Raw genomic sequence first — 55890 nt, 5'->3', positions numbered from 1 at the left:
AACAAGGAATTGGGCTACAAACGCTGAAGATAAAACCTGGGCATGTTTGTGCTTGAGCTTACGGCATGGCCTTCAAGAGCACGCTCGCTCTTATCGAATAACCCGTCACACACTGAAGAAAAGCTATTTTTCTGTGGGAGGCTCCATCCCGTCTTCGACATAGCACTGTCGCGCATCAAACACTGGACCGTGGGAGGCGGCTTGCCGGCGATGCAGTCGACGCGGTATATCAGGAGAACCACCTAATCGTTCATCGCGGGCAAGCCCCCTCCCACAACCGCGTGTCTCGCACTGGCTTTGTATCTACCAGGCAAGACTTGTGTACGGCGATCGGTGCTAACCGGGAGGCGCGATTGATCCTGAATCAGCGCGCCATCAACAGCGCCAGCCCCGTGTTCAAAGGCGTAGGTTCGTCGATGTTGAAGTGCTCGAGGAGCCGCTGATTGCTGGCCCGTGAATGCTTGATATCACCCGAACGGGGAGCCTGGTAGCTGACGTTCGGCTGCTTGCCAGTCACCTGCGCCAGCGCTGCCAGCAGTTCATTGAGCGAGGTGGTCTGGTTCAGGCCGACGTTGATAGCGCCCTCGATAGCGTTATCCAGCTCCAGCCCTTGCAGCAGCAGCTTGACCAGATCGCCGATATAGAAAAAATCCCGAGTCTGTTCACCGTCGCCAAACACCACGATCGGCAGACCGTTTTCGATGCGCTGGGCAAAGATGCTGATGACCCCCGAATACGGCGAAGACGGGTCCTGGCGTGGGCCGAAAATGTTGAAAAAGCGAAAGATCACCGGCTCAAGGCCGTGCTGACGACGGTAGAAGTCCAGGTAAAACTCGCTGGCCAGTTTGTCCGACGCATAGGGTGTCAAGGGCGCTTTGGGGGTGTCTTCGGTAATGGCTTCGCCTTCGCCATTGTTGCCGTAAACGGCTGCGCTGGAAGCGAATATCACACGCCTGACGCCTGCCTCGCGCATGGCCTCGCAAACGTTCAGAGTGCCGACAAAGTTGCTTTGATGGGTACGCACCGGATCGTCCACCGAAGCCTGCACCGAGGCGACTGCGGCCAGATGCACGACTGCCTGACATCCTTGCGCCGCACGCTTGACCAATGCGGCATCGGCGACATCGCCGACGATCAGTTCGACGTTCGGGTTATCCAGCGGCAGGTTGCTGCGCTTGCCCGCCGACAGATCATCAAGGATGCGAACGGCATGCCCTTGAGCCAGCAATGCGTCAGTCAGGTGCGAGCCAATGAAGCCCGCGCCGCCAGTGATCAGAACAGGAGCATCAGACATGTCGGTAATACCGGTCCAGCAGGCTCGGCAGACCTGCGCGCCAGGCGCGGGGCTTGATGCCGAAAGTATGAAGAATTTTCTTGCAGGCCAGCACCGCATGCTGCGGCTCTTCGCCGGCATCAGGACGTGCAGCGTGGGCCTGAGCGGTCGGCGACTCGACGGCCAGCGGGTGCAACAGACGTGCTTCGGTCAGCACCGCCTGCCCCAGCGCCAGCGGCGTCGTGGCCTCGTGACCGGCGTAGTGGTAGGTTCCCCACAGCGGCGCTTCACAGTCGAGCTGCTTGAGCACGGAAATGAGCACCCGCGCCGCGTCATCGACCGGCGTCGGGTTGCCGCGCCGATCATCGGCCAGCAGCAGTTCCTGGGGTTTTTCGGCACTCGACAGAAAACGGCCCAGCACGCCATCGGCGCTGTCATCGAGCAGCCAGCCGAAACGCACCAGCACGTGTTGCGGACAGGTCGCGCGCACGCTCTGCTCGATGCGCCACAACGCCTGGCCACGCAGGCCGAGCGGCACGGGCTCGTCCTTTTCGCTGTAGGCAGTGGCACGCGAGCCATCGAACACTCGATAGCTGGAAGGCTGGACCAGCGTGATGTTGTGGTGCTGACACAGTTCGGCCAGACGCTCGACAGAGCGTTCCTGGCGGGTCAGACGCGCTTCACTTACGGTCTCCGCCTGAAACCAGTCGAAGTAGTAAGCAAGGTTGATCAAGGCATCGGGACGGGTGTCATCGAGCAGTTGCGTCAGGCTCGCAGCGTCCCAACCGTCTTGCGGTGGACGCGGCGCGAGGAAGCCAATGTCTTCTTCGGCACCCAGACGAATCAACGCCTGCCCGAGGGCATTCCCGCCGCCCAACAGCATAAGGCGCATTCGCATAGAGTCAGCAGGCTCGGTATCGGAATCATCAAATGAACAAGTGAAAAACGCCTGCAAACATAACACGTTGGCTGCCAACCCCCAACAGTTGCGCAGCCTGGCGGGTTAATGACGCTTTAGGTAGCAGCCGGACCGGGCGCACCGTTGCCCTTGGGCAGGCCAAGCGGTGCTGCAGGCGCCGATGGCGCTGGCGGCCCTTCAGCCGTCCCGTCGGCCTGCGGCGCACTGATGCCGGGGCCCATGACCACCTGTGGATAAGTCTGGGCGAAGCGCACATTCGGGTGCTTGTCCACAAGACGCTTGAGCCGCTCATTGAAGGCGCGCCCTACCGCGTATTGCCCGCCGGACGAGGTACGGAACTGCGCGGTGAGGACCACACCATTGAGGTCCATACGGTCCACGCCAAACACTTCCAGCGGCCCTTGCAGGTTGTTCTTGAGCAGAACGTCTTCGGTGATCGACTGGCCGACTTCGCGAATCAGCGACAGTGCATCATCAATGTCCGAGTCGTACGTGAACTGCACCGAGAAGAACGCATAAGCGAACTGGCGGGACTGGTTGGTGACCGCCTTGATCTGCCCGAACGGCACCGAATGCACGAACCCCTTGCCGTCGCGCAGGCGCACGGTACGAATCGTCAGGCTCTCGACCGTGCCGGAATGCCCGGTGCTGAGCACCACCCAGTCGCCGATGGAAAAGGTGTCTTCCACGATGATGAACAGACCGGTGATCACGTCCTGCACCAACTGCTGCGAACCAAAACCGATGGCCAGTCCGACCACCCCGGCACCCGCCAGCAAGGGTGCGACATTGATGCCCAGGTTGGCCATGGTGGTGATCGCACAGATCACCACCAGCACGATCTTCACGGCGTTACGCACCAGCGGAAGGATAGTCTTGACCCGCGTGCTTGGATGACGCCCGCTGCGATGATTGATCGGTGGCTTGAGCGCCTCTTGAATCGCGGTGTCCAGTACAACCCATAACAACCAGGTCACCAGGAAAATCAGGCCGATGCTGCTCAGCGATTCGCTGATGACCCGACCCAGCGTGTTGCGCTGGGCGAATTCGAACATCGAGAAACCCCAGATCCGGCCCAGCACCTCGATGAACGTGATCGCCAACGCGATGCGCAGCACGGCATACATCAGGCTCAACAACCGCGCCTTGTAGATGTGCCCGCCACGCCCAAGGGCTTCGGCAGGTTTGAACAGGTGCTGGAACACGGTGCTCAGAAAAACCGTGGCAATCAGCAGAATGGTGGTGAACAACGCGCAACGCAGCGCTTCCTGGCTGTCCTCTCCCGCGCCGATCAGGTTGATCGCCGACACCAGAATCATCAGCAGGATAGGCAGATGCCACAGGTTGGAAAAAATCTTCAGCGACTGTTGCAAGGCGGGACGCTGCAACCGGCTGCTCAATGACCGATTGCGGATCAGGTGCGCCACCGGACGGCGTACCTTGACGATCAGCATGCAGAACACCACGGAGGCGAACAGTCCGGTAAACACAGCGACGCTGGTGGTCACGTTGCTGCCCAACTGGCGGGCAATCTGCGGGCTGGTCAGGGCGTCACTCAGTGCGGCCAGGAAGCCGACCACGAACAGCGGCCGCGGCGCATAGCGGCGAATCATGCGCACGGCGGCGCGCTTGTGCCCGGAATTGAACATCACGATCACGCACAGCAATACCGAGGTCGAGACAATGCCGCTGCTGGTGGCGTAGGCAAAACACAACGCCAGCGCTCGCCCCACCGAGGACGGCATGAAATGGCTGACGTACAGCGTCAGGGGTAGGCATATGATCGCGGGCAGCGTGAAGGGCAGAACATATTTGAGCAACGCCTGGCTACGCTGGCGAACGCTCATGAAGGGCGTTCGGCACAGTCGAACCGCGATAAAACGGCCCAGCGTGGTCAGGACCGCGAAGGCGCCCATCCACACGAAAGACAGAACCAGAAAGTCGCCGACCACGCTCCATGGCGAACGGGTCGTGCGTTTGTTGACCAGCTTTTCCAGCTCGTCTGCAGCGCGGTCGGCGCGCAGCCGCCAGGCGTCGAGCAGGTTCTCATCGAGATTGAGCTTTTCCTGCACGTCATCAATGCTGGTGCTGATCGCCCCGAGCAGACCGCCCTGGACGAGGAGTTCGGCGGTGGGATCAGTGGCTGCCGGATCTGCCTCGTCTGCCGGTTTGGCATCTGGCTTGGCGTCGGCCTTTTCAGCCGTCTTGGCATCAGGTTTGTCGGCCGCTTTGCTGTCAGGCTTTTCGGCAGCCTTGTCATCGGCAGGCACTGCGGCGCTCATGGGCAACGCAGGCACATCCGCGGCGTGAACATGAAAACTGCCTGCGAATAACAGCAGACCCGCAAGGACCATGGATTTCAACTGAGACGCCACGCAGTTTCTCCCTTCAATGAACAGGCAGAGGCTTCAGCCCCAAGGAACTGATTCCCGTTTGCGTGGCAAGTTCGGTTTTGACCGGGTAAATAGATGAGTCAATGTTTCAGATGGCTTTATGCCTCTTAGTGGTGCCGCAAGGCCCGGCCCAGTACGAGCGGGCCAGGACCGGTAAGCGCCAGCCCGGCAAACAGGATGATCAACAGCCAGGCGAACTGACCCTGCTCCATTGACCATTCCGGATGCACAACGAGTACCGCGACTGCCAGCACGACGAGGATCGGCAGGCACGCCAGTCGCGCCCAGACGCCGAGTATCAGCAGCACAGGGCAGATCACTTCGGCAAACACCGCCAGCCCCAGCGTCAGCGTGCCGCCCAGATTGAAAGGGTCCTCGATGCGCTGCACTTCCACGCTCCAGTGCAGCAATTTCGGCAGCCCGTGAACATGCAGTAACAGCACTGACACACTGACGCGCATGAACAGCAGTCCCCAGGCCAGCAAGGCCTGGGCGTGTTTCGGCGAGACGTCGGACTGAAGGTGCGATGCGTTCGGCAGCATGGTCTAGGATCTCTCGGGCAGGCTGGGCTTTGGCACGATTATGCGGCGAGTCGGTGGCCGGAAATTGTCTCGGTGTGCCGAGTTCAACAGGCCGTCAGTTGGGCACATCCGCGCAATTACTGCGCACGGCTTGGGTCAATAATGCTGCGGTGCGCCAGCAAGGCTGCGCCTGTCCGATCAACTCGACTCGAGAGGAAACTGCATGAGCACTTTTACGACGAACGATGGTACCGAGATTTATTTCAAGGACTGGGGATCAGGCAAGCCGGTTCTTTTCAGCCATGGCTGGCCGCTGGACGCCGACATGTGGGAATACCAGATGGAGTACCTGAGCAGCCGCGGCTACCGCACCATCGCCTTCGACCGTCGCGGTTTCGGCCGTTCCGACCAACCGTGGACTGGCTACGATTACGACACCTTCGCCGATGACATCGACGCGTTGATCAAACACCTGGACCTGCGCGACGTCACGCTGGTGGGCTTTTCCATGGGCGGCGGCGACGTGACCCGCTACATCGGCCGCCACGGCACAGAGCGTGTTGCAAAACTGGCGCTGCTGGGCGCAGTAACACCGTTTTTCATGAAGACCGATGACCACCCGCAGGGCGTGGACAAGTCCGTGTTCGATGGCATCAAGGCGGGGCTTCTGAAAGACCGCGCGCAATTCATCGCCGACTTCGCGACCCCCTTCTATGGCATCAACCAGGGGCAGACGGTTTCCGAGGGCGTACTGACCCAGACGCTGAACATCGCACTGCTGGCTTCGCTCAAGGGCACCGTGGACTGCGTGACGGCGTTTTCCGAAACCGACTTCCGTCCGGACATGGCCAAGATCAACGTACCGACGCTGGTCATCCACGGCGATGGGGATCAGATCGTCCCCTTCGAAGCGACCGGCAAGCTGGCTGCCGAGATGATCGAAGGCGCCGAACTGAAGGTGTACACCGGCGCACCCCATGGCTTTGCCGTGACACACGGGCAGCAACTCAATGAGGACCTGCTGGCGTTTCTGGCTGATTGACAGTCATCAACCTCTGACACCGCGCTGCCTACCATCAGGCAGAATGTAACTCACTGAAAAAATGCGGTTTTGTGGGAGGCGGCTTGCCGGCGATTCGCTTTCCCAGGCGACATTCCCGTCAACCGAACGGACGCCATCGCCGGCAAGCCACCTCGCACGATCAGGTATTTACTGTGCAATACCGCTGTGTCGGAGACATAGCGGTATCTGCAACGTCATCACCACAAAACTGGATCAGTCGGCCTGTACGGTCAGCTGATTCTGCTCACCCAGCCCGGCAATCCCCAGACGCATGCGCTGGCCTGCCCTGAGGAACACCGGTTCGGGCTTCACCCCCAGCCCTACGCCCGGCGGTGTGCCGGTCGAAATGACGTCGCCCGGTTGCAGGCTCATGCAACGGCTCAGATAGGCGATCAATTGCGGCACGGTGAACACCAGCGTACGGGTGTTTCCATTCTGATAACGATGGCCATCGACCTCCAGCCACAGGTCCAGCGCGTGCGGGTCGGCAATCTCGTCGCGGGTCACGAGCCAGGGGCCGAGCGGGCCAAATGTATCGAAGCCCTTACCCTTGTCCCAGGTGCCGCCACGCTCCAGTTGCCATTCACGTTCCGACACGTCGTTGATCACGCAGTACCCCGCCACATGCTCCATGGCATTGGCTTCGTCGATGTAGCGTCCACCCTTCCCGATCACTACGCCCAGTTCTACTTCCCAGTCGGTCTTGACCGATCCTCGCGGAATTTCGACGTTATCGTTCGGGCCGCAGATGGCGCTGGTCCACTTATTGAAAATGACCGGTTCCTTGGGCACTTCCATATTGGATTCGGCGGCATGGTCGGCGTAGTTCAGGCCGATGCATACGAACTTGCCCACCTGCCCGACGCACGCGCCAATGCGCGGCTGTCCTGGCACAAGCGGCAGGCTTCTGGGGTCAAGTGCGGCCAGAGAGGCAAGACCGGCCGGGGTCAGCACCTCGCCGGCAATATCCTTTACGTGGGCAGACAGGTCTCGAATCTGATTATCAGCGTCCAGCAGGCCGGGCTTCTCCGAACCTTTGTCTCCGTAACGTAGCAGTTTCATCGGGTTCTCCTGTTGTCTGTCGAACATGCAAACCGGGGTCAGACGCTCATGCCGCCATCGATGACGTGCACTGCGCCCGACGTGTACGAAGACGCGTCAGAGCCCAGGTAAAGGACCAACTGCGCGATTTCCTCGACGCTGCCGATGCGCCCCATGGGCTGGCGGTCGACGAATTGTTGATAAACCTGGGCCTCGGACACACCCTGTTGCTCGGCCTGCGCCGCGATGCGCTGGCGCAGCGAGGGCGAGTCAACCGTCCCCGGACAAATAGCATTGCAGCGAATGCCTTGCCCAATGAAATCTGTGGCTATCGACTTGGTCAGCCCGATCACGGCTGCTTTGGTGGCGCTGTAGGCAAAGCGGTTGGGCACCCCTTTGACGCTTGACGCCACCGACGCCATGTTGATGATCGAGCCCCCACCCCGAGCAAGCATGCCGGGCAGAAACGCTTGAATCATCCGGTACATGGCCGTGACGTTGAGTTCGATGGAACGCTGCCAGGCGGCCTCGTCGCACGAAAGAATCGTGCCGGAGTGCACGTAGCCCGCGCAGTTGAACAACACGTCTACTGCGCCGATGCGCTCACAGGCCAGCTCGATGTCCTGCGCGCAGGTCACGTCCAGGCCGATGGCTTCCACGCCCTCGATACCGTGCAACGTGCGCAGATCAATGTCAGTTGCAATGACCCGCGCACCTGCGGCTGCGAACGCCCTGGCACTGGCCAGACCAATGCCCTGACCTGCCGCCGTGATCAGAACACGCTTGTCGTTCATCATCATGCTTTCTCCATGCCGAGAATGGTCGGAGCAACCGGTGCAGCGGCGTCCGCCCGGCCGAGCATGCTGCGCGGGATCATCAGGATCAGCCCGCCACTGACCAGCAAACAGAGCGCCAGCACGTAGGTGCCGTTGTTGATGTCACCGGTCAGCGTCTCCGCGACCGCCGTGATCATCGAACCGGTAAAACCGGAGAGGTTGCCAATGGCGTTGATCATGCCGATACCTGCCGCCGCTGCGACGCCGGACAGCAGCGTGCCCGGCAGCGTCCAGAAGATCGGCATCAGGCTGAGAATCCCCGACGCCGCCACGCTCAGGAACAGCACCGATAACACCAGGTTGTGGGCAAAGTAGGCGCTGAGAATCAGACCGACACCGCCGATGAACGCTGGCACGGCCGCATGCAGTCGCCGCTCGCCGGTGCGGTTGGAATGACGCGCATTGAGCAACATGGCCACGGTCGCGATGCTGTAGGGAATCGCGGTCAGCAGGCCAATATGAAAGGTGTTGGCGATACCGGCACTCTTGATGATTGAGGGCATCCAGAAAGCCAGGCCATAAAAACCCGTATTGAACGTCAGCAGGATCAGCACCAGCAGCCACACACGCGGGTTGAAAAAGACCTCATTGAGCCGCGATGCCTTGCCCTTGTTGTCGTTTGCCAGGTTGGCCTTGAGCATGGCTTTCTCGGCCGCCGACAGCCACCTGGCGGAGTCGATGCTGTCGCACAGATAGACGATGACCACCACCGCCATGATGATCGACGGAATGCCTTCGATGATCAGCATCCATTGCCAGCCTGCCATGCCGTGAAAGCCATTCATGCTGGTCATCAGCCAGCCTGACAACATACCGCCCAGCGTCAGGCTGACGGGCAAAGCCATCAGAAAGCCCGACATGACGCGGCTCTGCCGGTGGGTGGGAAACCAGTAGTTGAGGTACAGGATGACACCGGGAAAGAAGCCCGCTTCGCAGACACCAAGCAGAAAACGCAGCACATAGAACATCGTGCTCGACTCGATGTGGAAGAACCGCGCCAGCGGCACCGTGAACGCAACGGCGATGGAGACCAGCGCCCAGGTGAACATGATCCGGGCGATCCAGAAGCGCGCGCCGAGCCGATGCAACAGCAGGTTGCTGGGCACCTCGAACAGGAAATAACCCCAGAAGAACACGCTGGCACCCAGTGCGTAGACGGTGTTGCTGAATTGCAGGTCGCTGAGCATGTCCAGCTTGGCGAAGCCGATATTGACGCGGTCCAGGTACGCCGCCATGTAACACAGCAGCAGGATCGGCAGGATTCTCAGGATGACCTTGCGGTAGGTGCGGTCCTCGAAGCCAGCGTCGGTGGCCTGATGGTCGGAGCTTGCGTGCATGTGAATACCCTTGGCATGCGGGCATGCCTCATTGTTTTTATTGAGTGGGTCTTGTCGGGTGGACACAGCGGCAGACGGCCGACCGCCCGATGCAGGGACTGGTCAGTAATCTAGGACAGGGATCGATTCAATCCCAATGGCATTTTTGGATTAAACGATAACGAATGGTTATTGCCTGACTTGGCGGGTCAGACCTGCTTTTCCTGAGCCAGACGGGCGTTCTCCAGCAGAATACTGGCGAACTCCTGCGCAGGTGCCGCCAGTTGCTCGCCCTTGCGGGTCAGGATGCCGTAGAACTGCGGAACCAGATGCATCTGCGTCTCCAGGGTCTTGAGCAGGCCGCTTTCCAGATGCGGAGCGACCATGGCGTCGGGCAGCATGCCGATCATCGGACCGCTTTGCAGGACCTTCAAAAAGGTCTGCATGGAAATGGTGTCGATGGTGTTGCGTGGCACATCGACACCTGCGCTGGCGAAGGCCTCTTCCATGCGGCCACGGATCGGCGTGCCCTTGGGATAAAGCATCCACGGCCAGTCCACCAGTTGCCGCAAGGTCATCGGGCCTGCGTCGCACAGCGGATGGCGGCTGTTGACCACAATGCTGAATGGCTCGGGCGCCAGCGCCTGAAAATCGTAACGCTGCTGCTGGCCCTGCTCGGTGAAACGCCCGATGGCCAGGTCCAGCGTGCGCTCTTCCAGCATTTCCATCAGATGATCGCTGGTCTGTTCCACCACTTCGATGGCCAGCAGCGGCCAGCGTTGCTTGATCTGCACGATGGCCTCGGGCAGCACCACGGCGGTGGCGGCAAAGATGCCGCCGACCTTGAGATGCCCATGACCACCGGCGCTCAGGTTATTGATCTGTTCGACAAAGGTCCGTGCGTCATTCAGCGCCAGTTGCGCGTAACGCACCACCTGCAGACCCAGCGAAGTCGGCACCATGCTGCGCGGCAGGCGCTCGAAAATCGCGAAACCCAGCAGGCTTTCAATCTCCTTGAGCATCTTGCTGAGCGCTGGCTGGCTGAGGTTCATCTGCTGTGCGGCCAAGTGCATGTTTTGCGTGCGCCCCAGCGTATCGATCAGGGTCAGGTGCCGGAACTTGAGCCAGCTACAGAAGCTGGAGAATGACAGGTCCGACATGATTTCCCCCTGCCCGGCAATAACGCCAGGTTATCGATAAGTGAACATTTGCCATTGGAGTTTATCCACAGCGCCCCCTAGCGTGCAGGTTTTAATGGATCAGGAAGCGCTCGCCATGCCGATTAGCCTCACGCCCGAAAACACCCTGCCCACGGACGGCCTGCCCGCCACGCTGATCGGGCGCGCCTGGATTCCCGGCAGACTGGCGGGCCCCTCGCCCATCGTGCTGCGCGCTGATGGGGTGTTCGATCTGTCGGCACATTTTGCAACGGTGAGCGAGTTATTGGAGCAGGATTCACCACTGGAAGCCGTGCGGCAGGTAGCGGGCAGCTTCGTGGTCAGCCTTGAGGCGTTGTTGGCCAATACCGGTCCGCATGCCGATCAGACCCGGCCCTATCTGTTGGCCCCACTGGACCTGCAGGTCATCAAGGCAGCGGGCGTGACCTTTGCCGCCAGCATGATCGAGCGGGTCATCGAAGAAAAAGCCGGTGGCGATGCCGCGGCTGCAGAAGGTGTGCGCACGATGGTGCGCGCAGTGATCGGCGACAACCTGCGCGCCGTCAAGCCTGGCTCTGAACAGGCGGCACGACTGAAAGCGGTGCTGACCGAGAAAGGTATGTGGTCGCAGTACCTGGAGGTCGGCATCGGCCCGGACGCCGAGATTTTCACCAAGGCCCCGGTGCTGTCAGCGGTCGGCAGCGCCAGCCAGATCGGCATTCACCCAGGGTCGCAATGGAACAACCCTGAGCCTGAAGTGGTACTGGCGGTCAACAGTCGCGGCCAGGTCCAGGGCGCGGCGCTGGGCAACGACGTCAATCTGCGCGACTTCGAAGGCCGTAGCGCGCTGCTGCTGGGCAAGGCCAAGGACAACAACGCGTCCTGCGCCATCGGACCCTTCATTCGCCTGTTCGACGAACATTTCAGCCTGGAGGCCGTGCGCACCTGTGTCATTGATCTCCACGTCACCGGCAACGACGGCTATCAGCTGCAAGGTGCCAGCTCCATGGACCAGATAAGCCGCGACCCGCTGGATCTGGTGGCGCAAACACTCAACGCCCATCACCAGTATCCCGATGGTCTGGTGCTGTTTCTCGGCACGCTGTTCGCGCCGACCGAAGACCGCGATCATCCCGGTGCCGGGTTCACCCACAAGCAGGGTGACCAGGTGACCATCAGCAGCCGCTCACTGGGCAGCCTGCACAATCAGGTCACGTTCAGTGACGCCGCCACGCCCTGGACATTCGGCATTGGCGCGCTACTGCGTAATCTTTCAGATCGAGGGTTGCTGAGCCGTTGAATCGTGCACGCCCTGCATCTGCCTTCCAATAACAAGAGAGAACACGCCCATGAACCAGCCTCCAAAACGCCCTCTGCGCAGCCAGCAATGGTTCGATGATCCCGATCACGCCGATATGACCGCGCTGTATGTCGAGCGCTACATGAACTACGGCCTGACACGGGACGAACTGCAATCGGGTCGGCCCATCATCGGCATCGCCCAGACGGGAAGCGACCTGACGCCCTGCAACCGCCATCACATCGAGCTGGCGCAGCGAGTCAAGGCGGGGATTCGCGACGCCGGCGGCATTGCGATGGAGTTTCCGGTCCACCCGATTGCCGAACAGAGCCGCCGCCCGACCGCCGCTCTGGACCGTAACCTTGCGTACCTGGGCCTGGTGGAAATCCTGCACGGCTATCCGCTGGATGGTGTGGTGCTGACCACCGGCTGCGACAAGACCACGCCTGCCTGCCTGATGGCCGCCGCGACCACCGACCTGCCTGCGATTGTGTTGTCCGGCGGCCCCATGCTCGACGGCCACCACAAAGGCGAACTGATCGGCTCCGGCACCGTTCTGTGGCATGCACGTAAACTGCTGGCGGCCGAAGAAATCAGCTACGAAGGCTTTATGGAAATGACCACCGCCGCCTCGCCCTCGGTCGGCCACTGCAACACCATGGGCACGGCCCTGTCGATGAACGCGCTGGCCGAAGCGCTGGGCATGTCGCTCCCTGGCTGCGCCAGCATCCCTGCGCCTTATCGCGAGCGCGGTCAGATGGCCTACGCCACGGGCAAGCGCATCTGTGAGCTGGTGCGTCAGGACGTGAAGCCCTCGCAGATCATGACCCGTGAAGCGTTCGAAAACGCGATTGCCGTGGCCTCGGCCCTCGGCGCATCAAGCAACTGCCCGCCGCATTTGATCGCCATCGCTCGCCACACCGGCATCGACCTCAGCCTGGACGACTGGCAGCGTATCGGTGAAGACATCCCGCTGCTGGTCAACTGCATGCCTGCGGGCAAATACCTGGGCGAAGGGTTTCACCGCGCGGGTGGCGTGCCCGCAGTGATGCATGAATTGCAAAAAGCCGGACGCCTGCATGAAGACTGCGCCACGGTCAGCGGCAGAACCATCGGCGACATTGTTCGCGCGTCGGTGACCAGCAACACCGACGTGATCCTGCCCTACGACGCGCCGCTCAAACACAGTGCAGGCTTCATCGTACTCAGTGGCAATTTCTTCGACAGTGCAATCATGAAGATGTCGGTGGTGGGCGAAGCCTTCCGCAAGACCTACCTGTCCGAGCCGGGTGCCGAAAACAGTTTTGAGGCGAGGGCCATCGTGTTCGAAGGGCCTGAGGACTACCGGGCCCGTATCGACGATCCGGCGCTGGACATTGACGAACGCTGCATTCTGGTGATCCGCGGCGCAGGCACCGTCGGTTATCCCGGCAGCGCCGAAGTGGTGAACATGGACCCGCCTGCCGCCCTGATCAAACAAGGCATCGATTCGCTGCCGTGTCTGGGCGACGGCCGCCAGAGCGGCACATCGGCCAGCCCGTCGATCCTCAACATGTCGCCGGAAGCGGCGATTGGTGGCGGTCTGGCCCTGCTGCGCACCAACGACCGGCTACGCATCGACCTCAACGCCCGCACGGTCAACGTGCTGGTGGACGAAAGCGAAATGGCTGAGCGCCGTCAGCAGTGGACTCCTTCGATCCCGCCTTCGCAGACACCCTGGCAGGAACTCTATCGGCAACTGGTGGGGCAGCTATCCACAGGCGGCTGTCTGGAGCCGGCAACACTGCACATGAAAGTCATCGCCAGAAGCGGCGCGCCACGGCATTCGCATTGATGGGTTGAGTTTGAGCGTGAGCATGCAGCGAAAACGCATCCGTCGTTGCGACGGATGCGTTAAGCGGATCAGGCGCTGGCTTGAGCCATCGTCGGGTAATCGGTATACCCCGCAGCCCCGCCACCGTAAAGCGTGGCCGGATTCATCGGCGTCAACGGGGCACCGGCCTTCAGGCGCTCGGTCAGGTCCGGGTTGCTGATGAAAGGACGACCGAATGCCACCAGATCGACACTGCCATCGTTCACTCGCGAATTCGCCAGATACAGGTCATAACCGTTATTGGCCAGATAGGTCTGGTGGAAACGCTTGCGCAACTTCTCGTAATCAAATGGCGCGGCGTCACGCGGTCCACCCGTCGCGCCCTCGACCACGTGCAGGTAAACAATACCCAACGCACTGAGCTCTTCAGCAATGTAGTTGTACTGCGCCTGTGGATCGCTGCACGTTATGGCCCCGGCAGGTGACACCGGCGAAACGCGCACACCTGTACGATCAGCACCCACCTCGCCGATCACCGCCGCCGTCACCTCCAGCAGCAGCCGCGCACGGTTTTCGACAGTGCCGCCATAGGCGTCAGTGCGCGTGTTGGCACCGTCCTTGATGAACTGCTCCAGCAAATAACCATTCGCGCCATGGATCTCCACGCCATCGAAACCGGCTGCAAGCGCATTCGCTGCCGCCTGACGGAAATCATTCACGATGCCCGGCAGCTCGCTCAACTCAAGCGCACGCGGCTCGGAAACGTCATGAAAACCGTTGTTCACAAATGTCTTGGTTTCAGCCCGAATCGCCGACGGCGCAACGGGCGCCGCCCCACCGGGCTGCAAATCCACGTGGGAAATACGCCCTACATGCCACAGCTGCACAAAAATACGCCCGCCCCTGGCATGCACCTCATCCGTCACCTTGCGCCAGCCATCGATCTGCGCCTGAGTGTAGATACCCGGCGTGTCCTGATAACCCTGCGCCTGCGGCGAGACCTGCGTCGCCTCGGTGATCAACAAACCGGCAGAAGCGCGCTGGCCGTAATACGTAGCCGCCAGCTCGGTCGGTACCAAACCGGCACCGGCACGGTTACGCGTCAGTGGAGCCATGACGATTCGGTTGGAGAGGATGAGACTGCCGAGGCGATATGTATCGAACAGATTCTTTTCGGTCATGGTGTGAGGCCTGCGATTGGGATGGCTTTGATCAGTCGAGTAATCCTTGGGCACGGGCAAGGAGGCGCTCAAGGTTTTCATCGATTCAGAAGATGAATTTATGATGATGATCAAAATCTAAGACGTCAAGCGCTTTGATGCTGATTGACATCTATATATCGAATAGACAGAGGCAGGCATAAAAAAAGCGAAGCCTGGTGAGGGCTTCGCTTTGGGTATTGCGGTGCTGAAAGGCTGCAATCAGAACGGAATATCGTCATCAAAACTGTCGAAATCAGCAGCTGGCTGCGGCGCTTGCTGCTGTGGCGCAGGGCGGGATTCGCGTTGCTGAGGTGGCTGCTGATTGTAGTTCTGCTGTGGCGGAGCCGACTGCTGCGGGCGCGACTGCTGTGGACGAGGGGCAGACTGGTTGTAGTTGCCGCCACCCTGGCCTTGTTGTGCGTCGCCTTGTGGACGGCCGCCCAGCAATTGCATGGTGCCTTGCATGTCGACGACGATTTCAGTGGTGTAGCGCTTGATGCCGTCTTTTTCCCACTCGCGGGTCTGCAGCTTGCCTTCGATGTAGACCTGCGAACCCTTACGCAGGTATTCGCCAGCGATTTCGGCAACCTTGCCGAACATCGAGACTCGGTGCCACTCGGTCTTTTCGACCTTCTGACCGGTCTGCTTGTCAGTCCACTGTTCGCTGGTTGCCAGACTCAGGTTGGTCACGGCGTTACCGTTAGGCAAGTAGCGAACTTCGGGATCCTGGCCGCATGTACCGACCAATATGACTTTGTTAACCCCACGGGCCATAACGTTCTCCTAGGCTTCGCACGCTTCTGATGCCGGGTTGACCAGCTTTTCGAGAGCGGCGCGATCCAATAATTTTGTATCCAGTTTGATATAGATGGCTGCCTCCTCGGCAACCACCACTGCATCCGTCACGCCTGTTACGGACATTAAACGCTCTGCCAGGCCTGCATCACGCTGCGCCTCTGGCGACAACGGCAGACGTAGGCTGGTCACGTAAGGCGGTTCACGCATGGTCATCGCAAACGCAAGCCAGACGGCGGCCATGGCTGCACCACCAAGGAACACCACATCGAGCCCGCCGTGCTGGAACAACCAGCCGCCCAGTATCCCACCTGCGGCCGATCCAAGAAACTGGCTGGTGGAATAAACCCCCATTGCCGTCCCTTTTCCGCCAGCCGGTGACACTTTGCTGATCAGCGACGGCAAAGACGCCTCCAGCAGGTTGAACGCGGTGAAGAATACCACTGTCCCTATGACCAGTGTCCGCAACGTGTCCCCAAAGGCCCAGAAGAATAGCTCACACAGCATGAGAAGGGTCACGGCGCCGAGCAGCACGCGCTTCATCTGACGCTTCTTCTCACCGTAAATGATGAACGGGATCATGGCAAAGAACGAAATCAGCAGTGCCGTCAGGTAGACCCACCAATGCTGTTCCTTGGGCAGGCCGGCTTTTTCGACCAGCGCCAGCGGTAATGCCACGAAACTGGACATGAGCATTGCGTGCAACACGAAGATACCCAAATCCAGGCGCAGCAGGTCGGGATGACGCAAGGTCTGGCCCAGCGCCTGCCTGGCGACACCTGACTCTCGATGCAGCAAGGGGCCATTCGCCTTGGGCACCACGAATGCGACGATGGCAATCCCCAACAGCGCCATGCCGCCGGTGGCCAGAAACAGTCCCGACAGTCCAAACACACCCGTGATCACCGGCCCTACGACCATCGCAATGGCAAACGACAAACCAATGGTCATGCCGATCATGGCCATGGCCTTGGTGCGATGCTGTTCGCGGGTCAGGTCGGAAAGCAGCGCCATGACCGCCGCAGAAATCGCACCCGCACCCTGCAGGATACGGCCGGCGATGATGCCCCAGATCGAATCGGCACTGGCGGCCACGACGCTGCCGATGGCGAACACAATCAGCCCCAGATAGATGACCGGACGCCGGCCGATGCGATCCGAAATGATGCCAAACGGGATCTGCAGCACGGCCTGGGTCAGGCCGTAGGCACCAATGGCCAGACCAATCAGCGCAGGGCTGGCGCCCGCCAGGTCCATGCCGTAAGTGGCCAGGACCGGAAGCACCATGAACATACCGAGCATGCGAAACGCGAAAACCAGCGCAAGACCACCTGCGGCACGGGTCTCGCCGCTGCTCATTCGTTCGCTGTGGGGATCGTGCATGGAAAAACCTCGTGTGAACCGGCGGCGATTCTACCAGTCCCATCGATTGACGGGGTATATCGCGACGCTTTGACGCGTTTACATGACAGAGTCTTCATCTCTGCCTGTAAAGCCGGTGGATAGTGTGTATCCATCCAGTATTTATCCGTATACTCCTACGTTTTCGACGCCCGCCGTGCGAGGCCATTTTGGACAAGATCCTGATTCGTGGGGCTCGAACCCACAACCTGAAAAACATCGACCTGACTCTTCCACGCGACAAGCTGATCGTTATCACCGGATTGTCCGGCTCTGGTAAATCATCATTGGCGTTCGACACGCTCTATGCCGAAGGGCAGCGGCGTTACGTCGAGTCGCTCTCGGCGTATGCCCGACAGTTCCTGTCGATGATGGAAAAGCCCGACGTCGACACCATTGAAGGCCTCTCGCCTGCAATCTCCATCGAGCAGAAATCGACGTCCCACAACCCGCGCTCGACCGTGGGGACCATTACCGAAATCTACGACTACCTGCGCTTGCTGTATGCGCGGGTGGGTCAGCCACGCTGCCCGGACCATGATATTCCGCTGGAAGCCCAGACCGTCAGCCAGATGGTCGATCTGGTCCTGGCACAGCCAGAAGGCAGCAAGCTCATGTTGCTGGCGCCTGTCATTCGCGAACGCAAGGGCGAGCACCTTTCGGTCTTCGAGGAGCTGCGAGCCCAAGGCTTCGTGCGAGCCAGGGTCAACGGCAAGCTGTGCGAGCTGGATGAACTGCCCAAGCTCGATAAGCAGAAGAAGCACTCCATTGATGTGGTCGTCGACCGCTTCAAGGTGCGTGCAGACCTGCAACAGCGTCTGGCTGAATCATTCGAAACCGCGCTGAAGCTGGCAGACGGCATCGCGCTGGTTGCGCCTATGGACGACGAGCCTGGCGAAGAAACCATCTTCTCCGCGCGCTTCGCCTGCCCGATCTGCGGCCATGCCATCAGCGAACTGGAACCCAAGCTGTTCTCGTTCAACAACCCGGCAGGTGCCTGTCCGACCTGTGATGGTCTGGGCGTGAAGCAGTTCTTCGACATCAAGCGACTGGTCAACGCCGAACTGACGCTGGCCGAAGGCGCGATACGCGGCTGGGACAGAAGAAACGTCTATTACTTCCAGATGCTGGGCTCGCTGTCCAAGCACTACGGCTTCAGCCTGGAAGTGCCGTTCAAAGAGCTGCCTGCCGATCAGCAGAAAATTCTGCTCAACGGCAGCGGCTCGCAGAATGTCGATTTCCGCTATCTGAATGATCGCGGCGATATCGTCAAGCGGGCCCACCCGTTCGAAGGCATCGTGCCGAATCTGGAGCGTCGTTATCGGGAAACCGAATCAGCGACGGTTCGTGAAGAACTGGCCAAATTCCTCGGCACCCAGCCCTGCCCTGACTGCCGCGGTACGCGTCTACGTCGCGAGGCACGTCATGTGTGGGTCGGCGAAAAGACCCTGCCTGCAGTGACAAACCTGCCGATTGGCGATGCCACCGAGTACTTCGACACCTTGAAGCTGACCGGTCGACGTGGCGAAATCGCTGACAAGATTCTCAAGGAAATCCGTGAGCGTCTGCAGTTTCTGGTCAACGTCGGTCTGGATTACCTGACCCTGGATCGCAGCGCCGATACGCTGTCCGGCGGTGAAGCCCAGCGTATTCGTCTGGCCAGCCAGATTGGTGCCGGTCTGGTCGGGGTGATGTATATCCTCGACGAACCCTCCATCGGTCTGCATCAGCGCGACAATGATCGTCTGCTTGGCACGCTCAAGCACCTGCGCGACATCGGCAACACGGTGATCGTGGTCGAACATGACGAAGACGCAATTCGTCTGGCCGATTACGTGGTGGACATCGGCCCGGGTGCCGGTGTGCATGGCGGGCATATCGTCGCCGAAGGCACGCCGGATGAAGTGATGTCGCATCCTGACTCGTTGACGGGCAAGTATCTGTCGGGCCGAGTGAAGATCGAAGTCCCGGCCAAGCGTACGCCTCGCAACAAGAAGCTTTCGCTCACGCTTAAAGGCGCGCGCGGCAACAACCTGCAAAACGTCAATCTGGAAATTCCGATTGGCCTGCTGACCTGCGTGACCGGTGTTTCCGGCTCGGGCAAATCGACGCTGATCAACAACACCCTCTTCCCTCTCAGCGCCACGGCACTCAATGGTGCGACGACCCTTGAGGCGGCCACTCACGACAGCATCAACGGCCTGCAGCATCTGGACAAGGTTGTGGACATCGACCAGAGCCCCATCGGTCGCACGCCTCGTTCCAACCCGGCGACGTACACCGGGCTGTTCACGCCGATTCGTGAACTGTTTGCCGGCGTGCCGGAGTCTCGCTCACGTGGCTATGGTCCTGGGCGGTTCTCGTTCAACGTCAAGGGCGGTCGCTGCGAAGCCTGCCAGGGCGATGGTCTGATCAAGGTCGAAATGCACTTTCTGCCGGACATCTACGTGCCGTGCGATGTGTGCAAGAGCAAGCGCTACAACCGCGAAACGCTCGAGATCAAATACAAGGGCAAGAGCATCCACGAGGTGCTGGAAATGACCATCGAGGAAGCCCGGGAGTTCTTCGATGCGGTTCCGGCGCTGGCGCGCAAGCTGCAAACCCTGATGGATGTGGGGCTTTCCTACATCAAGCTGGGCCAGTCGGCGACAACGCTATCAGGTGGCGAGGCCCAGCGGGTCAAGCTGTCGCGTGAGCTGTCCAAGCGCGACACCGGCAAGACGCTGTACATCCTTGATGAGCCGACCACAGGTCTGCACTTCGCCGATATCCAGCAACTGCTCGATGTATTGCACCGTCTGCGCGACCACGGCAACACGGTGGTCGTGATCGAGCACAACCTGGACGTCATCAAGACGGCGGACTGGCTGGTCGATCTGGGACCGGAAGGCGGCTCGCGAGGTGGACAGATCATCGCAACCGGCACGCCGGAACAGGTCGCCGAGATGAAGCAGTCCTACACCGGTCACTACCTCAAGCCTTTGTTGATACGCGACAAGGCCTGATAAGTGCCGGTGTGAGACGGGTTTGGCTCAGGCCAGACCCGGCTGACTCGAAGTCGAAACGAAAAAAAGCTCCTGTCACGTACGTGCAGGAGCTTTTTTATGCCAGCGGGCGCGGGATCAGAACTGCGACTGCAAGTAATTCTGCAAGCCGATGGACTTGATCAGACCCATTTGCTGTTCCAGCCAATAAGTGTGGTCTTCTTCGGTATCAGCCAGTTGAACACGAAGAATGTCACGACTGATGTAGTCCTTATGCAGCTCGCAGAGCGCAATGCCCTTGCACAGCGCAGCGCGAACCTTGTACTCGAGGCGAAGATCGCTGGCGAGCATCTCGGGCACCGTGGTGCCGACATCCAGATCGTCCGGACGCATGCGCGGTGTACCTTCAAGCATCAGGATACGACGCATCAGCGCGTCGGCGTGTTGCGCCTCTTCTTCCATCTCGTGATTGATGCGCTCATAGAGCTTCGCGAAGCCCCAATCTTCATACATGCGCGAGTGGATGAAATATTGGTCACGAGCCGCCAGTTCGCCAGTGAGCAATGTGTTCAGATAATCGATTACTTCTGGATGGCCTTGCATCGCACCAGATCTCCTGCTTTAAAGGCGATAGTTTGAACCAAGCGTCGCGAGAGGTCACTCGGAAAAACGCAATAATCCGATAAAAAGCGTCGATTTCACGCCATCCAGAAGCGAAAAACCGCCCAAATGAGGGCGGTTCTGTTTCTCACTTAGACTCAGCCCAGTTTTACACCCAAAGCATCGGCAATGCCTTCACCGTAAGCGGAGTCGGCTTTGTAGAAGTGCTGCAGCTGGCGCTGAACCACGTCGCTGGATACGCCAGCCATCGCACCGGCAATATTGTTGATCAACAGCGCTTTTTGATCGGCGTTCATCAGGTTGAAAAGCTTGCCCGCCTGACTGTAGTAATCGCCGTCGACGCGATGATCATGACGATCGGCGGTACCGCTCAATGCAAGCGCCGGCTCGGCATAACGCGCATCCTGCCTGGGAGCGTCGGAGTAGCTGTTTGGCTCGTAATTAGGCTCTGCACCACCGTTGGTGCCGAACGCCATCGAGCCGTCACGCTGGTAGCTGTAGACGGGATTCTTCGGCGCATTGATCGGCAATTGCTGGTGATTGGTGCCCACGCGATAACGGTGCGCATCGGCGTAAGCAAACACGCGGCCCTGGAGCATGCGGTCTGGCGAAAGACCGACGCCTGGCACCATGTTGCTTGGTCCAAACGCGGCCTGTTCAACTTCAGCGAAGTAGTTGAGTGGATTGCGATTGAGCTCAAGCTCGCCCACTTCGATCAGCGGATACTCCTTCTGCGACCAGGTCTTGGTCACGTCGAAAGGGTTTTCGTGATGATGGTTGGCCTGAGCCTCGGTCATCAGCTGAACACACACCTGCCATTTCGGAAAGTCGCCCTGCTCAATCGCGGTGAACAGATCACGCTGAGCATAATCCGGATCAGTGCCCGCAATGCGCGCCGCGTCCTCAGGCGTGAGGTTCTTGATGCCCTGCTTGCTCTTGTAGTGCCATTTGACCCAGTGACGCTCGCCATTGGCGCTGATGAGGCTGTAGGTGTGGCTGCCGAACCCGTGCATATGGCGATAGCCGTCAGGAATGCCGCGATCCGAGAACAGGATGGTGACCTGGTGCAGCGCTTCAGGCGAGTGCGACCAAAAATCCCACATCATCTGCGGGCTTTTCAGGTTGGTCTGCGGAAGACGCTTCTGAGTGTGGATGAAGTCAGGAAACTTCAGTGGGTCGCGAATGAAAAACACCGGCGTGTTGTTGCCTACGATGTCCCAGTTTCCTTCCTGCGTGTAGAACTTCACCGCAAAGCCGCGTGGATCACGCTCGGTGTCCGCAGAGCCACGCTCGCCCCCTACGGTGGAGAAGCGAATGAAAATCGGCGTCTGCTTGCCAACAGCGTTGAACAAATCGGCGCTGGTGTACTGAGTAATGTCCCGGGTGACGGTGAACGTACCATGAGCTCCCGAACCTTTGGCGTGTACGCGACGCTCAGGGATGTTCTCGCGGTTGAAGTGAGCGAGCTTCTCGATCAGGTGGAAATCTTCCAGCAGCAAAGGACCCCGCGGCCCAGCAGAACGAGAGTTCTGGTTATCGGCGACTGGCGCGCCACTGGCGGTCGTAAGCGTCTTCAGGGTCATGCACTCTCTTCCTCAGGCTTTATATAGCCGGTTAATCAGCTTGAGCGAGAGTATTATTCGAAAGCGTTACATCAGCAAATTTATTGATTATTAAAGGCCGATAGGCTTTATCAATTCCAGACAACAAAAAACCGGGCACTGGGCCCGGTTTTCTGTTCAAACTGATGTCTTATTCAGCGGCTTCTACAGAGCCACCGACAGGACGATCAACCAACTCGACGTACGCCATAGGCGCGTTGTCGCCAGCGCGGAAACCGCACTTGAGGATACGCAGGTAGCCGCCCTGACGGGTTGCATAGCGCTTGCCCAGATCGTTGAACAGCTTGCCGACGATTTCTTTCGAACGAGTACGGTCGAAAGCCAGACGACGGTTAGCAACGCTATCTTCCTTAGCCAGGGTGATCAGCGGCTCGGCAACGCGGCGCAGTTCCTTGGCTTTCGGCAGGGTAGTCTTGATCAGCTCGTGCTCGAACAGCGACACCGCCATGTTTTGAAACATGGCTTTGCGGTGAGAGCTGGTACGGCTCAGGTGACGTCCACTTTTACGATGACGCATGGTTCATTCCTTACCAAACTCGCGTTCGGTGATTACGACGATCAGGCCGTAGCCTTGTCGTCCTTCTTAAGACTTGCCGGCGGCCAGTTGTCGAGGCGCATGCCGAGGGACAGACCACGGGAGGCCAGAACGTCTTTGATCTCAGTCAAAGACTTCTTCCCAAGGTTCGGAGTTTTCAACAGTTCTACTTCGGTGCGCTGAATCAGGTCACCAATGTAGTAAATGTTCTCCGCCTTAAGGCAGTTAGCCGAACGTACAGTCAGTTCCAAATCGTCAACCGGACGGAGCAGGATCGGATCGATCTCGTCTTCCTGTTCGATTACCACTGGTTCGCTGTCGCCTTTGAGATCGACGAACGCAGCCAACTGCTGTTGCAGGATGGTTGCAGCGCGGCGAATAGCCTCTTCAGGATCCAGGGTACCGTTGGTTTCCAGATCAATAACCAGCTTGTCCAGGTTAGTGCGCTGCTCGACACGGGCGTTTTCCACCACGTATGCGATACGGCGAACCGGGCTGAACGAAGAGTCAAGCTGCAAGCGACCAATGCTGCGGCTTTCGTCTTCATCGCTTTGACGCGAGTCTGCCGGCTCATAACCACGACCACGAGCTACGGTGAGCTTCATGTTCAAGGCGCCGTTAGACGCCAGGTTAGCGATTACGTGATCGGGGTTAACGATCTCGACATCATGATCCAGCTGAATATCGGCAGCGGTAACCACCCCCGAACCCTTCTTCGACAAGGTCAGCGTAACTTCGTCTCGACCGTGCAGCTTGATAGCCAGACCTTTAAGGTTCAACAGGATTTCAATGACGTCTTCCTGTACACCTTCGATGGCGCTGTACTCATGGAGTACACCGTCAATCTCGGCCTCGACTACTGCACAGCCGGGCATGGAGGACAACAAAATGCGACGTAGCGCGTTGCCCAGGGTATGGCCAAAACCACGCTCGAGAGGCTCGAGAGTGATCTTGGCGCGGGTTGGACTGACAACCTGCACATCAATATGGCGGGGTGTCAGGAACTCATTTACCGAAATCTGCATGGATGCACCTATTTTCTAGCCCTTACTTGGAGTAGAGCTCGACAATCAGGCTTTCGTTGATGTCGGCGGATAGATCACTGCGAGCTGGTACGTTCTTGAAAACGCCCGATTTCTTCTCAGTGTCTACTTCTACCCATTCTACGCGGCCACGTTGGGCACACAGATCGAGAGCCTGGACAATACGCAGTTGGTTCTTAGCCTTTTCGCGGATAGCAACAACGTCGCCAGCACGAACCTGGTAAGAAGGAACGTTAACGGTTTTGCCGTTGACGCTAACAGACTTGTGCGAAACCAATTGACGGGATTCGGCACGAGTCGAGCCGAAGCCCATGCGGTATACAACGTTGTCCAGACGGCATTCGAGCAGCTGCAGCAGGTTCTCACCTGTTGCGCCTTTCTTGCCGGCGGCTTCTTTGTAGTAGCCGCTGAACTGACGCTCGAGAACGCCGTAGATACGACGGACTTTTTGCTTTTCACGCAGCTGAGTACCGTAATCGGACTGGCGACCGCGGCGCTGACCGTGGATGCCTGGAGCTGCTTCGATGTTGCACTTGGATTCGATAGCGCGAACGCCGCTCTTCAGAAAGAGATCGGTGCCTTCACGACGAGCAAGTTTGCATTTTGGACCAATGTAACGAGCCATTTCTTACAGTCTCCTGGATTACACGCGGCGCTTCTTCGGCGGACGGCACCCGTTGTGCGGGATTGGCGTCACGTCGGTGATGCTGGCGATCTTATAGCCACAGCCGTTCAATGCACGGACAGCGGATTCACGACCTGGGCCTGGACCCTTGACATTGACGTCGAGGTTCTTCAGACCGTATTCCAGCGCAGCTTGACCAGCACGTTCAGCAGCTACCTGAGCAGCGAACGGCGTGGACTTGCGGGAACCACGGAAACCCGAACCGCCGGAGGTAGCCCAAGAAAGAGCGTTACCTTGACGATCGGTAATGGTGACGATTGTGTTGTTAAAAGACGCGTGGATGTGGGCGATGCCATCAACCACTGTCTTTTTAACTTTTTTACGAGGACGAGCAGCAGGTTTTGCCATGACTAAATTCCTGTCGTTGCGCTGGAGCGATTACTTGCGGATCGGCTTACGCGGACCTTTGCGAGTACGCGCGTTGGTCTTGGTACGCTGACCGCGTACTGGCAGACCACGACGATGACGCAGACCGCGGTAGCAGCCCAGGTCCATCAAGCGCTTGATTTTCATGTTGATTTCGCGACGCAGGTCACCTTCAGTGGTGAACTTCGCCACTTCGCCACGCAGCTGTTCAATCTGCTCGTCGCTCAGATCTTTGATCTTCGCCGCCGGGTTAACCCCGGTGGTTGCACAAATTTTCTGTGCAGTGGTGCGACCAACACCATAGATGTAGGTCAGCGAGATAACAGTATGCTTGTTATCTGGAATGTTAACGCCTGCAATACGGGCCATTCAGTGGGACTCCAATTGACAGCTACCTACGCCCCGGAAGCCAAGAAATAGGGCGCGAGATAATATCGCTGTAGTAACAAATAATCAACCCAGCAGCGCACTAGCTGCTGGGCTTAAGCACAAATCACAATCAGCCTTGGCGCTGCTTATGACGTGGTTCCGCGCTGCAAATTACTCGAACAACACCTTCGCGGCGAATAATCTTGCAGTTACGGCACAGCTTTTTCACCGATGCACGAACTTTCATCACCAACTCCTCGAACCTTAGGGGTGCTTCAGCGCAGCATACCGCCGCTGCCACCGTAGCCCTTCAGGTTGGCTTTCTTCATCAGGGATTCATACTGGTGCGAAACGAGGTGAGATTGCACTTGGGACATGAAGTCCATCACAACCACGACCACGATCAGCAACGAGGTCCCGCCAAGGTAGAACGGTACGTTTGCCGCGACCACCAGAAACTGGGGAAGCAGACACACGGCCGTCATATAAAGAGCACCGAACATGGTCAAACGAGTCAGAACGCCATCAATGTAGCGCGCCGACTGCTCGCCTGGACGGATGCCCGGAATAAAGGCACCGGACTTCTTCAGGTTTTCCGCTACGTCTTTCGGATTGAACATCAACGCCGTATAGAAGAAGCAGAAGAAAATAATCCCTGCACTAAACAGCAGAATATTCAACGGCTGACCAGGAGCGATCGACTGCGAGATGTCCTGCAACCAGCCCAGACCTTCAGACTGACCAAACCAGGAACCCAGCGAAGCCGGGAACAGCAAAATGCTGCTCGCAAAAATGGCCGGAATCACACCAGCCATGTTCACTTTCAGCGGCAAGTGGCTGGTCTGCGCAGCAAAGACCTTACGGCCCTGCTGACGCTTGGCGTAGTGAACAGCAATACGACGCTGACCACGCTCAATGAACACCACAAAACCGATAATCGCTACTGCCAGCAAACCGATCGCAACCAGAGCGAAGATATTGATATCACCCTGACGTGCAGACTCGAAAGACTGCCCGATTGCTCTCGGAAGACCGGCGACGATACCTGCGAAAATCAACATCGAGATACCGTTACCGACACCGCGTTCGGTGATCTGCTCGCCCAGCCACATCATGAACATCGCACCTGCCACGAAGGTGGTTACGGCCACAAAGTGGAAACCAAGGTCCCCAGAAAACGCTACACCCTGACTCGCCAGGCCGACGGACATGCCGACAGCTTGAACCAGAGCCAGGACAACGGTGCCATAGCGGGTGTACTGGCTAATCTTGCGACGGCCAGCTTCACCTTCCTTCTTCAACTGCTCCAGCTGCGGGCTCACGGCGGTCATCAGCTGCATGATGATCGATGCCGAAATGTACGGCATGATCCCCAGTGCAAAGATGCTCATCCGTTCCAGCGCGCCGCCGGAAAACATGTTGAACAAGCTAAGAATGGTCCCCTCATTCTGTCGAAACAGTTCTGCGAGTCGGTCCGGGTTGATACCTGGAACCGGGATGTGTGCGCCTATTCGGTAGACGATAATCGCCAGGAACAGAAAACGCAGACGAGCCCAGAGTTCAGACATACCGCCTTTGCCGAGCGCTGAGAGAGCACCTTGCTTAGCCATTTATTCCTCGAACTTGCCGCCAGCTGCTTCGATAGCCGCACGCGCACCTTTGGTGGCGGCGATACCCTTGATGGTGACAGCGCGAGTAACTTCGCCCGACAGCATGATTTTCACACGCTGAACGTTCTGGTTAATCACGTTGGCATCCTTCAGGGTCTGCACAGTTACGATATCGCCTGCCACTTTAGCCAGCTCGGACAAACGCACTTCTGCGCGATCCATGGCTTTCAGGGAAACGAAACCGAATTTTGGCAGACGACGATGCAGCGGCTGTTGGCCGCCCTCAAAGCCCGGAGCGATGGTGCCACCGGAGCGGGAGGTCTGACCTTTGTGGCCACGGCCACCGGTCTTACCCAAACCGCTACCGATACCACGGCCCGGACGATGCTTTTCGCGACGGGAACCCGGCGCTGGACTCAGATCATTGAGTTTCATCGATTAACCCTCGACTCGCAGCATGTAGTAAGCCTTGTTGATCATCCCGCGATTTTCGGGAGTATCCAGGACTTCTACAGTGTGACCGATGCGACGCAGACCCAGACCCTTAACGCACAATTTGTGGTTAGGGATGCGGCCGGTCATGCTTTTGATCAGCGTTACTTTTACGGTAGCCATGATCAGATGATCTCCTCAACACGCTTGCCACGCTTGGCGGCAATGGATTCAGGAGACTGCATGCCCTTCAGACCCTTGAAAGTGGCGTGAACCACGTTGACAGGGTTAGTCGAGCCGTAGCACTTGGCCAATACGTTCTGAACACCAGCAACTTCCAGCACTGCGCGCATAGCGCCGCCAGCGATGATACCGGTACCTTCAGAAGCAGGCTGCATGTACACCTTCGAAGCGCCATGGGCAGACTTCATAGCGTACTGCAGAGTAGTGCCGTTCAGATCCACCTGGATCATGTTGCGGCGAGCAGCTTCCATCGCTTTCTGGATTGCAGCAGGCACTTCACGTGACTTGCCACGGCCGAAGCCAACACGCCCTTTACCATCACCGACTACGGTCAACGCAGTGAAAGTGAAGATACGGCCGCCTTTTACGGTTTTGGCCACGCGGTTAACTTGAACCAGCTTCTCGATGTAGCCTTCGTCGCGTTTTTGGTCGTTATTTGCCATAACTTAGAACTCCAGCCCGCCTTCACGAGCAGCATCAGCCAGCGCTTTGACACGGCCGTGGTACTTGAAGCCAGAACGGTCGAAAGCCACTTGCGATACGCCCGCGGCTTTTGCACGCTCGGCGACCAGCTTGCCAACCTTAGTGGCCGCGTCGATGTTGCCAGTGGCGCCATCACGCAGTTCTTTGTCCAAAGTCGAGGCGCTTGCCAGGACTTTGCTGCCGTCGGCCGAAATGACCTGGGCATAAATGTGCTGCGAAGAGCGGTGCACGCAGAGACGCACGACTTCTAGCTCGTGCATTTTCAGGCGTGCTTTGCGAGCGCGACGCAGTCGGGTAACTTTTTTGACGGTCATTTGCTATGCCCTACTTCTTCTTGGCTTCTTTACGGCGGACGACTTCGTCCGCGTAACGCACACCTTTGCCTTTGTAAGGCTCAGGACGGCGGAAGTCGCGGATCTCAGCGGCCACTTGACCAACCAACTGCTTATCGATACCGCGAATCAGGATATCGGTCTGGCTGGGGGTCTCAGCGGTGATGCCATTCGGCAATTCGTAATCCACCGGGTGCGAGAAGCCAAGTGCCAGGTTCAGGACCGTGCCTTTTGCTTGCGCCTTGTAACCAACACCGACCAGCTGGAGCTTACGCTCGAAGCCTTGGCTTACGCCCTGGACCATGTTGTTAACCAGTGCACGAGTTGTGCCTGCCATTGCGCGGGTTTGTTGATCGCCATTGCGAGCAGCGAAACGCAGCTCACCAGCTTCTTCAACAATCTCAACGGACGAATGGATGTTCAGTTCCAGAGTGCCCTTGGCACCCTTCACCGAAAGCTGCTGGCCGACGAGTTTGACTTCGACGCCGGATGGCAACTTAACGGGGTTCTTAGCTACGCGTGACATGCTTATCCCCCCTTAGAACACAGTGCAAAGCACTTCGCCACCGACACCGGCAGCGCGCGCAGCACGATCCGTCATCACACCTTTGTTGGTGGAGACGATAGACACACCGAGACCGCCACGAACTTTTGGCAGATCGTCGGAGGACTTGTACTGACGCAAGCCTGGACGGCTGACGCGCTTAACTTCTTCAATGACCGGACGGCCTTCGAAGTACTTAAGCTCGATGGACAGCGATGGTTTAACTTCGCTGCTGATCTGATAACCCGCAATGTAACCCTCGTCCTTCAGGACTTTGGCTACAGCAACCTTCAACGTGGAAGATGGCATGCTTACGACGGGCTTTTCAGCCATCTGGGCATTACGGATACGAGTTAGCATGTCCGCTAACGGGTCCTGCATACTCATGGGCTAGACGCTCCTAAAACAAAATAATTAGCCTTACGGCTACAGCTTATCGCCGAGATTTTCCGGGCAAGTAAAAACACGGGCTCAGGCGAGCCGGCAATTCTAGTCCTACCCCAGAAATGAATCAAGCCCCAAAAGGGGCTTGATTCACTTTCAGGCTTCATTCCAACCAACAACCTGAGCCGTCGATCGGAAAGAAGCGAGCGTTGCGCCTTACCAGCTGGCTTTAACCAGACCTGGTACGTCGCCACGCATGGCAGCTTCACGCAGTTTGTTACGGCCAAGGCCGAACTTGCGGTAAACGCCGTGTGGACGACCAGTGATGCGGCAACGGTTACGCATGCGCGCAGCGCTTGCGTCACGTGGTTGCTTCTGCAGAGCTACGGTAGCTTCCCAACGCGCTTCTGGACTTGCGTTCAGATCAACGATGATAGCTTTCAGCTCAGCACGCTTCTTGGCGTACTTGGCAACGGTGAGCTGACGCTTCAGCTCACGGTTTTTCATGCTCTTCTTGGCCATTTTCCTACTCCAATCAGTTGCGGAACGGGAATTTGAAAGCACGCAGCAATGCGCGACCTTCATCATCGTTCTTGGCAGTGGTGGTCAGGGTGATGTCCAGACCGCGGAGAGCATCGATCTTGTCGTAATCGATTTCCGGGAAAATGATCTGCTCTTTCACGCCCATGCTGTAGTTACCACGACCATCGAAGGACTTGGCATTCAGGCCGCGGAAGTCGCGAACCCGAGGCAGGGAGATCGACAGCAGACGATCCAGGAATTCATACATACGATCGCGGCGCAGAGTCACTTTGACGCCGATCGGCCATCCTTCACGGACTTTAAAGCCAGCGATGGATTTCCGAGCGTAAGTCACAACGACTTTTTGACCGGTGATCTTTTCCAGGTCAGCAACAGCGTGCTCGATGACTTTTTTGTCGCCGATCGCTTCGCCCAGACCCATGTTCAGGGTGATTTTGGTAACGCGCGGAACTTCCATCACGTTCGCGAGCTTAAGTTCTTCCTTAAGCTTCGGAGCGATTTCCTTCCGGTAAATCTCTTTTAGTCGTGCCATGGTCTTCTACCTAGCAGTGTTCAAGCATCAACCGCTTTTTGGGTCGACTTGAAGACACGAATTTTCTTGCCGTCTTCAACTTTGAAACCAACGCGGTCAGCCTTGTTGGTTGCGCCGTTGAAAATGGCGACGTTGGAAGCGTGCAGTGGCGCTTCTTTCTCGACGATACCGCCCTGTACGCCCGACATCGGGTTAGGCTTGGTATGACGCTTCACCAGGTTGATCCCACCAACGACCAGACGGTCGTCAGCGAGAACCTTGAGCACCTTACCGCGCTTACCTTTGTCTTTGCCGGCGATCACGATGATCTCGTCGTCACGACGAATCTTTTGCATGTCGGATCTCCTTACAGAACTTCTGGGGCGAGCGAGACGATCTTCATGAACTTCTCAGTACGAAGTTCACGGGTCACTGGCCCAAAGATACGGGTACCGATCGGCTCTTGCTTGTTGTTCAACAGAACAGCAGCGTTGCCATCGAAGCGGATGATGGAGCCGTCTGCACGACGAACGCCATGGCGAGTGCGGACTACAACAGCAGTCATCACTTGGCCTTTTTTCACCTTGCCGCGCGGAATTGCTTCCTTCACGGTTACTTTGATGATGTCACCGATACCAGCGTAACGACGATGGGAGCCACCCAGCACCTTGATGCACATAACGCGGCGAGCGCCGCTGTTATCGGCCACATCGAGCATGGATTGAGTCTGAATCATATAATTTCTCCGACCCTTAGCCCTTAGACTTCCACAGCGCGTTCGAGGATATCAACCAATGCCCAAGACTTGGTCTTGGCTACCGGACGAGTTTCACGGATCGTGACCTTGTCGCCGATATGGCACTGGTTGGTTTCGTCGTGCGCGTGCAGCTTAGTCGAACGCTTAACGTATTTACCGTAGATTGGGTGCTTTACGCGACGCTCAATCAGAACGGTGATGGTCTTGTCCATCTTGTCGCTGACGACACGGCCAGTCAGCGTACGGACGGTTTTTTCGGCTTCAGCCATGATTACTTACCTGCCTGCTGGTTGAGCACAGTCTTCACGCGAGCGATGTCACGCTTAACTTGCGAGAGCAGGTGAGACTGCCCCAACTGGCCAGTTGCTTTCTGCATACGCAGATTGAACTGGTCGCGCAGCAGGCCGAGCAGTTGCTCGTTCAGCTGCTGTGCTGATTTTTCACGAAGTTCATTCGCTTTCATCACATCACCGTCCGCTTAACAAAGGAGGTGGCGAGTGGCAGCTTTGCAGCAGCCAGGGCGAAAGCCTCACGCGCCAGCTCTTCAGTAACACCCTCGATTTCATACAGGACTTTGCCTGGCTGAATCTGGGCAACCCAGTACTCGACGTTACCCTTACCTTTACCCATCCGAACTTCGAGTGGCTTCTTGGTGACAGGCTTGTCCGGGAATACACGGATCCAGATCTTGCCGCCACGTTTTACGTGACGGGTCAGAGCACGACGCGCTGACTCGATCTGACGAGCGGTGAGACGACCACGAGCAACAGACTTCAGCGCGAACTCGCCGAAGCTGACTTTGCTACCGCGCAGTGCCAGACCACGGTTGTGGCCGGTCATCTGCTTGCGGAACTTCGTACGCTTTGGTTGCAACATTTGGCGTACCCCTTACTTAGCAGCTTTTTTACGAGGCGCTGGTGCTTGTGGTTTCAGTTCTTCTTGGCGACCACCAATTACTTCGCCTTTGAAGATCCAAACCTTTACACCGATCACACCATAAGTGGTGTGAGCTTCGTAGTTGGCATAGTCGATGTCGGCACGCAGGGTGTGCAATGGCACACGACCTTCGCGATACCATTCAGTACGTGCGATTTCAGCACCGCCGAGACGACCGCTCACTTGGATTTTGATGCCTTTGGCACCAATGCGCATTGCGTTCTGTACAGCGCGCTTCATAGCGCGACGGAACATTACACGACGCTCCAGCTGCTGAGCTACGCTCTGCGCAACCAGCATACCGTCAAGCTCCGGCTTGCGGATCTCTTCGATATTGATGTGCACAGGCACACCCATTTGCTTGGTCAGGTCCTGACGCAGTTTCTCAACATCTTCACCTTTCTTGCCGATCACGATGCCGGGACGAGCGGTGTGGATGGTGATACGTGCAGTCTGAGCCGGACGATGGATATCGATACGGCTTACGGACGCGCTTTTTAGTTTGTCTTGGAGATACTCACGCACCTTCAGATCAGCGAACAAATAGTCCGCATAAGTCCGACCATCTGCGTACCAGACGGAGGTGTGCTCCTTGACGATTCCCAGGCGAATGCCAATGGGATGTACTTTCTGACCCATCTCTTCGACTCCGTTACTTGTCAGCAACCTTGACAGTGATATGGCAAGACCGCTTGACGATGCGATCAGCACGGCCTTTGGCACGTGGCATGATGCGCTTCAGCGAACGCCCTTCGTTGACGAAAACGGTGGAGACCTTGAGGTCATCAACGTCTGCGCCTTCGTTATGCTCGGCGTTGGCTACAGCCGACTCCAGCACTTTCTTCAGGATCTCGGCGGCTTTCTTACTGCTGAAAGCCAACAGGTTGAGCGCTTCGCCCACCTTCTTCCCGCGGATCTGGTCGGCGACCAAGCGGGCTTTCTGGGCGGAGATTCGAGCGCCCGACAACTTAGCGGCTACTTCCATCGTTCCTTACCCCTTAACGCTTGGCTTTCTTGTCTGCCACGTGCCCACGATATGTGCGGGTACCGGCAAACTCGCCTAGTTTATGGCCGACCATGTCTTCGCTCACGAGAACTGGAACATGTTGACGACCGTTATGCACTGCAATGGTCAAACCGACCATTTGTGGCAGGATCATCGAACGACGCGACCAGGTTTTAACTGGTTTGCGATCGTTCTTTTCCGCCGCCACTTCGATCTTCTTCAGTAGGTGAAGATCAATAAAAGGACCTTTTTTCAGAGAACGTGGCACTGTCGTATCCCTCTATTTACTTGCGACGACGGACGATCATTTTGTCGGTACGCTTATTACCACGAGTCTTCGCGCCCTTAGTCGGGAAGCCCCACGGCGATACCGGATGACGACCACCAGAGGTACGACCTTCACCACCACCATGTGGGTGGTCAACCGGGTTCATGGCAACACCACGAACGGTTGGGCGAACGCCACGCCAGCGTTTGGCACCTGCTTTACCCAGCGAACGCAGGCTGTGCTCGGAGTTCGAGACTTCGCCCAGCGTTGCACGGCATTCAGCCAGTACTTTACGCATTTCACCGGAGCGAAGACGCAGGGTTACGTACACACCTTCACGAGCGATCAGCTGTGCCGAAGCACCAGCGGAACGTGCGATCTGTGCGCCTTTACCTGGCTTCAATTCGATGCCGTGTACGGTGCTACCAACTGGAATGTTGCGCAGTTGAAGAGCGTTGCCCGGCTTGATTGGCGCCAAGGCACCTGCAATCAGCTGGTCGCCAGCACTCACGCCTTTAGGGGCGATGATGTAGCGGCGCTCGCCGTCTGCGTAAAGCAGCAGAGCAATGTGAGCAGTACGGTTTGGATCGTATTCGATACGCTCGACAGTGGCAGCGATGCCATCTTTGTCGTTGCGACGGAAGTCGACCAGACGATAATGCTGCTTATGACCACCACCCACGTGACGTGTAGTGATACGGCCATTGTTGTTACGACCACCAGACTTCGATTTTTTCTCGAGCAGCGGTGCGTGAGGAGCGCCTTTATGCAGCTCCTGGTTGACCACCTTGACCACAAAACGGCGGCCAGGGGAAGTCGGTTTGCATTTAACGATTGCCATGATGCACCCCTTCCTTACTCAGCACTGCTGCTGAAATCGAGATCTTGGCCTGGCTGAAGGGAGATAACTGCCTTCTTCCAGTCATTACGCTTGCCCAGACCGCGAGCAGTGCGCTTGCTCTTACCCAGAACATTCAGGGTAGTAACACGCTCTACTTTCACGCTGAACAGGCTTTCGACGGCCTTCTTGATTTCCAGCTTGGTTGCGTCAGTTGCAACCTTGAAAACGAACTGGCCTTTCTTGTCAGCCAGAACCGTGGCCTTTTCGGAAACGTGCGGGCCAAGTAGAACTTTAAATACGCGTTCCTGGTTCATCCCAGCAGCTCCTCGAATTTCTTCACGGCCGACACGGTGATCAACACCTTGTCGTATGCGATCAGACTAACTGGATCGGAACCCTGTACGTCACGAACATCAACGTGCGGCAGGTTACGAGCAGCCAGGTACAGATTCTGGTCAACAGCGTCAGACACGATCAGGACGTCAGTCAGACCCATGCCATTCAGCTTGCTCAGCAAGTCTTTGGTTTTCGGTGCTTCAACAGCGAAGTCCTGAACCACGACCAGACGATCAGTACGAACCAGTTCAGCAAGGATGGAGCGCAGTGCTGCGCGATACATCTTCTTGTTGAGCTTCTGAGAGTGGTCCTGAGGACGAGCTGCGAAAGTGGTACCGCCGCCACGCCAGATTGGGCTACGGATAGTACCGGCACGAGCACGGCCAGTACCCTTTTGACGCCATGGGCGCTTACCGCCACCAGAAACGTCAGAACGGGTCTTTTGCTGCTTGCTACCCTGACGACCGCCAGCCATGTAGGCCACGACTGCCTGGTGAACCAGCGTCTCGTTGAATTCGCCGCCAAATGTCAGTTCGGAAACTTCGATTGCTTGAGCGTCATTTACATTTAATTGCATGTCAGCTTCCCCTTAACCGCGAGCCTTGGCTGCCGGACGTACAACCAGGTTGCCGCCAGTAGCGCCAGGAACAGCACCCTTGACCAACAACAGATTGCGTTCAGCGTCCACGCGCACTACTTCCAGGGACTGCACGGTCACGCGCTCAGCGCCCATATGACCGGACATTTTTTTGCCCTTGAATACACGACCAGGAGTCTGGCACTGGCCGATAGAGCCCGGGACGCGGTGGGAGACGGAGTTACCGTGGGTGTTATCCTGACCACGGAAATTCCAGCGCTTGATCGTACCCTGGAAGCCTTTACCCTTGGACTGACCGGTTACATCAACCAGTTGACCAGCAGCGAAGATTTCAGCGTTGATCAGATCGCCAGCCTGGTAGTCGCCTTCTTCAAGACGAAATTCCATGATGGTACGACCGGCAGCAACGTTCGCCTTGGCGAAGTGGCCTGCCTGCGCAGCTGTAACACGCGAAGCACGACGCTCGCCGACAGTGACTTGCACTGCACGATAGCCATCGGTTTCTTCGGTTTTGAACTGAGTGACGCGATTCGGCTCGATCTCAATGACCGTGACCGGAATGGAGACACCTTCTTCGGTGAAAATACGGGTCATACCGCATTTACGACCGACTACACCAATAGTCATGTTGTAAACCTCATGAGTGTACGGGGCTTTCACCCGCTATGGCCGCCCATTTCAGAGCGTTACACGACTAAGACCCAAGTCTTAGCCGAGGCTGATCTGAACTTCCACACCGGCCGCAAGATCAAGCTTCATAAGAGCATCAACGGTTTTATCCGTTGGCTGGACGATGTCCAGAACGCGCTTATGAGTACGGATCTCATACTGGTCGCGCGCGTCTTTGTTGACGTGCGGAGAAACCAGAACGGTGAACCGCTCTTTACGAGTCGGCAGTGGAATCGGACCACGCACCTGTGCACCAGTACGTTTCGCGGTTTCCACGATTTCCTGGGTTGATTGGTCGATCAGGCGATGGTCAAAAGCCTTCAACCTGATACGGATTTGCTGGTTTTGCATTGGATTCAGACTCCAGATTGCTGTTCCCACCGAGCGCAATACGCCCGTTAAAAGGAGGCGCAATTCTATAGACGAGCTGGCGGGGTGTCAACCCAATAAAAAAGCCCCCGCAAGGCGGGGGCTCTTTCAAGGCATCAACGCTTAAGCGACGATTTTTGCTACTACACCAGCGCCGACGGTACGACCGCCTTCACGGATAGCGAAACGCAGACCGTCTTCCATTGCGATTGGCTTGATCAGGGTAACGTTAACTTTAACGTTATCACCTGGCATTACCATTTCTACGCCTTCCGGCAGTTCGCAGCTACCGGTTACGTCGGTAGTACGGAAGTAGAACTGTGGACGGTAGCCTTTGAAGAACGGAGTGTGACGACCGCCTTCTTCCTTGCTCAGAACGTAGATTTCAGCTTCGAACTGAGTGTGCGGCTTGACGGTACCTGGCTTGACCAGAACCTGGCCACGCTCAACGTCGTCACGCTTGGTGCCACGCAGCAGAACGCCGCAGTTCTCACCAGCACGACCTTCGTCCAGCAGCTTGCGGAACATCTCAACGCCAGTGCAAGTAGTCTTGGTAGTGTCACGCAGACCTACGATTTCTACTTCTTCCTGGATCTTGATGATGCCACGCTCAACACGACCGGTAACAACAGTACCGCGACCGGAGATCGAGAATACGTCTTCGATTGGCATCAGGAACGGCTTGTCGATAGCACGAACTGGTTCTGGGATGTAGCTGTCCAGAGTTTCAACCAGCTTCTTGACAGCAGTGGTGCCCATCTCGTTGTCGTCTTGGCCGTTCAGAGCCATCAGAGCCGAACCGATGATGATCGGAGTGTCGTCACCTGGGAAATCGTAGGTGCTGAGCAGGTCACGCACTTCCATTTCAACCAGTTCCAGCAGCTCAGCGTCGTCAACCATGTCAGCCTTGTTCAGGAAGACAACGATGTACGGAACGCCAACCTGACGGGACAGCAGGATGTGCTCACGAGTCTGAGGCATCGGGCCGTCAGCAGCGGAACAAACCAGAATCGCGCCGTCCATCTGGGCAGCACCGGTGATCATGTTTTTTACGTAGTCGGCGTGACCTGGGCAGTCAACGTGCGCGTAGTGGCGAACGGCCGAATCGTATTCAACGTGAGCGGTGTTGATGGTGATACCACGAGCTTTCTCTTCCGGGGCGCTGTCGATCTTGTCGAAGTCAACCTTTGCGGAACCGAAAACTTCGGAGCAAACACGAGTCAGAGCAGCGGTCAGCGTGGTTTTACCATGGTCGACGTGACCGATGGTGCCAACGTTGACGTGCGGTTTGTTACGTTCAAATTTTTCTTTAGCCACGACAAATAACTCCTAGCCTAAAGGCGCTGAATCAGCCTTGTTTTTTGGTTACAGTTTCGACGATGTGCGACGGCGCTGTATTGTATTTTTTGAATTCCATAGAGTAGCTTGCGCGACCCTGAGACATGGAGCGAACGTCGGTCGCATAACCGAACATCTCACCCAACGGAACCTCGGCGCGGATAACCTTGCCGGAAACCGTATCTTCCATACCCAGAATCATGCCGCGACGACGGTTAAGGTCGCCCATCACGTCACCCATATAGTCTTCAGGCGTAACAACCTCTACCGCCATGATCGGCTCAAGCAACTCACCACCGCCCTTTTGGGCCAGTTGCTTGGTCGCCATGGAAGCAGCCACCTTAAACGCCATCTCGTTCGAGTCGACGTCGTGGTAAGAACCATCAAACACGGTAGCCTTCAGGCCGATCAGCGGATAGCCGGCGACAACACCGTTCTTCATCTGCTCTTCGATACCCTTCTGGATAGCCGGGATGTATTCCTTAGGAACAACACCACCCACCACTTCGTTCACGAATTGCAGACCTTCCTGACCTTCGTCAGCAGGCGCAAAACGGATCCAGCAATGACCGAACTGGCCACGACCGCCGGATTGACGAACGAACTTGCCTTCGATTTCGCAGTTCTTCGTGATGCGCTCACGATAGGAAACCTGAGGCTTGCCGATGTTGGCTTCGACGTTGAACTCACGGCGCATCCGGTCAACCAGGATGTCCAGGTGCAGCTCGCCCATGCCAGAGATGATCGTCTGACCAGTCTCTTCATCAGTTTTTACGCGGAAAGACGGGTCTTCCTGAGCAAGTTTGCCCAGTGCGATACCCATTTTTTCCTGGTCATCCTTGGTTTTAGGCTCAACGGCAACCGAAATAACCGGCTCCGGGAAGTCCATACGAACCAGAATGATTGGCTTGTCAGCGTTGCACAAGGTTTCACCAGTGGTGACGTCCTTCATGCCGATCAAGGCCGCGATGTCACCAGCGCGCACTTCCTTGATTTCTTCGCGGGCGTTTGCGTGCATTTGCACCATACGACCCACACGCTCTTTCTTGCCTTTGACCGAGTTGATCACGCCGTCGCCGGATGCCAACACGCCCGAGTAAACACGGACGAAAGTCAAGGTACCCACGAATGGGTCGGTAGCGATCTTGAACGCCAGAGCCGAGAACGGCTCGTCGTCGTCTGCATGACGCTCCATCTGAATTTCCTCGTTATCAGGGTCGGAACCCTTGATAGCAGGAATGTCGACTGGAGCCGGCAGGTAGTCGATTACGGCGTCGAGAACCAGGGGAACGCCCTTGTTCTTGAACGAAGAACCACAAACAGCCAGAACGATCTCACCAGCGATAGTACGCTGACGCAGAGCGGCCTTGATTTCCGCGTTGGTGAGTTCTTCACCTTCGAGGTACTTGTTCATCAGCTCTTCGCTGGCTTCGGCCGCAGCCTCAACCATGTTGCTGCGCCACTCGTCAGCCAGTTCCTGCAGCTCTGCAGGGATAGGCTTGCGAACAGGAACCATACCCTTGTCAGCATCGTTCCAGTAAACAGCTTCCATGGACATCAGATCGATCTGACCCTGGAAATTGTCTTCCGAACCGATCGCCAGCTGGATAGGCACCGGTGTGTGACCCAGGCGCTGCTTGATCTGAGCGATCACGCGCAGGAAGTTCGCACCTGCACGGTCCATCTTGTTCACGTAAACGATACGTGGAACGCCGTATTTGTTGGCTTGACGCCATACGGTTTCGGACTGCGGCTCTACGCCGGAAGTACCACAGAACACAACGACCGCGCCGTCGAGTACACGCAGGGAACGTTCAACTTCAATAGTGAAGTCAACGTGGCCCGGGGTATCGATGACGTTGAAGCGGTACTGATCTTTGTGCTGCTTTTCAGAACCCTGCCAGAAGGCAGTGATGGCAGCAGAAGTGATGGTAATACCACGCTCCTGCTCCTGAACCATCCAGTCTGTGGTCGCGGCGCCGTCATGCACCTCGCCCATCTTATGACTTTTGCCGGTGTAAAAAAGGACGCGCTCGGTGGTAGTGGTTTTACCAGCATCCACGTGAGCGACGATACCAATGTTACGGTAACGGCCAATCGGTGTAGTACGAGCCATAAAGCCCTCGCAAAATTAGTGACGCTGAAATTAGAAGCGGTAGTGCGAGAAAGCCTTGTTGGCCTCAGCCATACGGTGCACGTCTTCACGCTTCTTGACCGCAGCACCTTTACCTTCGGCGGCGTCCAACAGTTCGCCAGCCAAACGCAGAGCCATAGACTTCTCACCGCGCTTACGCGCGAAGTCTACCAGCCAACGCATTGCCAGAGCATTACGACGGGACGGACGAACTTCGACAGGAACCTGGTAAGTAGCACCGCCTACACGGCGCGACTTTACTTCGACCAGCGGAGCGATGGCGTCGAGAGCTTTCTCGAAGATTTCCAGGGGATCGCTGTTCTTACGCTCTTTAACCTTCTCCAGCGCGCCATAAACGATACGCTCGGCAACGGCTTTCTTGCCGCTTTCCATCACGTGGTTCATGAACTTCGCCAGAATCTGGCTTCCGTATTTTGGATCGTCAAGCACTTCGCGCTTGGCTGCTACGCGTCTTCTTGGCATGGATAAGCCCTCAAACGGTCTTCAGGTTAGCTCGGGACCACCACCCAGAAAAGGATGCGCCCGACCTTACTCTTATCGACTCAGAAAAATAGAAATCTGCAATTTTTAACAGAAGCCAAGTACTACTTAGGCTTCTTGGTACCGTATTTCGAGCGACCCTGGTTACGGCCTTTAACGCCGGAGGTATCCAGAGAACCACGAACGGTGTGATAACGAACACCTGGCAAGTCTTTTACACGACCGCCACGGATCAGTACCACGCTGTGCTCTTGCAGGTTGTGACCTTCACCGCCGATGTACGAGGAAACCTCGAAACCGTTGGTCAGGCGCACACGGCAGACTTTACGCAATGCCGAGTTAGGTTTTTTCGGCGTGGTGGTATACACACGAGTGCACACACCGCGACGTTGCGGGCAGTTCTGCAGCGCAGGCACGTCGGATTTCTCGACGATACGCTTACGCGGCTGACGTACCAGCTGGTTGATAGTTGCCATCTACTAGCTCCACTGTTGTCTTGCGACGCTATTGTCTTACAAGAAAAGCAAATGACAGGGCACAAGCCCCGCCAAATTTAGGGGTACAAGAGTCTAAAGAGGATCCTGCCCCCAGTCAAGACAAAGCCCCGACGTCCGCATCAGGGGTACAGCACGAATGCTGTACGACTGATGCGAGTGCCGAGGCTTTAGTCTCAGTTACCGCTGGAGTTCAACGCTTCAGTCAGAGCGGCTTCTACCTCGCTCGCGCTGACACGCATCGGTTTGTCCATTTCACGGCGACGCTTGCGCTCGCTGTGATATGCCAGACCGGTACCGGCCGGGATCAGACGACCCACAACCACGTTTTCCTTCAGGCCGCGCAGGTAGTCGCGCTTGCCAGTCACAGCTGCTTCGGTCAGTACGCGGGTTGTCTCCTGGAAGGAGGCCGCGGAGATGAACGACTCAGTGGACAGCGATGCCTTGGTGATACCCAGCAGAACGCGTGTGAACTTGGAAACAAACTTGTCTTCCGCGCCCAGACGCTCGTTCTCTACCAGTACGTGAGTCAACTCCATCTGGTCGCCCTTGATGAAGCTGGAATCGCCAGACTCGGCAATCTCAACTTTACGCAGCATCTGACGCAGAATGGTCTCGATGTGCTTGTCGTTGATCTTCACGCCCTGCAGGCGGTAAACGTCCTGAATTTCGTTGACGATGTACTTGGCCAGCGCACTTACACCCAGCAGACGCAGGATGTCGTGTGGATCGCTCGGACCGTCGGAGATAACTTCGCCGCGGTTCACTTGTTCGCCTTCGAAGACGTTCAGGTGGCGCCACTTCGGAATCAGCTCCTCGTACGGATCGCTACCGTCGTTCGGGGTAATGACCAGACGGCGCTTGCCTTTGGTCTCTTTACCGAACGCGATGGTACCGCTGACTTCTGCAAGGATCGAAGCCTCTTTCGGGCGACGAGCTTCGAACAGGTCGGCAACACGCGGCAGACCACCGGTGATGTCACGGGTTTTCGAAGTTTCTTGCGGAATACGAGCGATAACATCACCGATCGCGATCTGCGCACCGTCCGCAACACCCACCAGGGCGTTTGCAGGCAGGAAGTACTGTGCAGGTACGTCAGTACCCGGCAACAGCAGATCCTTGCCATCCAGACCCACCATCTTCACAGCAGGACGGATGTCCTTGCCGGCAGCCGGACGGTCTTTGGCATCAAGCACTTCAATGTTGGTCATACCGGTCAATTCGTCAGTCTGACGCTTGATCGTGATGCCCTCTTCCATGCCGACGTAGGTAACAGTACCTTTCATCTCGGTGACGATTGGGTGAGTGTGCGGATCCCACTTGGCCACGATAGAGCCAGCGTCGACCTTGTCGCCTTCCTTCACCGAAATCACTGCACCGTACGGCAGCTTGTAACGCTCACGCTCACGACCGAAGTCATCAGCGATCGCCAGTTCACCGGAGCGGGATACCGCAACCAGATGGCCGTCAACACGCTCAACGTGCTTCAGGTTGTGAAGACGGACGGTACCGCCATTCTTCACCTGAACGCTGTCGGCTGCCGAGGTCCGGCTTGCCGCACCACCAATGTGGAAAGTACGCATTGTCAGCTGGGTACCCGGCTCACCGATCGACTGTGCAGCGATAACGCCGACAGCTTCACCGATGTTGACCTGGTGACCACGAGCCAGGTCGCGACCGTAGCACTTGGCGCAGATGCCATAGCGGGTTTCGCAGCTGATTGGCGAGCGAACGATCACTTCGTCGATGCTATTCAGCTCGATGAATTCAACCCACTTCTCGTCTACCAGCGTACCGGCAGGCACGATGACTTCTTCTGTACCCGGCTTGAACACGTCACGGGCAATAACTCGACCCAGTACGCGCTCACCCAGAGGCTCGACGACGTCACCGCCTTCAATGTGCGGAGTCATCAGCAAGCCGTGCTCGGTGCCGCAATCAACCTCGGTAACCACCAGATCCTGCGCGACGTCTACCAGACGACGGGTCAGATAACCGGAGTTAGCGGTTTTCAACGCGGTATCCGCAAGACCCTTACGAGCACCGTGAGTAGAGATGAAGTACTGAAGTACGCTCAAACCTTCACGGAAGTTCGCAGTGATCGGCGTTTCGATGATGGAACCGTCCGGCTTGGCCATCAGACCACGCATACCGGCCAGCTGACGGATCTGGGCTGCGGAACCCCGCGCACCCGAGTCAGCCATCATGTACATCGAGTTGAAGGATTCCTGGTCGACTTCGACGCCATGGCGGTCGATAACCTTCTCTTTCGAGAGGTTGGACATCATCGCCTTGGATACTTCGTCGTTCGCCTTGGACCAGAGGTCGATCACCTTGTTGTACTTCTCGCCCTGAGTAACCAGGCCCGAGGCGTACTGACTTTCGATCTCTTTAACTTCTTCGGTGGCCGCGTCGATGATGCGAGCTTTCTCATCCGGGATAACGAAGTCGTTAACGCCAATGGAAACACCCGAGATCGTCGAGTAGGCAAAACCGGTATACATCAACTGGTCAGCGAAAATAACGGTCTCTTTCAAACCAACCACGCGGTAGCACTGGTTGATCAGCTTGGAGATCGCCTTCTTCTTCATCGGCTGGTTGACGACGTCGTAGGACAGGCCGGCCGGAACCACCTGGAACAGCAGCGCACGGCCGACAGTGGTGTCGACGATACGGGTGTTCTTGACGCTGCCACCATCACGATCGTTGACCGTTTCGTGGATGCGAACCTTGACCTTGGCGTGCAGAGCAGCTTCGCCGGCGCGGAATACGCGGTCGACTTCCTGCAGGTCTGCAAACACACGGCCTTCGCCCTTGGCGTTGATCGCTTCACGGGTCATGTAGTACAGACCCAGTACAACGTCCTGCGAAGGAACGATGATTGGCTCACCGTTGGCTGGCGACAGGATGTTGTTGGTCGACATCATGAGCGCGCGCGCTTCGAGCTGAGCTTCCAGCGTCAAAGGTACGTGAACGGCCATCTGGTCGCCGTCGAAGTCGGCGTTGTACGCAGCACAGACCAGAGGGTGCAGCTGGATAGCCTTACCTTCGATCAGTACCGGTTCAAATGCCTGAATACCCAGACGGTGAAGCGTTGGCGCACGGTTCAGAAGCACTGGGTGTTCGCGAATCACTTCGGCAAGAACGTCCCACACTTCCGGCAGCTCGCGCTCAACCATTTTCTTGGCAGCTTTGATGGTCGTGGCCAGGCCACGCATTTCCAGCTTGCCGAAAATGAACGGTTTGAACAGCTCGAGAGCCATTTTCTTTGGCAGACCGCACTGATGCAGACGCAGGGTCGGACCCACGGTAATTACCGAACGACCGGAGTAGTCAACGCGCTTACCGAGCAGGTTCTGACGGAAACGACCTTGCTTACCCTTGATCATGTCAGCCAGGGATTTCAGAGGACGCTTGTTGGAACCGGTGATTGCGCGACCGCGACGACCGTTGTCCAACAGGGCATCGACCGCTTCCTGCAGCATGCGCTTTTCGTTGCGCACGATGATGTCAGGAGCAGACAGATCCAGCAGACGCTTCAAACGGTTGTTACGGTTGATGACTCGACGATACAGATCGTTGAGGTCGGACGTCGCGAAACGGCCACCGTCCAGCGGAACCAGGGGACGCAGATCTGGCGGCAGAACCGGCAGAACGGTCAGCACCATCCACTCAGGAAGGTTGCCGGAACCCTGGAACGCTTCCATCAGTTTCAGACGCTTGGACAGCTTCTTGATCTTGGTCTCGGAATTGGTTTGCGGAATTTCTTCACGCAGACGGCCAATTTCGTGCTCCAGATCGATAGCGTGCAGGAGCTCACGAACAGCTTCGGCACCCATGCGGGCGTCGAAATCGTCACCGAACTCTTCCAGCGCTTCGAAGTACTGCTCATCGTTCAGCAACTGACCCTTTTCGAGGGTGGTCATGCCTGGATCGATAACGACATAGCTCTCGAAGTAGAGAACGCGTTCGATATCACGCAGGGTCATGTCCATCAGCAGGCCGATACGGGACGGCAGGGACTTCAGGAACCAGATGTGTGCCACTGGCGAAGCCAGTTCGATGTGAGCCATGCGCTCACGACGAACTTTGGCCAGAGCCACTTCAACACCGCATTTTTCGCAGATGACACCGCGGTGCTTCAGGCGCTTGTACTTACCGCACAAGCACTCGTAATCCTTTACCGGGCCAAAGATCTTGGCGCAGAACAGACCATCACGCTCAGGCTTGAACGTGCGGTAGTTGATGGTTTCCGGTTTCTTAACTTCACCGAACGACCACGAGCGGATCATTTCAGGCGACGCAAGGCCGATGCGGATAGCATCGAACTCTTCGACTTGACCCTGGTTTTTCAGCAAATTCAGTAGGTCTTTCAAGGCCTTTCCTCCTGGCGGAGCAGGGAGCAGGGATTTACGCCCTGCTCCCGATTCACGTCACGTGTTATTCGGTTTCCAGATCGATATCGATACCGAGAGAACGGATTTCTTTGATCAACACGTTGAAAGACTCGGGCATGCCCGGCTCCATACGGTGATCGCCGTCCACGATGTTTTTGTACATCTTGGTACGACCGTTCACATCGTCCGACTTGACTGTGAGCATTTCCTGCAGAGTGTACGCCGCGCCGTATGCTTCCAGCGCCCACACTTCCATCTCCCCGAAACGCTGACCACCGAACTGCGCCTTACCACCCAGCGGCTGCTGGGTAACCAGGCTGTAAGAACCAGTGGAACGCGCGTGCATCTTGTCGTCCACCAAGTGGTTCAGCTTCAGCATGTACATGTAGCCAACTGTTACAGCGCGCTCAAACTTGTTGCCCGTGCGGCCGTCGAACAGTTGCATCTGGCCGCTCTCTGGCATGTCAGCCAGCTTGAGCATTGCCTTGATTTCGCTTTCCTTGGCGCCGTCGAACACCGGAGTGGCCATCGGAACGCCGTTACGCAGGTTCTTCGCCAGATCCAGAACTTCCTGGTCGGTGAATTCGTCCAGGTTTTCCTGACGGCCACCGATCTCGTTGTAGATCTCGGTGAGGAACTTGCGCAGCTCAACCACTTTACGCTGCTCTTCGAGCATGCGGTTGATCTTCTCGCCCAGACCTTTGGCCGCGAGGCCCAGGTGGGTTTCAAGGATCTGACCGACGTTCATACGCGAAGGTACGCCCAGCGGGTTGAGTACGATGTCCACCGGCGTACCGTTGGCATCGTGCGGCATGTCTTCAACCGGCATGATCACGGAGACCACACCTTTGTTACCGTGACGACCAGCCATCTTGTCGCCAGGCTGGATGCGACGGCGGATTGCCAGGTAGACCTTGACGATCTTCAGTACGCCCGGTGCCAGGTCATCGCCCTGTTGCAGCTTGCGCTTCTTGTCTTCGAACTTGTCGTCCAGCAGACGGCGGCGATCAACGATGTAAGCCTGAGCTTTTTCGAGCTGCTCGTTCAGAGCATCTTCGGCCATACGCAGTTTGAACCACTGACCGTGCTCAAGACCGTCGAGAACCTCGTCGGTGATCTCCTGACCTTTCTTCAGGCCAGCACCGCCTTCTGCAATACGGCCAACCAGGGCAGAGCGCAGACGCTCGAACGTGGCACCTTCAACAATACGGAACTCTTCGTTCAGATCCTTGCGGATCTCGTCGAGTTGCGACTTCTCGATGGACAGTGCACGTGCGTCACGCTCAACGCCATCACGCGTGAAGACCTGAACGTCGATAACAGTACCCTTGGTACCGGTCGGCACACGCAGGGAGGTATCTTTAACGTCGCTAGCCTTCTCACCGAAGATCGCGCGCAGCAGTTTTTCTTCTGGCGTCAGCTGGGTCTCGCCTTTCGGGGTGACCTTACCGACCAGAATGTCGCCGGCGCCCACTTCAGCACCAACGTAAACGATACCGGCTTCGTCCAGCTTGTTCAGCGCCGCTTCACCCACGTTCGGGATGTCGGCAGTGATTTCCTCTGGGCCAAGCTTGGTGTCACGGGCCACACAGGTCAGTTCCTGAATGTGGATCGTGGTGAAGCGATCTTCCTGAACGACACGCTCGGACAGACAGATGGAGTCTTCGAAGTTGAAACCGTTCCAGGCCATGAACGCGATGCGCATGTTCTGACCCAGTGCCAGCTCGCCCATGTCAGTGGACGGACCATCAGCCATGATATCGCTGCGCTGAACACGATCACCCTTGCTCACCAACGGACGCTGGTTGATGCAGGTGTTCTGGTTGGAACGGGTGTATTTGGTCAGGTTGTAGATATCTACACCCGCCTCACCGGTTTCAACTTCATCGTCAGCAACACGAACCACGATACGGCTGGCATCAACCGAGTCGATCACGCCGCCACGACGAGCCACGACGCAAACGCCGGAGTCGCGCGCCACGTTACGTTCCATGCCGGTACCAACCAGCGGCTTGTCAGCACGCAGTGTGGGTACAGCCTGACGCTGCATGTTCGAACCCATCAACGCACGGTTGGCGTCGTCGTGCTCGAGGAACGGGATCAGGGACGCTGCTACCGATACAACCTGCTTGGGCGAAACGTCCATCAGGGTAACGTCGGCAGGTGCCTTGACCGTAAATTCGTTGAGGTGACGTACCGCAACCAGCTCGTCGATCAGCTCTTGCTTGTCGTTCATTGCGGCCGAAGCCTGTGCAATGACGTGGTCTGCTTCTTCGATTGCCGACAGGAAAACGATTTCGTCGGTGACCAGACCTTCTTTCACAACGCGATACGGGCTCTCGAGGAAGCCGTACTGGTTGGTGCGAGCGTAGGCTGCCAACGAGTTGATCAGACCGATGTTCGGACCTTCCGGTGTTTCAATCGGGCACACGCGACCGTAGTGAGTCGGGTGAACGTCTCGAACCTCAAAGCCGGCGCGCTCACGAGTCAGACCACCAGGGCCGAGTGCGGAGACACGACGCTTGTGGGTGATCTCGGACAGCGGGTTGTTCTGGTCCATGAACTGGGAAAGCTGGCTGGAACCGAAGAACTCTTTGACCGCAGCAGCGACTGGCTTGGCGTTGATCAGGTCCTGAGGCATCAGGCCTTCACTTTCAGCCATCGACAGACGCTCTTTGACCGCACGCTCTACACGCACCAGGCCTACACGGAACTGGTTCTCGGCCATCTCGCCGACACAGCGAACACGACGGTTACCCAGATGGTCGATGTCGTCGACGATGCCTTTGCCGTTACGGATGTCAACGAGGGTCTTGAGGACCGCTACGATGTCTTCCTTGCACAACACGCCCGAACCTTCGATCTCGGTGCGACCGATACGGCGGTTGAACTTCATGCGACCTACAGCGGACAGGTCGTAGCGCTCAGGGCTGAAGAACAGGTTGTTGAACAGGGTCTCGGCAGCATCTTTGGTCGGCGGCTCGCCAGGACGCATCATGCGATAGATCTCGACCAGCGCTTCCAGTTGGTTGCTGGTGGAGTCGATCTTCAATGTGTCAGAAACGAACGGACCACAGTCGATGTCGTTGGTGTACAACGTTTCGATCCGAACAACCTGAGCCTTGGCAATCTTGGCCAGGATTTCAGTGTTCAGCTCGGTGTTGCACTCGGCGATGATTTCGCCGGTAGCCGGATGCACGATGACCTTGGCAGTCGTGCGACCCAGGACGTAGTCCAGAGGCACTTCCAGCTCTTTGATCCCGGCTTTTTCCAGCTGGTTGATGTGACGAGCGGTGATACGGCGACCTTGCTCGACAATGACCTTGCCTTTGTCGTCCAGGATATCCAGGACAGCAATCTCACCACGCAGGCGCTGAGGCACCAGTTCCAGGCTCAGGTTTTCACCGCGAACATGGAAAACGTTGGTGGTATAGAAAGCATCGAGCACTTGCTCGGTGGTGTAACCCAATGCGCGCAGCAGTACGGACGCAGGCAGCTTGCGACGACGGTCGATACGGACGAATACGCAGTCTTTCGGATCGAACTCGAAGTCCAGCCACGAACCGCGGTAAGGAATGATACGAGCGGAGTACAGCAGCTTACCGGAGCTGTGCGTCTTGCCACGGTCGTGGTCGAAGAATACGCCAGGCGAGCGGTGCAGCTGAGACACGATAACGCGCTCGGTACCGTTAATTACGAAGGTACCGTTTTCAGTCATCAGGGGGATTTCACCCATGTAGACTTCTTGCTCTTTGATGTCCTTGATCGCTTTGTTCGACGACTCTTTGTCGAAGATGATCAGACGAACCTTGACTCGCAGAGGTACAGCGTAAGTCACACCACGCAGCACGCATTCCTTGACATCAAATGCCGGTTCGCCCAAGCGATAACCTACATACTCCAGCGCAGCATTGCCGGAGTAGCTGATGATCGGGAAAACGGATTTGAAGGCTGCATGCAGACCGACGTCGCGGAACTGATCTTTGGTCGCTCCCGCCTGCAGGAATTCGCGATACGAATCCAGCTGGATGGCCAAGAGATACGGCACATCCATTACGTCCGGCAACTTGCTAAAGTCCTTGCGGATACGTTTTTTCTCAGTATATGAGTAAGCCATCAGCGTTCCCCAGCTTGGTCACCTGCTTGTTTGGCTCCCTCCCGACGGAAGCAGCCAGAAAATCGTGCAAACCCCTTGGTTTGCGCCACCGTCTTCGGTGGATCCTGCACGCTACAGAGATTGACCGCGCCAATCGTCTATAACGGAAAAAGGCCGGTGGCAAAAGCCACCAGCCATCAGCCTTTCGCTAAATGCGTGGGCTGGACACTCAAATCGATGCTTATTTCAGCTCGACTTTAGCGCCTGCTTCTTCCAGAGTAGCTTTGGCTTTGTCAGCTGCGTCTTTGGCAACAGCTTCCAGGACCATTGCTGGAGCGCCGTCAACGACTGCCTTGGCTTCTTTCAGGCCCAGACCGGTCAGTTCACGAACTGCCTTGATCACGTTAACTTTCTTCTCGCCAGCTTCCAGCAGCATGACGTTGAATTCAGTTTGTTCTTCAACAACAGCGGCAGCAGCAGCTGGACCAGCAGAAGCAGCGGCAGCAGTAACGCCGAACTTCTCTTCGAACGCCTTGATCAGCTCTACAACCTGCAGAACGGACATTTCAGCTACGGCGTTAAGGATATCGTCTTGAGAGATGGACATGACTCAATTTCCTGAATTGGGGGACGGCCTACGCGACCATCAAAATAAACAAAAATACGCGAAAAGATCTGACTCAGCCTTAGGCTGCAGCTGCTTCTTTTTGGTCGCGAACAGCCGCCAGAGTACGAGCCAACTTGCTGGTAGCGCCTTGAATCACGCTCATCAGCTGAGAAATTGCTTCGTCACGGGTCGGCAGGCTTGCCAGTACGTCGATCTGATTAGCTGCGAGGAACTTGCCCTCGAACGCAGCTGCCTTGATCTCGAACTTGTCCTGACCTTTGGCGAATTCCTTGAACAGTCGGGCAGCAGCGCCCGGATGCTCGTTAGAGAATGCGATCAAGGTCGGGCCAGTGAACACGTCGTTGAGAACACTGAATTCAGTGTCAGCAACAGCGCGCTTGAGCAGGGTGTTACGTACAACACGTACGTAAACGCCAGCTTCACGAGCCTCTTTACGGAGTCCGGTCATAGCGCCGACTGTCACGCCGCGGGCATCAGCCACGACTGCGGACAGACCAGCTTTGGCAGCCTCGTTGACTTCAGCGACGATGGCCTTCTTGTCTTCGAGTTTAATTGCCACGGGTTTAACTCCTGCTTGTTACCGTTTCATCTGGCCGGAGCCTGATGTCGTTTTGGTGTCTGATTCGGTAAGGAACCGGGAGCACCATCTGCGTAGGCTTGAGTTTTAAGACTTTCGCCGCCTACGGTCTTGGATAGCCCCCGCCAGGCAGGGACCCCAATTTTTCAGCGACACGTCGTCAGACGCATCGCCTGTGTCTTACGCGTCCAGCGAGCCCTGATCGATCACCAGGCCTGGGCCCATGGTGGTGCTCAGAGTAACGCGCTTGACGTAAATACCTTTCGAGGAAGCAGGCTTGATACGCTTGAGATCAGCGAGCAGCGCTTCAACGTTTTCCTTCAGCTTGACGGCGTCGAAACCGACTTTGCCAACGGAAGTGTGGATGATGCCGTTCTTGTCGGTGCGATAACGAACCTGACCAGCCTTGGCATTCTTGACGGCGTTAGCAACGTCAGGAGTAACAGTGCCGACTTTCGGGTTAGGCATCAGACCGCGAGGACCAAGAACCTGGCCCAGCTGACCAACAACGCGCATTGCGTCCGGGGAGGCAATGACGACGTCATAGTTCAGGTCGCCAGCTTTCATTTCAGCAGCCAGATCGTCCATACCAACGCGGTCAGCGCCGGCAGCCAGAGCGGCTTCAGCAGCAGGACCCTGGGTGAATACTGCAACGCGTACAGTCTTGCCAGTGCCGTGCGGCAGAACGGTAGCGCTACGCACTACCTGATCAGATTTACGAGGGTCAACGCCCAGGTTTACAGCGACGTCTACGGACTCGCTGAACTTGACGGTCGACAGCTCGGTCAGCAGAGCGGCTGCATCTACAAAGTTGTAGGCCTTGCCAGCTTCGATCTTGCCAGCGATTGCCTTTTGGCGCTTGGTCAGCTTAGCCATTACACACCCTCCACGTTAAGGCCCATGCTACGAGCGGAACCGGCGATAGTACGCACGGCCGCATCCATGTCAGCAGCTGTCAGATCCGCATTTTTTACTTTTGCGATTTCTTCCAGCTGAGCACGGGTCACGGTGCCAACTTTAACGGTGTTCGGGCGAGCCGAGCCGCTGGTCAAACCTGCAGCCTTCTTCAGCAGAACCGACGCAGGGGTACTTTTTGTTTCGAAAGTGAAGCTACGGTCGCTGTATACAGTGATGATCACTGGAGTCGGCAAGCCTGGCTCAAGACCCTGAGTACGGGCGTTGAACGCTTTGCAGAATTCCATGATGTTCACACCATGCTGACCCAGAGCCGGGCCTACTGGCGGGCTTGGGTTAGCCTGAGCGGCTTTCACTTGCAGCTTGATGTATGCAGTTATCTTCTTGGCCATGAGGCACTCCAATTACGGGTTCAAGCGCCAATAAAGGCTCCCCGGTTGCTTACGCGTATATCCCAGTGACGAAAAAACCCCACAGCCTTAGGCTGCGGGGTATGGGATTCCAGCTCAGTTATGCCTTTTCGACCTGACTGAACTCCAACTCTACCGGAGTAGAGCGTCCGAAAATGAGCACCGCCACTTGGATACGGCTCTTTTCGTAGTTAACTTCTTCTACCGTGCCGTTGAAATCGGCAAACGGACCGTCGGTGACACGAACAACCTCACCCGGCTCGAACAGAGTCTTGGGCTTCGGCTTGTCGCTGCCGTCAGCAACGCGACGCAGAATCGCTTCTGCCTCTTTATCTGTTATGGGTGCAGGCTTGTCAGCGGTACCGCCGATGAAACCCATGACACGAGGGGTATCCTTGACCAAGTGCCAAGTACCTTCGTTCATGTCCATCTGTACAAGCACATAACCAGGGAAGAACTTGCGTTCGCTTTTGCGTTTCTGGCCATTACGCATTTCAACCACTTCTTCAGTGGGAACCAGAATTTCGCCGAAGCCATCTTCCATGCCTGCCAGCTTCACACGCTCGACCAACGAGCGCATGACATGCTTCTCGTAACCGGAGTAAGCATGCACTACGTACCAACGCTTAGCCACGGGACACCCTTAGCCAACTATCAAGGAAACAAGCCAGCCGAGCAGGGAATCAAGCCCCCACAACAGCAACGCCATAACCAGCACAACAGCCACGACGATCAATGTGGTTTGAGTGGTTTCTTGGCGAGTAGGCCAAACGACTTTACGAATCTCTGCGCGAGCTTCTTTCGCCAGAACGAAAAAAGCTTTGCCTTTACCAGTCTGCAGCGCTACAAAAGCAGCAGCCGCAGCGATAACCAGGAGAGCGAGAACACGGTACAGGATCGGCTCAGCAGAGTAGTACTGATTACCGACAACACCCACGACCACCAGAACGACTACCAGGAGCCATTTCAGCAAATCAAAGCGAGAGTCTGATGCTTCAGCCTTGGGATTCATCTACGGAGATCCTGTGAAAAGAAAGCCAGATTACATTTTCTGAATCTGGCAGGTCAGGAGGGAATCGAACCCCCAACCTACGGTTTTGGAGACCGTCGCTCTGCCAATTGAGCTACTGACCTAAAAGCAAAATCAGGCCGACCATTATGCTGACCTGACAATAGTTTTTCAACACATCATTCAGATTTTGCCGTAAATCGACACACATCCAAATGATCAAGGCACCCCACACACAGCAGAGCCACCTAAAACAAAGGCAGATATTTTCATATCTGCCTTTGGCAATGGAGCTCTTGAGCGGATTCGAACCGCTGACCTCACCCTTACCAAGGGTGTGCTCTACCAACTGAGCTACAAGAGCAAAACAACCTGCATGAACCACAAACATGGAGCGGGTAGCGGGAATCGAACCCGCATCATCAGCTTGGAAGGCTGAGGTTCTACCACTAAACTATACCCGCGCAATTTGCAGTTCGCGCTAAATCTGGTGGAGGGGGAAGGATTCGAACCTTCGAAGTCGTAGACGTCAGATTTACAGTCTGATCCCTTTGGCCGCTCGGGAACCCCTCCTAAGCGAGGCAGCATTCTCAACTCATGCCACCCTTCTGTCAACCTTTTTCTCATTAAAAACCTGAGGTTACATGCGTTGACCATTTCTACTTCGTTAGCGAGACTTTCACCTCACTGCGAAGCGGGCGCCATTCTATTCAAACTATTCGACAGTTGCAATGCCTTCACATGACATTATTTTATTTTTTATTTGAGGGAAGTCCTGAGCAAGCTGAGTCATGACACCGACCTCAACAAGACGCCTGCTTTCAGGAGCGATCTTGAGCCAATAAGCAGCCGCCACAGGCGATGGCAATGCCTGAAATTGCGACTGGATATCAAGACTGTTAAGGCGCTGCTCGACAGCTCGAGCGTCTTCCTGGCGGGAAAAACCGCCCAGATAAAGGCAGCTTGCCTCTACCCCCTTTGATACGCGGGCCGGATCAGATTCGCTGAGCAGGTGAATATCCTGTTGTGCCGCACGATTCAGCGACAGGGGAAGGACCTCCTTTGCCCTTAGCGGAGCCTCCTGCTGATGCCAGATGTAATAAAAGCCATTAAGCATTAACAGGAGGAGAAATAACCAGCGCATAGGAACCTCAGGACAATGGGCAAGCGAGCGCAAGACCGACAAAAACCAGATCCGGTACCACTCGGGCGCCGGGCAATACATCCATGACCAGGCCAGCGTCACCGCCCGTTACAAAGACCGTGAAGTCATCCCCCCAATACCCTTTGGCAATGTCGACCTGAGTCAACGCAAATCCTCTGAGCATAAGTGAGCAACCTCTCTCAACCGCCTCAGCGGTCGAACGCCCTGGCACAAGCCCTGTCAGCGCCCTCTGGGCAGCGTCATCGTCATATCTGATGCGCCGGGTGTGAGTGCGTAGCTGATCACGCATCAATGGCATGCCAGGGCATATGAAGCCACCCAAGTGCTGACCCTCAGCACTTACGAAGTCAGACGTCACGGCAGTCCCCAGATCAATTACAAGGCATGCAGTCCGAACGCAGTGATAGGCGCCGACGAACGCCAACCAGCGGTCGAGCCCCAAACGCTCAAACTCTTCATAGCCATTCACGACCCCGGCGAGCTCACGCGCAGGCACAGCACACACCGGAGTGATCGAAAACACCGTCGCGAGAACCGCTACGAGCCGCTCAGTCTCCACAGCATTACGCACACTTACCAGCCGGCAGTCGCTTAGGGCAAGGTCCGGCAACTGTCGAAGACTCTCCAACAGCGCGTCATCCGAATCTACGACGCCTCCGGCCAGCACTGAACTATCACCTCGATTCGTTACCCGCCACTTGATGAAGCTATTGCCGCAATCGAGCTCAAGAATCATCGCGCAACCTCAGGCTGAGTTCACCACCACTAAAGCTCTTTTCCACACCGTCAACTTCCAAACGCAATGCGCCCAGCGCATCGATACCTAACACAGTGCCGTTGATAGCCTGCGCACCAGAAAGCAGCGTGACTGCAGCACCTTGCCATAAATGCCCAGCCTCCCAATCCTTCTGAAATGCCACAAACCCTTCCTGGCGATGGACCTCAAGGAACGACTCAAGCTTTTCACTCAGGCGCACAGCCAGATGATTGCGATCCGATAGTTGACCCGTCTCGAGCCGTACGGAAGTCCATGACTGATCGACTTCTGCCGAGGCCTGCATATTCACGTTGATTCCTACACCGATAATCACATGACAGACATCAGCCGGATCACCTATGAGCTCCAGCAGGATTCCGGCGATCTTGCGCCTGCCCACGAGAACGTCATTGGGCCATTTGAGGCCAGCCTTGGTTACCCCGACATCGCGCAGGACATTCATCACCGCAAGCCCCACCATCAGACTGAGGCCTTCTAACTGGCGCATGCCACCGTCGATTCTTAAAATCAGGCTGTAATAGATATTGTCGGCGAAGGGGCTGACCCATTTACGACCGCGTCGCCCCCTGCCGGACGTTTGCCGCTCTGCAAGTACGAGCATCGGCACGTCGCAGCCACCAGCAATCAAACGAGCCGCTTCGGCATTTGTCGAGTCCACCGAGTCATAGGTTTTAGCCGACCAATTCGAAGGAAGGCCTGAGCGTGTTATGGCAGACGCATCAAGAAGCGAAATCGGGGTTGCAAGCCTGTAACCACGTCCGCGCACTTTATGGACCTCAATACCCAGCTCGGCCTCAAGCAGCTGAAGCTGCTTCCAGACAGCGCTTCGACTGACTCCCAGAGCCTCCCCAAGCACCTGCCCGGAATGAAAAGCACCGTCAGCAAGAAGCGTCAACAACATCAGCATGTAAGAATCGCCTGGCAATGAGGCACGCATGATAGCTACGCAGAAGCATGATGCATAGAAACCAGCGCCTGTTTTAAAGGCCGAAAAAGACAAAACCCCTCACCGCGTAAGCGATGAGGGGTTCTGGAATTGAATCTTGACGATGACCTACTCTCACATGGGGAAACCCCACACTACCATCGGCGATGCATCGTTTCACTGCTGAGTTCGGGATGGGATCAGGTGGTTCCAATGCTCTATGGTCGTCAAGAAATTCGGGTACCGAACCGTGCCAGGAGGCGCGTTTCAGCAAATCGGGTATGTGATATCGGTGTCGTTTGTGACGCAAACTTTCGGTTCGTGTCGTCTTCACAGTCACCGCAATCTGTGCCCTTAGGTCGCAGATTGCTTGGGTGTTATATGGTCAAGCCTCACGGGCAATTAG

Annotated in this window: 60 protein-coding genes, 4 tRNA genes and 1 rRNA gene; 4 read left to right on the top strand and 61 right to left on the bottom strand. The window is 56.9% G+C overall.

What is annotated here, in order from left to right; all coding sequences use genetic code 11:
* Positions 1-364: 364 nt before the first annotated feature.
* The 4 genes from BUB69_RS26540 to BUB69_RS26525 all read right to left on the bottom strand — a co-directional run bounded on the left by BUB69_RS26540 (position 365) and on the right by BUB69_RS26525 (position 5046).
* The gene (locus tag BUB69_RS26540) at positions 365-1294 is read right to left on the bottom strand and encodes an NAD-dependent epimerase/dehydratase family protein (RefSeq protein WP_073172762.1); all 930 of its coding nucleotides are present in this window, start codon (positions 1292-1294) and stop codon (positions 365-367) included.
* The gene (locus BUB69_RS26535) at positions 1287-2171 is read right to left on the bottom strand and encodes a sugar nucleotide-binding protein (RefSeq protein ID WP_004883728.1); all 885 of its coding nucleotides are present in this window, start codon (positions 2169-2171) and stop codon (positions 1287-1289) included. Before BUB69_RS26535 ends, BUB69_RS26540 begins: the two co-directional genes overlap by 8 nt.
* Before the next feature lie 116 nt (positions 2172-2287).
* Positions 2288-4567 (bottom strand): mechanosensitive ion channel family protein, encoded by a 2280-nt coding sequence (locus tag BUB69_RS26530; protein WP_073172758.1) that lies wholly within the window; start codon positions 4565-4567, stop codon positions 2288-2290.
* Between the two features lie 125 nt (positions 4568-4692).
* Entirely contained in the window at positions 4693-5046 is a 354-nt protein-coding gene (locus BUB69_RS26525) for a DoxX family protein (RefSeq protein WP_073172836.1), read from the bottom strand.
* Between the two features lie 283 nt (positions 5047-5329).
* On the opposite strand from BUB69_RS26525, the gene BUB69_RS26520 reads away from it, so the two are divergent.
* Complete coding sequence (locus BUB69_RS26520) at positions 5330-6148, top strand: alpha/beta fold hydrolase (protein WP_073172755.1); 819 nt, start codon at positions 5330-5332, stop codon at positions 6146-6148.
* 234 nt (positions 6149-6382) lie between these two features.
* On the opposite strand, the gene BUB69_RS26515 is transcribed toward BUB69_RS26520, so the two are convergent.
* The 4 genes from BUB69_RS26515 to BUB69_RS26500 form a co-directional block, all read right to left on the bottom strand.
* Entirely contained in the window at positions 6383-7231 is an 849-nt protein-coding gene (locus BUB69_RS26515) for an ureidoglycolate lyase (RefSeq protein WP_073172752.1), read from the bottom strand.
* 38 nt (positions 7232-7269) lie between these two features.
* Positions 7270-8010 carry an SDR family oxidoreductase gene (locus BUB69_RS26510; protein ID WP_073172749.1) on the bottom strand — a complete coding sequence of 247 codons (741 nt, stop codon included), beginning with the start codon at positions 8008-8010 and terminating at the stop codon, positions 7270-7272.
* Entirely contained in the window at positions 8007-9383 is a 1377-nt protein-coding gene (locus BUB69_RS26505; protein ID WP_073172746.1) for an MFS transporter, read from the bottom strand. The genes BUB69_RS26510 and BUB69_RS26505 overlap by 4 nt, the downstream gene beginning before the upstream one ends.
* A gap of 188 nt (positions 9384-9571) precedes the next feature.
* The gene (locus BUB69_RS26500; protein WP_073172744.1) at positions 9572-10522 is read right to left on the bottom strand and encodes a LysR family transcriptional regulator; all 951 of its coding nucleotides are present in this window, start codon (positions 10520-10522) and stop codon (positions 9572-9574) included.
* A gap of 115 nt (positions 10523-10637) precedes the next feature.
* Here BUB69_RS26500 and BUB69_RS26495 point away from each other — a divergent pair, with 115 nt between their 5' ends.
* Both BUB69_RS26495 and BUB69_RS26490 read left to right on the top strand, forming a co-directional pair.
* The gene (locus BUB69_RS26495) at positions 10638-11819 is read left to right on the top strand and encodes a fumarylacetoacetate hydrolase family protein (RefSeq protein WP_073172833.1); all 1182 of its coding nucleotides are present in this window, start codon (positions 10638-10640) and stop codon (positions 11817-11819) included.
* A 49-nt stretch (positions 11820-11868) separates the two neighbouring features.
* Entirely contained in the window at positions 11869-13653 is a 1785-nt protein-coding gene (locus BUB69_RS26490; protein ID WP_073172741.1) for an IlvD/Edd family dehydratase, read from the top strand.
* Between the two features lie 68 nt (positions 13654-13721).
* Here the strand turns inward: BUB69_RS26490 and BUB69_RS26485 are convergent, their stop codons facing one another.
* The 3 genes from BUB69_RS26485 to BUB69_RS26475 form a co-directional block, all read right to left on the bottom strand.
* Entirely contained in the window at positions 13722-14813 is a 1092-nt protein-coding gene (locus BUB69_RS26485) for an alkene reductase (RefSeq protein ID WP_073172738.1), read from the bottom strand.
* 240 nt (positions 14814-15053) lie between these two features.
* A complete protein-coding gene (locus tag BUB69_RS26480) occupies positions 15054-15608 on the bottom strand; it encodes a single-stranded DNA-binding protein (RefSeq protein WP_004883704.1) in 555 nt (184 codons plus the stop codon).
* Between the two features lie 9 nt (positions 15609-15617).
* Complete coding sequence (locus tag BUB69_RS26475; RefSeq protein ID WP_073172734.1) at positions 15618-17012, bottom strand: MFS transporter; 1395 nt, start codon at positions 17010-17012, stop codon at positions 15618-15620.
* 188 nt (positions 17013-17200) lie between these two features.
* Between BUB69_RS26475 and uvrA the strand changes: the two genes are divergently transcribed.
* Positions 17201-20035: an excinuclease ABC subunit UvrA gene (uvrA, locus tag BUB69_RS26470; RefSeq protein WP_073172731.1), complete on the top strand. Its 2835-nt coding sequence runs from the start codon at positions 17201-17203 to the stop codon at positions 20033-20035.
* Positions 20036-20152: 117 nt separating this feature from the next.
* Here the strand turns inward: uvrA and bfr are convergent, their stop codons facing one another.
* From bfr to rrf, 50 genes are all read right to left on the bottom strand, one after another.
* Positions 20153-20617 carry a bacterioferritin gene (gene bfr, locus BUB69_RS26465; RefSeq protein ID WP_073172727.1) on the bottom strand — a complete coding sequence of 155 codons (465 nt, stop codon included), beginning with the start codon at positions 20615-20617 and terminating at the stop codon, positions 20153-20155.
* 155 nt (positions 20618-20772) lie between these two features.
* Positions 20773-22218 (bottom strand): catalase, encoded by a 1446-nt coding sequence (locus BUB69_RS26460; RefSeq protein WP_073172723.1) that lies wholly within the window; start codon positions 22216-22218, stop codon positions 20773-20775.
* Positions 22219-22387: 169 nt separating this feature from the next.
* Entirely contained in the window at positions 22388-22774 is a 387-nt protein-coding gene (gene rplQ, locus BUB69_RS26455; protein ID WP_002555463.1) for a 50S ribosomal protein L17, read from the bottom strand.
* 41 nt (positions 22775-22815) lie between these two features.
* Positions 22816-23817 carry a DNA-directed RNA polymerase subunit alpha gene (locus BUB69_RS26450; RefSeq protein ID WP_003176403.1) on the bottom strand — a complete coding sequence of 334 codons (1002 nt, stop codon included), beginning with the start codon at positions 23815-23817 and terminating at the stop codon, positions 22816-22818.
* Positions 23818-23839: 22 nt separating this feature from the next.
* Complete coding sequence (rpsD, locus tag BUB69_RS26445; RefSeq protein WP_002555465.1) at positions 23840-24460, bottom strand: 30S ribosomal protein S4; 621 nt, start codon at positions 24458-24460, stop codon at positions 23840-23842.
* A gap of 18 nt (positions 24461-24478) precedes the next feature.
* Entirely contained in the window at positions 24479-24868 is a 390-nt protein-coding gene (rpsK, locus tag BUB69_RS26440; protein WP_002555466.1) for a 30S ribosomal protein S11, read from the bottom strand.
* Positions 24869-24898: 30 nt separating this feature from the next.
* Positions 24899-25255: a 30S ribosomal protein S13 gene (rpsM, locus tag BUB69_RS26435; RefSeq protein ID WP_004883692.1), complete on the bottom strand. Its 357-nt coding sequence runs from the start codon at positions 25253-25255 to the stop codon at positions 24899-24901.
* A gap of 130 nt (positions 25256-25385) precedes the next feature.
* Positions 25386-25502 carry a 50S ribosomal protein L36 gene (gene rpmJ / locus BUB69_RS26430; RefSeq protein ID WP_002555468.1) on the bottom strand — a complete coding sequence of 39 codons (117 nt, stop codon included), beginning with the start codon at positions 25500-25502 and terminating at the stop codon, positions 25386-25388.
* A gap of 28 nt (positions 25503-25530) precedes the next feature.
* The gene (secY, locus tag BUB69_RS26425; protein ID WP_004883689.1) at positions 25531-26865 is read right to left on the bottom strand and encodes a preprotein translocase subunit SecY; all 1335 of its coding nucleotides are present in this window, start codon (positions 26863-26865) and stop codon (positions 25531-25533) included.
* Positions 26866-27300 carry a 50S ribosomal protein L15 gene (gene rplO / locus BUB69_RS26420; protein ID WP_024687030.1) on the bottom strand — a complete coding sequence of 145 codons (435 nt, stop codon included), beginning with the start codon at positions 27298-27300 and terminating at the stop codon, positions 26866-26868. It lies immediately after the preceding gene.
* Positions 27301-27303: 3 nt separating this feature from the next.
* Positions 27304-27480, bottom strand: coding sequence for a 50S ribosomal protein L30 (gene rpmD / locus BUB69_RS26415; protein WP_003186033.1), 177 nt, complete (start codon positions 27478-27480; stop codon positions 27304-27306).
* Between the two features lie 2 nt (positions 27481-27482).
* Positions 27483-27983 carry a 30S ribosomal protein S5 gene (rpsE, locus tag BUB69_RS26410; RefSeq protein WP_024687031.1) on the bottom strand — a complete coding sequence of 167 codons (501 nt, stop codon included), beginning with the start codon at positions 27981-27983 and terminating at the stop codon, positions 27483-27485.
* A 3-nt stretch (positions 27984-27986) separates the two neighbouring features.
* A complete protein-coding gene (rplR, locus tag BUB69_RS26405) occupies positions 27987-28337 on the bottom strand; it encodes a 50S ribosomal protein L18 (RefSeq protein WP_002555473.1) in 351 nt (116 codons plus the stop codon).
* A 10-nt stretch (positions 28338-28347) separates the two neighbouring features.
* Positions 28348-28881 carry a 50S ribosomal protein L6 gene (gene rplF, locus BUB69_RS26400; protein ID WP_003369019.1) on the bottom strand — a complete coding sequence of 178 codons (534 nt, stop codon included), beginning with the start codon at positions 28879-28881 and terminating at the stop codon, positions 28348-28350.
* Between the two features lie 12 nt (positions 28882-28893).
* Entirely contained in the window at positions 28894-29286 is a 393-nt protein-coding gene (gene rpsH, locus BUB69_RS26395) for a 30S ribosomal protein S8 (protein ID WP_004883681.1), read from the bottom strand.
* Between the two features lie 213 nt (positions 29287-29499).
* On the bottom strand, positions 29500-29805 hold the full coding sequence (gene rpsN / locus BUB69_RS26390; protein WP_002555476.1) for a 30S ribosomal protein S14: 306 nt from the start codon (positions 29803-29805) through the stop codon (positions 29500-29502).
* A 13-nt stretch (positions 29806-29818) separates the two neighbouring features.
* Positions 29819-30358 (bottom strand): 50S ribosomal protein L5, encoded by a 540-nt coding sequence (rplE, locus tag BUB69_RS26385; protein WP_004883677.1) that lies wholly within the window; start codon positions 30356-30358, stop codon positions 29819-29821.
* Positions 30359-30378: 20 nt separating this feature from the next.
* Positions 30379-30693 carry a 50S ribosomal protein L24 gene (gene rplX / locus BUB69_RS26380; RefSeq protein WP_002555478.1) on the bottom strand — a complete coding sequence of 105 codons (315 nt, stop codon included), beginning with the start codon at positions 30691-30693 and terminating at the stop codon, positions 30379-30381.
* Positions 30694-30704: 11 nt separating this feature from the next.
* Complete coding sequence (gene rplN, locus BUB69_RS26375; RefSeq protein ID WP_002555479.1) at positions 30705-31073, bottom strand: 50S ribosomal protein L14; 369 nt, start codon at positions 31071-31073, stop codon at positions 30705-30707.
* Between the two features lie 23 nt (positions 31074-31096).
* Positions 31097-31363, bottom strand: a complete 267-nt coding sequence (gene rpsQ, locus BUB69_RS26370; RefSeq protein WP_002555480.1) for a 30S ribosomal protein S17 — start codon at positions 31361-31363, stop codon at positions 31097-31099.
* A 2-nt stretch (positions 31364-31365) separates the two neighbouring features.
* Positions 31366-31557: a 50S ribosomal protein L29 gene (gene rpmC, locus BUB69_RS26365; RefSeq protein WP_002555481.1), complete on the bottom strand. Its 192-nt coding sequence runs from the start codon at positions 31555-31557 to the stop codon at positions 31366-31368.
* Complete coding sequence (gene rplP / locus BUB69_RS26360) at positions 31557-31970, bottom strand: 50S ribosomal protein L16 (RefSeq protein WP_002555482.1); 414 nt, start codon at positions 31968-31970, stop codon at positions 31557-31559. The genes rpmC and rplP overlap by 1 nt, the downstream gene beginning before the upstream one ends.
* A 12-nt stretch (positions 31971-31982) precedes the next feature.
* Positions 31983-32669 (bottom strand): 30S ribosomal protein S3, encoded by a 687-nt coding sequence (rpsC, locus tag BUB69_RS26355; protein ID WP_003176422.1) that lies wholly within the window; start codon positions 32667-32669, stop codon positions 31983-31985.
* A 13-nt stretch (positions 32670-32682) separates the two neighbouring features.
* Positions 32683-33015 (bottom strand): 50S ribosomal protein L22, encoded by a 333-nt coding sequence (gene rplV, locus BUB69_RS26350; protein WP_002555485.1) that lies wholly within the window; start codon positions 33013-33015, stop codon positions 32683-32685.
* Positions 33016-33028: 13 nt separating this feature from the next.
* The gene (gene rpsS, locus BUB69_RS26345; protein WP_004883670.1) at positions 33029-33304 is read right to left on the bottom strand and encodes a 30S ribosomal protein S19; all 276 of its coding nucleotides are present in this window, start codon (positions 33302-33304) and stop codon (positions 33029-33031) included.
* Between the two features lie 16 nt (positions 33305-33320).
* Positions 33321-34145, bottom strand: coding sequence for a 50S ribosomal protein L2 (rplB, locus tag BUB69_RS26340; RefSeq protein WP_007924198.1), 825 nt, complete (start codon positions 34143-34145; stop codon positions 33321-33323).
* A gap of 14 nt (positions 34146-34159) precedes the next feature.
* Positions 34160-34459, bottom strand: coding sequence for a 50S ribosomal protein L23 (gene rplW / locus BUB69_RS26335; RefSeq protein ID WP_002555488.1), 300 nt, complete (start codon positions 34457-34459; stop codon positions 34160-34162).
* Positions 34456-35058 carry a 50S ribosomal protein L4 gene (rplD, locus tag BUB69_RS26330; protein WP_004883668.1) on the bottom strand — a complete coding sequence of 201 codons (603 nt, stop codon included), beginning with the start codon at positions 35056-35058 and terminating at the stop codon, positions 34456-34458. Before rplD ends, rplW begins: the two co-directional genes overlap by 4 nt.
* Before the next feature lie 12 nt (positions 35059-35070).
* Positions 35071-35706: a 50S ribosomal protein L3 gene (rplC, locus tag BUB69_RS26325; protein WP_024687032.1), complete on the bottom strand. Its 636-nt coding sequence runs from the start codon at positions 35704-35706 to the stop codon at positions 35071-35073.
* A gap of 81 nt (positions 35707-35787) precedes the next feature.
* Positions 35788-36099: a 30S ribosomal protein S10 gene (gene rpsJ, locus BUB69_RS26320; RefSeq protein WP_003186070.1), complete on the bottom strand. Its 312-nt coding sequence runs from the start codon at positions 36097-36099 to the stop codon at positions 35788-35790.
* Positions 36100-36240: 141 nt separating this feature from the next.
* A complete protein-coding gene (gene tuf / locus BUB69_RS26315) occupies positions 36241-37434 on the bottom strand; it encodes an elongation factor Tu (RefSeq protein WP_024687033.1) in 1194 nt (397 codons plus the stop codon).
* A 31-nt stretch (positions 37435-37465) separates the two neighbouring features.
* Positions 37466-39571 carry an elongation factor G gene (fusA, locus tag BUB69_RS26310; RefSeq protein WP_073172719.1) on the bottom strand — a complete coding sequence of 702 codons (2106 nt, stop codon included), beginning with the start codon at positions 39569-39571 and terminating at the stop codon, positions 37466-37468.
* Positions 39572-39601: 30 nt separating this feature from the next.
* Positions 39602-40072, bottom strand: coding sequence for a 30S ribosomal protein S7 (gene rpsG / locus BUB69_RS26305; RefSeq protein WP_002555493.1), 471 nt, complete (start codon positions 40070-40072; stop codon positions 39602-39604).
* A 122-nt stretch (positions 40073-40194) separates the two neighbouring features.
* On the bottom strand, positions 40195-40566 hold the full coding sequence (rpsL, locus tag BUB69_RS26300) for a 30S ribosomal protein S12 (RefSeq protein WP_002555494.1): 372 nt from the start codon (positions 40564-40566) through the stop codon (positions 40195-40197).
* A gap of 194 nt (positions 40567-40760) precedes the next feature.
* Positions 40761-44960 carry a DNA-directed RNA polymerase subunit beta' gene (gene rpoC / locus BUB69_RS26295; protein WP_024687035.1) on the bottom strand — a complete coding sequence of 1400 codons (4200 nt, stop codon included), beginning with the start codon at positions 44958-44960 and terminating at the stop codon, positions 40761-40763.
* A 64-nt stretch (positions 44961-45024) separates the two neighbouring features.
* Positions 45025-49098: a DNA-directed RNA polymerase subunit beta gene (gene rpoB / locus BUB69_RS26290; RefSeq protein WP_073172716.1), complete on the bottom strand. Its 4074-nt coding sequence runs from the start codon at positions 49096-49098 to the stop codon at positions 45025-45027.
* Positions 49099-49318: 220 nt separating this feature from the next.
* Positions 49319-49684 (bottom strand): 50S ribosomal protein L7/L12, encoded by a 366-nt coding sequence (rplL, locus tag BUB69_RS26285; RefSeq protein WP_024687037.1) that lies wholly within the window; start codon positions 49682-49684, stop codon positions 49319-49321.
* 79 nt (positions 49685-49763) lie between these two features.
* Positions 49764-50264, bottom strand: coding sequence for a 50S ribosomal protein L10 (gene rplJ / locus BUB69_RS26280; RefSeq protein WP_003431816.1), 501 nt, complete (start codon positions 50262-50264; stop codon positions 49764-49766).
* A 198-nt stretch (positions 50265-50462) separates the two neighbouring features.
* On the bottom strand, positions 50463-51158 hold the full coding sequence (rplA, locus tag BUB69_RS26275; RefSeq protein ID WP_073172713.1) for a 50S ribosomal protein L1: 696 nt from the start codon (positions 51156-51158) through the stop codon (positions 50463-50465).
* Complete coding sequence (gene rplK / locus BUB69_RS26270) at positions 51158-51589, bottom strand: 50S ribosomal protein L11 (RefSeq protein ID WP_024687039.1); 432 nt, start codon at positions 51587-51589, stop codon at positions 51158-51160. The genes rplA and rplK overlap by 1 nt, the downstream gene beginning before the upstream one ends.
* Before the next feature lie 118 nt (positions 51590-51707).
* Positions 51708-52241, bottom strand: a complete 534-nt coding sequence (gene nusG / locus BUB69_RS26265; protein ID WP_003317113.1) for a transcription termination/antitermination protein NusG — start codon at positions 52239-52241, stop codon at positions 51708-51710.
* Between the two features lie 9 nt (positions 52242-52250).
* Entirely contained in the window at positions 52251-52619 is a 369-nt protein-coding gene (secE, locus tag BUB69_RS26260; RefSeq protein ID WP_005887064.1) for a preprotein translocase subunit SecE, read from the bottom strand.
* A gap of 46 nt (positions 52620-52665) precedes the next feature.
* Positions 52666-52741 (bottom strand) — tRNA-Trp (locus tag BUB69_RS26255).
* Positions 52742-52904: 163 nt separating this feature from the next.
* Positions 52905-52980, bottom strand: a tRNA-Thr gene (locus BUB69_RS26250).
* A gap of 26 nt (positions 52981-53006) precedes the next feature.
* Positions 53007-53080, bottom strand: a tRNA-Gly gene (locus BUB69_RS26245).
* Between the two features lie 24 nt (positions 53081-53104).
* A tRNA-Tyr gene (locus BUB69_RS26240) sits at positions 53105-53189 on the bottom strand.
* Between the two features lie 142 nt (positions 53190-53331).
* Positions 53332-53760, bottom strand: coding sequence for a hypothetical protein (locus BUB69_RS26235; RefSeq protein ID WP_073172710.1), 429 nt, complete (start codon positions 53758-53760; stop codon positions 53332-53334).
* 7 nt (positions 53761-53767) lie between these two features.
* Positions 53768-54517: a pantothenate kinase gene (locus tag BUB69_RS26230; RefSeq protein ID WP_073172705.1), complete on the bottom strand. Its 750-nt coding sequence runs from the start codon at positions 54515-54517 to the stop codon at positions 53768-53770.
* Positions 54507-55466 carry a bifunctional biotin--[acetyl-CoA-carboxylase] ligase/biotin operon repressor BirA gene (birA, locus tag BUB69_RS26225; RefSeq protein ID WP_073172702.1) on the bottom strand — a complete coding sequence of 320 codons (960 nt, stop codon included), beginning with the start codon at positions 55464-55466 and terminating at the stop codon, positions 54507-54509. Before birA ends, BUB69_RS26230 begins: the two co-directional genes overlap by 11 nt.
* Positions 55467-55600: 134 nt before the next feature.
* Positions 55601-55716: ribosomal RNA gene (gene rrf, locus BUB69_RS26220) — 5S ribosomal RNA — on the bottom strand.
* Between the last annotated feature and the right edge of the window lie 174 nt (positions 55717-55890).

The organism is Pseudomonas asturiensis (genome assembly GCF_900143095.1).
Taxonomy (GTDB): Bacteria; Pseudomonadota; Gammaproteobacteria; order Pseudomonadales; family Pseudomonadaceae; genus Aquipseudomonas; species Aquipseudomonas asturiensis.
Note: the sequence above shows the minus strand (reverse complement) of the source record. Positions and strands in the feature narration are given on the sequence as shown.

What these genes read in the sequence shown, in the direction of transcription:
- BUB69_RS26500 (WP_073172744.1), bottom strand. Translation starts at nt 10,522, where the DNA reads ATGTCGGACCTGTCATTCTCCAGCTTCTGTAGCTGGCTCAAGTTCCGG.
- rpsD (WP_002555465.1), bottom strand. Translation starts at nt 24,460, where the DNA reads ATGGCTCGTTACATTGGTCCAAAATGCAAACTTGCTCGTCGTGAAGGC.
- rpmJ (WP_002555468.1), bottom strand. Translation starts at nt 25,502, where the DNA reads ATGAAAGTTCGTGCATCGGTGAAAAAGCTGTGCCGTAACTGCAAGATT.
- BUB69_RS26460 (WP_073172723.1), bottom strand. Translation starts at nt 22,218, where the DNA reads ATGACCCTGAAGACGCTTACGACCGCCAGTGGCGCGCCAGTCGCCGAT.
- rpsJ (WP_003186070.1), bottom strand. Translation starts at nt 36,099, where the DNA reads ATGCAAAACCAGCAAATCCGTATCAGGTTGAAGGCTTTTGACCATCGC.
- rpsE (WP_024687031.1), bottom strand. Translation starts at nt 27,983, where the DNA reads ATGGCAAATAACGACCAAAAACGCGACGAAGGCTACATCGAGAAGCTG.
- rplX (WP_002555478.1), bottom strand. Translation starts at nt 30,693, where the DNA reads ATGCAAAAGATTCGTCGTGACGACGAGATCATCGTGATCGCCGGCAAA.
- BUB69_RS26535 (WP_004883728.1), bottom strand. Translation starts at nt 2,171, where the DNA reads ATGCGAATGCGCCTTATGCTGTTGGGCGGCGGGAATGCCCTCGGGCAG.
- rplE (WP_004883677.1), bottom strand. Translation starts at nt 30,358, where the DNA reads ATGGCACGACTAAAAGAGATTTACCGGAAGGAAATCGCTCCGAAGCTT.
- secE (WP_005887064.1), bottom strand. Translation starts at nt 52,619, where the DNA reads ATGAATCCCAAGGCTGAAGCATCAGACTCTCGCTTTGATTTGCTGAAA.
- rplF (WP_003369019.1), bottom strand. Translation starts at nt 28,881, where the DNA reads ATGTCACGCGTAGCTAAGAACCCCGTTAAGTTGCCATCCGGCGTCGAA.
- rplW (WP_002555488.1), bottom strand. Translation starts at nt 34,459, where the DNA reads ATGAACCAGGAACGCGTATTTAAAGTTCTACTTGGCCCGCACGTTTCC.
- rplQ (WP_002555463.1), bottom strand. Translation starts at nt 22,774, where the DNA reads ATGCGTCATCGTAAAAGTGGACGTCACCTGAGCCGTACCAGCTCTCAC.
- rplN (WP_002555479.1), bottom strand. Translation starts at nt 31,073, where the DNA reads ATGATTCAGACTCAATCCATGCTCGATGTGGCCGATAACAGCGGCGCT.
- rpsH (WP_004883681.1), bottom strand. Translation starts at nt 29,286, where the DNA reads ATGAGTATGCAGGACCCGTTAGCGGACATGCTAACTCGTATCCGTAAT.
- BUB69_RS26510 (WP_073172749.1), bottom strand. Translation starts at nt 8,010, where the DNA reads ATGATGATGAACGACAAGCGTGTTCTGATCACGGCGGCAGGTCAGGGC.
- rplR (WP_002555473.1), bottom strand. Translation starts at nt 28,337, where the DNA reads ATGACCGTCAAAAAAGTTACCCGACTGCGTCGCGCTCGCAAAGCACGC.
- rplO (WP_024687030.1), bottom strand. Translation starts at nt 27,300, where the DNA reads ATGAAACTCAATGATCTGAGTCCAGCGCCGGGTTCCCGTCGCGAAAAG.
- rpsQ (WP_002555480.1), bottom strand. Translation starts at nt 31,363, where the DNA reads ATGGCTGAAGCCGAAAAAACCGTCCGTACGCTGACTGGCCGTGTCGTC.
- BUB69_RS26485 (WP_073172738.1), bottom strand. Translation starts at nt 14,813, where the DNA reads ATGACCGAAAAGAATCTGTTCGATACATATCGCCTCGGCAGTCTCATC.
- BUB69_RS26475 (WP_073172734.1), bottom strand. Translation starts at nt 17,012, where the DNA reads ATGCACGATCCCCACAGCGAACGAATGAGCAGCGGCGAGACCCGTGCC.
- fusA (WP_073172719.1), bottom strand. Translation starts at nt 39,571, where the DNA reads ATGGCTCGTACTACACCGATTGGCCGTTACCGTAACATTGGTATCGTC.
- rplP (WP_002555482.1), bottom strand. Translation starts at nt 31,970, where the DNA reads ATGTTGCAACCAAAGCGTACGAAGTTCCGCAAGCAGATGACCGGCCAC.
- rplV (WP_002555485.1), bottom strand. Translation starts at nt 33,015, where the DNA reads ATGGAAGTAGCCGCTAAGTTGTCGGGCGCTCGAATCTCCGCCCAGAAA.
- birA (WP_073172702.1), bottom strand. Translation starts at nt 55,466, where the DNA reads ATGCTGATGTTGTTGACGCTTCTTGCTGACGGTGCTTTTCATTCCGGG.
- rpsC (WP_003176422.1), bottom strand. Translation starts at nt 32,669, where the DNA reads ATGGGTCAGAAAGTACATCCCATTGGCATTCGCCTGGGAATCGTCAAG.
- BUB69_RS26515 (WP_073172752.1), bottom strand. Translation starts at nt 7,231, where the DNA reads ATGAAACTGCTACGTTACGGAGACAAAGGTTCGGAGAAGCCCGGCCTG.
- BUB69_RS26235 (WP_073172710.1), bottom strand. Translation starts at nt 53,760, where the DNA reads ATGCGCTGGTTATTTCTCCTCCTGTTAATGCTTAATGGCTTTTATTAC.
- rpsN (WP_002555476.1), bottom strand. Translation starts at nt 29,805, where the DNA reads ATGGCCAAGAAGAGCATGAAAAACCGTGAGCTGAAGCGTCAGCTCACC.
- BUB69_RS26520 (WP_073172755.1), top strand. Translation starts at nt 5,330, where the DNA reads ATGAGCACTTTTACGACGAACGATGGTACCGAGATTTATTTCAAGGAC.
- rplD (WP_004883668.1), bottom strand. Translation starts at nt 35,058, where the DNA reads ATGCAATTAAATGTAAATGACGCTCAAGCAATCGAAGTTTCCGAACTG.
- bfr (WP_073172727.1), bottom strand. Translation starts at nt 20,617, where the DNA reads ATGCAAGGCCATCCAGAAGTAATCGATTATCTGAACACATTGCTCACT.
- BUB69_RS26480 (WP_004883704.1), bottom strand. Translation starts at nt 15,608, where the DNA reads ATGGCCCGTGGGGTTAACAAAGTCATATTGGTCGGTACATGCGGCCAG.
- BUB69_RS26230 (WP_073172705.1), bottom strand. Translation starts at nt 54,517, where the DNA reads ATGATTCTTGAGCTCGATTGCGGCAATAGCTTCATCAAGTGGCGGGTA.
- rplC (WP_024687032.1), bottom strand. Translation starts at nt 35,706, where the DNA reads ATGACTATTGGTGTAGTCGGTCGTAAATGCGGTATGACCCGTATTTTC.
- BUB69_RS26450 (WP_003176403.1), bottom strand. Translation starts at nt 23,817, where the DNA reads ATGCAGATTTCGGTAAATGAGTTCCTGACACCCCGCCATATTGATGTG.
- BUB69_RS26505 (WP_073172746.1), bottom strand. Translation starts at nt 9,383, where the DNA reads ATGCACGCAAGCTCCGACCATCAGGCCACCGACGCTGGCTTCGAGGAC.
- rplL (WP_024687037.1), bottom strand. Translation starts at nt 49,684, where the DNA reads ATGTCCATCTCTCAAGACGATATCCTTAACGCCGTAGCTGAAATGTCC.
- rplA (WP_073172713.1), bottom strand. Translation starts at nt 51,158, where the DNA reads ATGGCTAAGCTGACCAAGCGCCAAAAGGCAATCGCTGGCAAGATCGAA.
- rplK (WP_024687039.1), bottom strand. Translation starts at nt 51,589, where the DNA reads ATGGCCAAGAAGATAACTGCATACATCAAGCTGCAAGTGAAAGCCGCT.
- rpoB (WP_073172716.1), bottom strand. Translation starts at nt 49,098, where the DNA reads ATGGCTTACTCATATACTGAGAAAAAACGTATCCGCAAGGACTTTAGC.
- rpsM (WP_004883692.1), bottom strand. Translation starts at nt 25,255, where the DNA reads ATGGCCCGTATTGCAGGCGTTAACATTCCAGATAACAAGCATACTGTT.
- BUB69_RS26495 (WP_073172833.1), top strand. Translation starts at nt 10,638, where the DNA reads ATGCCGATTAGCCTCACGCCCGAAAACACCCTGCCCACGGACGGCCTG.
- rpsL (WP_002555494.1), bottom strand. Translation starts at nt 40,566, where the DNA reads ATGGCAACTATCAACCAGCTGGTACGTCAGCCGCGTAAGCGTATCGTC.
- rplB (WP_007924198.1), bottom strand. Translation starts at nt 34,145, where the DNA reads ATGGCAATCGTTAAATGCAAACCGACTTCCCCTGGCCGCCGTTTTGTG.
- rpsK (WP_002555466.1), bottom strand. Translation starts at nt 24,868, where the DNA reads ATGGCAAAACCTGCTGCTCGTCCTCGTAAAAAAGTTAAAAAGACAGTG.
- BUB69_RS26540 (WP_073172762.1), bottom strand. Translation starts at nt 1,294, where the DNA reads ATGTCTGATGCTCCTGTTCTGATCACTGGCGGCGCGGGCTTCATTGGC.
- rpmC (WP_002555481.1), bottom strand. Translation starts at nt 31,557, where the DNA reads ATGAAAGCGAATGAACTTCGTGAAAAATCAGCACAGCAGCTGAACGAG.
- BUB69_RS26525 (WP_073172836.1), bottom strand. Translation starts at nt 5,046, where the DNA reads ATGCGCGTCAGTGTGTCAGTGCTGTTACTGCATGTTCACGGGCTGCCG.
- rpmD (WP_003186033.1), bottom strand. Translation starts at nt 27,480, where the DNA reads ATGGCTACCGTAAAAGTAACGCTGATCAAAAGCATGACCGGCCGCATC.
- BUB69_RS26490 (WP_073172741.1), top strand. Translation starts at nt 11,869, where the DNA reads ATGAACCAGCCTCCAAAACGCCCTCTGCGCAGCCAGCAATGGTTCGAT.
- secY (WP_004883689.1), bottom strand. Translation starts at nt 26,865, where the DNA reads ATGGCTAAGCAAGGTGCTCTCTCAGCGCTCGGCAAAGGCGGTATGTCT.
- rpsG (WP_002555493.1), bottom strand. Translation starts at nt 40,072, where the DNA reads ATGCCAAGAAGACGCGTAGCAGCCAAGCGCGAAGTGCTTGACGATCCA.